General features: G+C 61.4%; 52 protein-coding genes, 2 riboswitches and 1 other annotated feature (2 of these 55 running past the window's edge). Of the genes, 20 read left to right on the top strand and 32 right to left on the bottom strand.

All coding sequences use genetic code 11. The annotated features are described in order from the left end of the window. From B5477_RS05605 to B5477_RS05590, 4 genes are all read left to right on the top strand, one after another. A protein-coding gene (locus tag B5477_RS05605) for a KamA family radical SAM protein (RefSeq protein WP_079698784.1) crosses the window boundary here: on the top strand, positions 1-373 show its 3' end. The gene continues 734 nt to the left of window position 1, outside the view; the window shows 373 of its 1,107 coding nt (coding positions 735-1,107); its start codon lies off the left edge, out of view; the stop codon is at positions 371-373. A gap of 352 nt (positions 374-725) precedes the next feature. Continuing rightward, positions 726-1,364, top strand: a complete 639-nt coding sequence (locus B5477_RS05600; protein ID WP_079698783.1) for an ABC transporter ATP-binding protein — start codon at positions 726-728, stop codon at positions 1,362-1,364. Further along, positions 1,354-2,157: an ABC transporter permease gene (locus B5477_RS05595; RefSeq protein ID WP_079698782.1), complete on the top strand. Its 804-nt coding sequence runs from the start codon at positions 1,354-1,356 to the stop codon at positions 2,155-2,157. The genes B5477_RS05600 and B5477_RS05595 overlap by 11 nt, the downstream gene beginning before the upstream one ends. After that, positions 2,154-2,969, top strand: a complete 816-nt coding sequence (locus B5477_RS05590) for a nitrilase-related carbon-nitrogen hydrolase (protein ID WP_079698781.1) — start codon at positions 2,154-2,156, stop codon at positions 2,967-2,969. Before B5477_RS05595 ends, B5477_RS05590 begins: the two co-directional genes overlap by 4 nt. Here B5477_RS05590 and B5477_RS05585 read toward each other — a convergent pair. After that, complete coding sequence (locus B5477_RS05585) at positions 2,966-3,208, bottom strand: hypothetical protein (RefSeq protein WP_079698780.1); 243 nt, start codon at positions 3,206-3,208, stop codon at positions 2,966-2,968. The genes B5477_RS05590 and B5477_RS05585 overlap by 4 nt on opposite strands. A gap of 137 nt (positions 3,209-3,345) precedes the next feature. On the opposite strand from B5477_RS05585, the gene B5477_RS15200 reads away from it, so the two are divergent. Then, on the top strand, positions 3,346-3,519 hold the full coding sequence (locus tag B5477_RS15200) for a YlcI/YnfO family protein (protein ID WP_165873161.1): 174 nt from the start codon (positions 3,346-3,348) through the stop codon (positions 3,517-3,519). Positions 3,520-4,055: 536 nt separating this feature from the next. Here the strand turns inward: B5477_RS15200 and B5477_RS05575 are convergent. Beyond that, positions 4,056-4,898, bottom strand: a complete 843-nt coding sequence (locus B5477_RS05575) for a TIM barrel protein (RefSeq protein WP_159448946.1) — start codon at positions 4,896-4,898, stop codon at positions 4,056-4,058. Between the two features lie 121 nt (positions 4,899-5,019). Between B5477_RS05575 and B5477_RS05570 the strand changes: the two genes are divergently transcribed. After that, positions 5,020-5,211: a hypothetical protein gene (locus B5477_RS05570; protein ID WP_079698777.1), complete on the top strand. Its 192-nt coding sequence runs from the start codon at positions 5,020-5,022 to the stop codon at positions 5,209-5,211. 148 nt (positions 5,212-5,359) lie between these two features. Here B5477_RS05570 and B5477_RS14840 read toward each other — a convergent pair whose 3' ends face one another. The 3 genes from B5477_RS14840 to B5477_RS05555 all read right to left on the bottom strand — a co-directional run bounded on the left by B5477_RS14840 (position 5,360) and on the right by B5477_RS05555 (position 7,096). Then, positions 5,360-5,734 (bottom strand): hypothetical protein, encoded by a 375-nt coding sequence (locus tag B5477_RS14840; RefSeq protein WP_143533549.1) that lies wholly within the window; start codon positions 5,732-5,734, stop codon positions 5,360-5,362. 77 nt (positions 5,735-5,811) lie between these two features. Beyond that, positions 5,812-6,411 carry a flavodoxin family protein gene (locus B5477_RS05560; protein WP_079698775.1) on the bottom strand — a complete coding sequence of 200 codons (600 nt, stop codon included), beginning with the start codon at positions 6,409-6,411 and terminating at the stop codon, positions 5,812-5,814. After that, entirely contained in the window at positions 6,404-7,096 is a 693-nt protein-coding gene (locus tag B5477_RS05555) for a TetR/AcrR family transcriptional regulator (RefSeq protein ID WP_079698774.1), read from the bottom strand. The genes B5477_RS05560 and B5477_RS05555 overlap by 8 nt, the downstream gene beginning before the upstream one ends. 227 nt (positions 7,097-7,323) lie before the next feature. Here B5477_RS05555 and B5477_RS05550 point away from each other — a divergent pair, with 227 nt between their 5' ends. Both B5477_RS05550 and B5477_RS05545 read left to right on the top strand, forming a co-directional pair. Next, complete coding sequence (locus B5477_RS05550) at positions 7,324-8,382, top strand: hypothetical protein (protein WP_079698773.1); 1,059 nt, start codon at positions 7,324-7,326, stop codon at positions 8,380-8,382. A gap of 114 nt (positions 8,383-8,496) precedes the next feature. Further along, on the top strand, positions 8,497-9,246 hold the full coding sequence (locus B5477_RS05545; protein ID WP_079698772.1) for an N-acetyltransferase: 750 nt from the start codon (positions 8,497-8,499) through the stop codon (positions 9,244-9,246). Between the two features lie 12 nt (positions 9,247-9,258). Here the strand turns inward: B5477_RS05545 and B5477_RS05540 are convergent, their stop codons facing one another. Next, positions 9,259-10,650, bottom strand: coding sequence for an MATE family efflux transporter (locus tag B5477_RS05540; RefSeq protein WP_079698771.1), 1,392 nt, complete (start codon positions 10,648-10,650; stop codon positions 9,259-9,261). Between the two features lie 171 nt (positions 10,651-10,821). Between B5477_RS05540 and B5477_RS05535 the strand changes: the two genes are divergently transcribed. Continuing rightward, positions 10,822-11,853 (top strand): 3-deoxy-7-phosphoheptulonate synthase, encoded by a 1,032-nt coding sequence (locus B5477_RS05535; RefSeq protein WP_079698770.1) that lies wholly within the window; start codon positions 10,822-10,824, stop codon positions 11,851-11,853. Positions 11,854-11,995: 142 nt separating this feature from the next. Here B5477_RS05535 and B5477_RS05530 read toward each other — a convergent pair whose 3' ends face one another. Further along, complete coding sequence (locus B5477_RS05530) at positions 11,996-13,027, bottom strand: hypothetical protein (protein WP_079698769.1); 1,032 nt, start codon at positions 13,025-13,027, stop codon at positions 11,996-11,998. A gap of 387 nt (positions 13,028-13,414) precedes the next feature. On the opposite strand from B5477_RS05530, the gene B5477_RS05525 reads away from it, so the two are divergent. After that, positions 13,415-14,191, top strand: a complete 777-nt coding sequence (locus B5477_RS05525) for an SGNH/GDSL hydrolase family protein (protein WP_079698768.1) — start codon at positions 13,415-13,417, stop codon at positions 14,189-14,191. A gap of 55 nt (positions 14,192-14,246) precedes the next feature. Here the strand turns inward: B5477_RS05525 and B5477_RS05520 are convergent, their stop codons facing one another. Together B5477_RS05520 and B5477_RS05515 are read right to left on the bottom strand one after the other, a co-directional pair. Next, complete coding sequence (locus tag B5477_RS05520) at positions 14,247-14,480, bottom strand: hypothetical protein (RefSeq protein ID WP_242942128.1); 234 nt, start codon at positions 14,478-14,480, stop codon at positions 14,247-14,249. A gap of 2 nt (positions 14,481-14,482) precedes the next feature. Continuing rightward, positions 14,483-15,847 (bottom strand): citrate/2-methylcitrate synthase, encoded by a 1,365-nt coding sequence (locus tag B5477_RS05515; RefSeq protein WP_079698767.1) that lies wholly within the window; start codon positions 15,845-15,847, stop codon positions 14,483-14,485. A gap of 119 nt (positions 15,848-15,966) precedes the next feature. Between B5477_RS05515 and B5477_RS05510 the strand changes: the two genes are divergently transcribed. Beyond that, positions 15,967-16,542 carry a thymidine kinase gene (locus B5477_RS05510; protein ID WP_159448945.1) on the top strand — a complete coding sequence of 192 codons (576 nt, stop codon included), beginning with the start codon at positions 15,967-15,969 and terminating at the stop codon, positions 16,540-16,542. 112 nt (positions 16,543-16,654) lie between these two features. Here the strand turns inward: B5477_RS05510 and B5477_RS05505 are convergent, their stop codons facing one another. Further along, a complete protein-coding gene (locus B5477_RS05505) occupies positions 16,655-17,014 on the bottom strand; it encodes a helix-turn-helix domain-containing protein (RefSeq protein WP_079698765.1) in 360 nt (119 codons plus the stop codon). A gap of 193 nt (positions 17,015-17,207) precedes the next feature. Here B5477_RS05505 and B5477_RS05500 point away from each other — a divergent pair, with 193 nt between their 5' ends. Continuing rightward, complete coding sequence (locus B5477_RS05500; protein WP_079698764.1) at positions 17,208-18,389, top strand: MalY/PatB family protein; 1,182 nt, start codon at positions 17,208-17,210, stop codon at positions 18,387-18,389. Between the two features lie 443 nt (positions 18,390-18,832). Further along, complete coding sequence (locus B5477_RS05495) at positions 18,833-19,906, top strand: tetratricopeptide repeat-containing glycosyltransferase family 2 protein (protein ID WP_079698763.1); 1,074 nt, start codon at positions 18,833-18,835, stop codon at positions 19,904-19,906. A gap of 15 nt (positions 19,907-19,921) precedes the next feature. Here the strand turns inward: B5477_RS05495 and B5477_RS05490 are convergent, their stop codons facing one another. The 4 genes from B5477_RS05490 to B5477_RS05475 form a co-directional block, all read right to left on the bottom strand. Then, on the bottom strand, positions 19,922-20,197 hold the full coding sequence (locus B5477_RS05490) for a DUF3795 domain-containing protein (RefSeq protein ID WP_079698762.1): 276 nt from the start codon (positions 20,195-20,197) through the stop codon (positions 19,922-19,924). Between the two features lie 41 nt (positions 20,198-20,238). Beyond that, positions 20,239-21,084, bottom strand: a complete 846-nt coding sequence (locus B5477_RS05485; protein ID WP_143533548.1) for a helix-turn-helix domain-containing protein — start codon at positions 21,082-21,084, stop codon at positions 20,239-20,241. 79 nt (positions 21,085-21,163) lie between these two features. Beyond that, complete coding sequence (locus B5477_RS05480; RefSeq protein ID WP_159448944.1) at positions 21,164-22,066, bottom strand: PfkB family carbohydrate kinase; 903 nt, start codon at positions 22,064-22,066, stop codon at positions 21,164-21,166. Positions 22,067-22,079: 13 nt separating this feature from the next. Next, positions 22,080-23,081 (bottom strand): SIS domain-containing protein, encoded by a 1,002-nt coding sequence (locus tag B5477_RS05475; protein ID WP_079698759.1) that lies wholly within the window; start codon positions 23,079-23,081, stop codon positions 22,080-22,082. A gap of 159 nt (positions 23,082-23,240) precedes the next feature. Here B5477_RS05475 and B5477_RS05470 point away from each other — a divergent pair, with 159 nt between their 5' ends. Then, the gene (locus tag B5477_RS05470) at positions 23,241-23,978 is read left to right on the top strand and encodes a GntR family transcriptional regulator (protein WP_159448943.1); all 738 of its coding nucleotides are present in this window, start codon (positions 23,241-23,243) and stop codon (positions 23,976-23,978) included. A gap of 66 nt (positions 23,979-24,044) precedes the next feature. Here B5477_RS05470 and B5477_RS05465 read toward each other — a convergent pair whose 3' ends face one another. Continuing rightward, on the bottom strand, positions 24,045-25,637 hold the full coding sequence (locus B5477_RS05465) for an MBL fold metallo-hydrolase RNA specificity domain-containing protein (RefSeq protein ID WP_079698757.1): 1,593 nt from the start codon (positions 25,635-25,637) through the stop codon (positions 24,045-24,047). A 165-nt stretch (positions 25,638-25,802) separates the two neighbouring features. Next, positions 25,803-26,069 (top strand) — a binding site (T-box leader). Positions 26,070-26,135: 66 nt separating this feature from the next. Here B5477_RS05465 and B5477_RS05460 point away from each other — a divergent pair. The 3 genes from B5477_RS05460 to B5477_RS05450 all read left to right on the top strand — a co-directional run bounded on the left by B5477_RS05460 (position 26,136) and on the right by B5477_RS05450 (position 29,803). Further along, positions 26,136-27,653 (top strand): sodium:solute symporter family transporter, encoded by a 1,518-nt coding sequence (locus tag B5477_RS05460; RefSeq protein ID WP_079698756.1) that lies wholly within the window; start codon positions 26,136-26,138, stop codon positions 27,651-27,653. 309 nt (positions 27,654-27,962) lie between these two features. After that, the gene (locus tag B5477_RS05455) at positions 27,963-28,301 is read left to right on the top strand and encodes a hypothetical protein (protein WP_079698755.1); all 339 of its coding nucleotides are present in this window, start codon (positions 27,963-27,965) and stop codon (positions 28,299-28,301) included. Continuing rightward, positions 28,298-29,803, top strand: a complete 1,506-nt coding sequence (locus B5477_RS05450; protein WP_079698754.1) for an Ig-like domain-containing protein — start codon at positions 28,298-28,300, stop codon at positions 29,801-29,803. The genes B5477_RS05455 and B5477_RS05450 overlap by 4 nt, the downstream gene beginning before the upstream one ends. A gap of 66 nt (positions 29,804-29,869) precedes the next feature. On the opposite strand, the gene B5477_RS05445 is transcribed toward B5477_RS05450, so the two are convergent. The 4 genes from B5477_RS05445 to B5477_RS05430 form a co-directional block, all read right to left on the bottom strand. Continuing rightward, entirely contained in the window at positions 29,870-31,096 is a 1,227-nt protein-coding gene (locus B5477_RS05445) for a GNAT family N-acetyltransferase (RefSeq protein ID WP_079698753.1), read from the bottom strand. Positions 31,097-31,312: 216 nt separating this feature from the next. After that, a complete protein-coding gene (locus B5477_RS05440; RefSeq protein ID WP_117507827.1) occupies positions 31,313-32,185 on the bottom strand; it encodes a YitT family protein in 873 nt (290 codons plus the stop codon). Positions 32,186-32,271: 86 nt separating this feature from the next. Then, complete coding sequence (locus B5477_RS05435; RefSeq protein ID WP_132084558.1) at positions 32,272-33,492, bottom strand: hypothetical protein; 1,221 nt, start codon at positions 33,490-33,492, stop codon at positions 32,272-32,274. Between the two features lie 224 nt (positions 33,493-33,716). Further along, complete coding sequence (locus B5477_RS05430; RefSeq protein WP_079698751.1) at positions 33,717-35,132, bottom strand: MATE family efflux transporter; 1,416 nt, start codon at positions 35,130-35,132, stop codon at positions 33,717-33,719. A gap of 132 nt (positions 35,133-35,264) precedes the next feature. Between B5477_RS05430 and B5477_RS05425 the strand changes: the two genes are divergently transcribed. Further along, positions 35,265-36,098: a MerR family transcriptional regulator gene (locus B5477_RS05425; RefSeq protein ID WP_079698750.1), complete on the top strand. Its 834-nt coding sequence runs from the start codon at positions 35,265-35,267 to the stop codon at positions 36,096-36,098. 37 nt (positions 36,099-36,135) lie between these two features. Here B5477_RS05425 and lpdA read toward each other — a convergent pair whose 3' ends face one another. The 8 genes from lpdA to B5477_RS05385 form a co-directional block, all read right to left on the bottom strand. Further along, positions 36,136-37,533, bottom strand: coding sequence for a dihydrolipoyl dehydrogenase (lpdA, locus tag B5477_RS05420; protein WP_079698749.1), 1,398 nt, complete (start codon positions 37,531-37,533; stop codon positions 36,136-36,138). 40 nt (positions 37,534-37,573) lie between these two features. Then, the gene (lplA, locus tag B5477_RS05415) at positions 37,574-38,569 is read right to left on the bottom strand and encodes a lipoate--protein ligase (protein WP_079698748.1); all 996 of its coding nucleotides are present in this window, start codon (positions 38,567-38,569) and stop codon (positions 37,574-37,576) included. Further along, a complete protein-coding gene (gene gcvPB / locus B5477_RS05410; RefSeq protein ID WP_079698747.1) occupies positions 38,570-40,015 on the bottom strand; it encodes an aminomethyl-transferring glycine dehydrogenase subunit GcvPB in 1,446 nt (481 codons plus the stop codon). It abuts the gene before it with no gap. Beyond that, positions 40,012-41,349 (bottom strand): aminomethyl-transferring glycine dehydrogenase subunit GcvPA, encoded by a 1,338-nt coding sequence (gene gcvPA / locus B5477_RS05405; RefSeq protein ID WP_079698746.1) that lies wholly within the window; start codon positions 41,347-41,349, stop codon positions 40,012-40,014. Before gcvPA (B5477_RS05405) ends, gcvPB (B5477_RS05410) begins: the two co-directional genes overlap by 4 nt. A gap of 16 nt (positions 41,350-41,365) precedes the next feature. Continuing rightward, positions 41,366-41,749 carry a glycine cleavage system protein GcvH gene (gene gcvH, locus B5477_RS05400; protein WP_079698745.1) on the bottom strand — a complete coding sequence of 128 codons (384 nt, stop codon included), beginning with the start codon at positions 41,747-41,749 and terminating at the stop codon, positions 41,366-41,368. 18 nt (positions 41,750-41,767) lie between these two features. Continuing rightward, the gene (gcvT, locus tag B5477_RS05395) at positions 41,768-42,853 is read right to left on the bottom strand and encodes a glycine cleavage system aminomethyltransferase GcvT (RefSeq protein ID WP_079698744.1); all 1,086 of its coding nucleotides are present in this window, start codon (positions 42,851-42,853) and stop codon (positions 41,768-41,770) included. Between the two features lie 70 nt (positions 42,854-42,923). Continuing rightward, positions 42,924-43,016: riboswitch (glycine riboswitch) on the bottom strand. A gap of 3 nt (positions 43,017-43,019) precedes the next feature. Next, positions 43,020-43,104: riboswitch (glycine riboswitch) on the bottom strand. Positions 43,105-43,189: 85 nt separating this feature from the next. Further along, complete coding sequence (amrB, locus tag B5477_RS05390) at positions 43,190-44,173, bottom strand: AmmeMemoRadiSam system protein B (protein ID WP_159448942.1); 984 nt, start codon at positions 44,171-44,173, stop codon at positions 43,190-43,192. Beyond that, complete coding sequence (locus B5477_RS05385) at positions 44,166-49,244, bottom strand: Ig-like domain-containing protein (RefSeq protein WP_159448941.1); 5,079 nt, start codon at positions 49,242-49,244, stop codon at positions 44,166-44,168. The genes amrB and B5477_RS05385 overlap by 8 nt, the downstream gene beginning before the upstream one ends. Before the next feature lie 260 nt (positions 49,245-49,504). Here B5477_RS05385 and B5477_RS05380 point away from each other — a divergent pair, with 260 nt between their 5' ends. Then, positions 49,505-50,065: a YdeI/OmpD-associated family protein gene (locus B5477_RS05380; RefSeq protein ID WP_079698741.1), complete on the top strand. Its 561-nt coding sequence runs from the start codon at positions 49,505-49,507 to the stop codon at positions 50,063-50,065. Positions 50,066-50,224: 159 nt separating this feature from the next. Here B5477_RS05380 and gcvPB (B5477_RS05375) read toward each other — a convergent pair whose 3' ends face one another. The 5 genes from gcvPB (B5477_RS05375) to B5477_RS05355 all read right to left on the bottom strand — a co-directional run bounded on the left by gcvPB (B5477_RS05375) (position 50,225) and on the right by B5477_RS05355 (position 55,388). After that, entirely contained in the window at positions 50,225-51,784 is a 1,560-nt protein-coding gene (gene gcvPB / locus B5477_RS05375) for an aminomethyl-transferring glycine dehydrogenase subunit GcvPB (protein WP_079698740.1), read from the bottom strand. Position 51,785: 1 nt separating this feature from the next. Next, positions 51,786-53,192 (bottom strand): aminomethyl-transferring glycine dehydrogenase subunit GcvPA, encoded by a 1,407-nt coding sequence (gcvPA, locus tag B5477_RS05370; RefSeq protein WP_079698739.1) that lies wholly within the window; start codon positions 53,190-53,192, stop codon positions 51,786-51,788. Positions 53,193-53,224: 32 nt separating this feature from the next. Next, positions 53,225-53,998, bottom strand: a complete 774-nt coding sequence (locus B5477_RS05365) for an SDR family NAD(P)-dependent oxidoreductase (RefSeq protein ID WP_079698738.1) — start codon at positions 53,996-53,998, stop codon at positions 53,225-53,227. 349 nt (positions 53,999-54,347) lie between these two features. Further along, positions 54,348-54,641 carry a hypothetical protein gene (locus B5477_RS05360; protein WP_143533547.1) on the bottom strand — a complete coding sequence of 98 codons (294 nt, stop codon included), beginning with the start codon at positions 54,639-54,641 and terminating at the stop codon, positions 54,348-54,350. A gap of 60 nt (positions 54,642-54,701) precedes the next feature. After that, positions 54,702-55,388 carry a Crp/Fnr family transcriptional regulator gene (locus B5477_RS05355; RefSeq protein WP_242942127.1) on the bottom strand — a complete coding sequence of 229 codons (687 nt, stop codon included), beginning with the start codon at positions 55,386-55,388 and terminating at the stop codon, positions 54,702-54,704. A 120-nt stretch (positions 55,389-55,508) separates the two neighbouring features. On the opposite strand from B5477_RS05355, the gene B5477_RS05350 reads away from it, so the two are divergent. Next, positions 55,509-55,902: the 5' portion of a ferritin-like domain-containing protein gene (locus B5477_RS05350; protein ID WP_159448940.1), read on the top strand. It continues 158 nt past the right edge of the window; only the first 394 of its 552 coding nucleotides appear in the window; it begins with the start codon at positions 55,509-55,511; its stop codon lies beyond the right edge, outside the window.

The raw sequence follows: 55,902 nt of genomic DNA, 5'->3' as shown, positions 1-55,902 counted from the left end.
GCTGCTGCGCGGGGTCAACGATACCCCCGAGACGCTGGGCGCGCTGCTGCGGGGAATGACCCGAAATGGAATTCTGCCCTATTACGTCTTCCAGTGCCGGCCGGTGACAGGGGTAAAAAACCAGTTCCAGGTGCCGCTGCGGGAGGGCTACCGGATCGTGGAGAGCGCCAAGGCCCTGCAGAACGGCCAGGGCAAGTGTTTTCGCTACGCGCTCTCCCACCGGAGCGGAAAGATCGAAATTCTCGGCGAGTTGGACGATGAGCGCATGCTCTTCAAATATCATCAGGCCAAGGACTCAAAGAACGCCGGCCGGATTTTCTCCCTCCCCGTCAATGAGCGGGACTGCTGGATCGACGAGTGCTACGGCGAATAACGATACAGAAAAGATGGCCCGTATTCCAAATTACGCATAAGAAAGTTGGCAGGCAGCAGATGGAATCTGCTGCCTGCCAACTTATAAAGGACATGACGTCAACTCCCGCCCTGAAGAAAAAAGGCGTGCCCTGCCGGGTGTGCTCAAAGGGCGCAGGAACAATTCTGCCCCAGAGAAAAAAGGCGCGCTCATCCCGGGAGCACCCATATGAAAGTATTGGAAGCGCAGCTTTCAATACTTTGAGAAGGGCGCAGCGTCAACCCCCGCCCCGAAGAAAAAAGGCGCGCCCTTTGGGACTTCTTTTTGTGCTATAATAGCTATTATACATTTTTAATTTTCAGGAGGCGGGGTCATGTTCACCATCACAGGGCTGAAATACCGCTCGATATTGGATATCCAAAGCCTCACCATCGACCGGCCGGTCAGCTGCATCACCGGCCCCTCGGGCAGCGGAAAGACCACCCTGCTGCGCTGCCTCAACCGGCTGTGCGAGCCGGACGAAGGGGTCATCCTCTACAATGGGATGGACATCGCGCGCACCGACCCTGTCATGCTGCGCCGGCAGATCGTCATGCTCGGCCAAAGCCCGGTGCTCTACGACGGCACAATCGGGGACAATTTGCAGATCGGGCTACGGTTTGCACAGAAGCCCGCCGCCTCCCGCGACCGGCTGCTGGAGGTGCTCGCGGGGGTTGGACTGCAAAAATCGCCGGATGAGGAATGCCAGACCCTCTCGGGCGGGGAGAGGCAGCGGCTGTGCCTGGCGCGGGTGCTGCTCATGGATGCGAAGGTCTATCTTTTGGACGAGCCCTCATCGGCGCTGGACAAGGAAACCGAGCGCTTTGTAATCGAAAACCTGGCCTCCTTCGTGCGCGGGAGGGGCAAGGAGCTGATCCTGGTCACCCACTCGCCCGAGGTGGCCGGGATGTATCCCGGCGCACAGATCAGGCTGTCGGGCGGAAGGACGGAGGGATACGGGGATGGGCAGTAATCAAAGCTCAGTGATGGACCTGCCGGTGCTCAGCCTTGCGCTGGCCTATGTCTTTGTGCTGGTGCTGCTGGTGATCTTCCGCTCCCGCGGGATCCGGCGCGAGCGGCAAATCCTGATCGCCACCACCAGGATGACCATCCAGCTGACCGTGATGGGCTACATCCTGATGTACGTCTTTCAGAACCCGAGCTGGTGGCTCACCCTGATTATGCTGCTCGTCATGCTCGGGTTCTCAATTTTCAACGCCCAAAAGAGGGTGAAGCTGCCCCTCTCCCGGCCGCTACGGCGGCTGATGGGGCTCTCGATGCTCTGCGGCTACCTGTGCACCGCGCTCATCTTCCTGCTGCTGGTGCTGCGCATCCGGCCCTGGTTCAATCCCCAGTATTGCATCCCGGTCTCAGGGATGATCATCGGCAACGCGATGACCGGGATCTCCTTAGGCGCCAACAAGCTGTGCAGCGGGATGAAGGAACAGCGCCCGAAGATCGAGAACTCGCTGATGCTCGGCGCCTCCCCTGCGGCCGCGGCGAAGGAGATCGTCAACGACGCTTTTGACAGCGCCATCCTGCCCACCATGAACAACATGCTCACCATGGGGATCGTCTCACTGCCCGGGATGATGACCGGGCAAATCCTATCGGGCACCTTCCCGCTGACCGCCATCAAGTATCAGATCGGGATCATGCTGGCCATCCTGGGGTGCACCGCGATCACGGTGGTGCTGTTCGTCACCCTCGGGTACAAGACCTTTTTTACCAGCGGGGCCGCCCTAAAATTGGAGGAAACGGTATGAAAGAGGATTTGAGAGTAAGCGTCATACAGATGGAGGCGCGCTGCGGCGAAACGGAACGCAACCTGCGCCGGATCGCCTTCTTCGCCGCCCAGGCGCGCCATCGGGGCGCCGCACTCGCCTGCTTCCCGGAATGCGCCCTGACCGGCTACTCCCCGAAGAACGCTGGGGCGCTTGCCCTTCCGGCCGACGGAAAGGAATGCTGCTACCTAGAAGGGCTGGCGCGGCTGCACGCCATCACGCTGCTGGTCGGGATGATCGAGCGCGGGCGGGGAAAGCCCTATCTCACCCAGATGGTATTCGGCCCGCGCGGCCTGATTGGGCGGTACCGCAAGACCCACCTCGGCGCGCGGGAACGGGAATACTTCGCTCCCGGAGACGGGGTCCCCGTCTTTCACACGCCAAAGGCCGATATAGGGATCGAGCTGTGCTGGGACGCACACTTCCCGGGACTGAGCTTTGCGCTCTCGCGCAAAGGGGCCGAGATCCTTTTTGTGCCCCATGCCGCGCCGCAGAGAGCAGGAGCGCGGGAAACGATCTGGAACCGGTACCTCCCGGCGCGCGCTTATGACAACCGGGTCTATCTGTGCGCGTGTAATCTTTGCGGGGAGAATGGGCAGGGTACACAATTTGGCGGCGGGCTGCTGATCGCCGGGCCGGATGGGGAGATCATGGCACAGCGGTACTCCCCCACCGCCGGGATGCTCACGGCGACCCTGTCCGCGGACAGGCTAAACCGCTACCGCGCGGATGGCGACGGGGAGATGGAAAGCCGGTTCTTCCCGGCCTTTGCGCGGGTGGAGCTTTACGATTAGCCAAAGTCGTGGCGGGAGCCACAGGAAATATCCTCACGCTCGAAGAGGCGCACCAGCCGCTCGATGCAATCGAAATCGCTGAGCGTACCGTCGGCCAGGATCGACTGGATTTCCAGGAGCATATTGAAGCCCTTCTGGGCCATGACATGCTCGAGGTGTTCCATGTCGAGGCCGGGAAACTCGACGCGCATGGTTTCCCGGGAAAGAATGTTGATTAAGATTTGATTGATCGGTTCCATAAAATCACCCAGCTTATTTTAGCACAGATCGAACTTGTTTCCCGCAACGCAATTCGCAGTACATTTGTCATGCTGACATCCAGTCAGGGCGTTGGTTATACTAACTACATGACAAAAGATATTGCGTGGCGAGGCAGATGCTAAAGTTTAAAATCCCATCCATTCCATCTACAACCAACAAAAGCATCCGTTTCCCGAACGACCTGATCGACGAGGTGGAAAAGGCCATTCAGGGGACCGACTGCACCTTCTCCGCCTTTGTGGTCGAGGCGGTGCGCGTCGCGCTGCAAAGCCTGAGCGAAGACAAATAAAAGGATTCCAAAGGAACCTCGTTCCTTTGGCCGGAGCCACGAGGGCAGAGCCCTCGTGCCGCCCTTCGCAAAGGGCGGAATTCCTTTCGTAAAAAGGCGGGGAAAGGTCGAGGAAAACCCCAAGATGGGTTTTCCTCGAGGGGGCGTGGGGGTGCGGTGCACCCCCACAAAGGCCGTCGCCTCAATGAGGGCCTCCGTCGGCCGAAATGAACGCTCAACTCGTTTTAGGGGAACCCCCTCTTGGGGTTTCCCCGGCCAAGCTTCCACTGGAAGCTTGGCCTCCCCTCCCCGCGCTCTTTTACGTCTTTTTGAGGGCTCCTCGCCCTCAAGCTCCCCGCCAAAGGGTCTTCGACCCTTTGGAAACCCGTTTCCTGGGCACTATGGAAAACCCTGGCGGAAAAGGGCCGTAGCTCTTTTCCACCAGGGTTTTTGTTTGGGCAAGTGCACCCGACCCGCCCGACCCAATCCTTCAGGACGCAGGCTGTGCATGGCCGCCTCGCACGCTTGTCCTTTCGCGTATAGGCCGCAACGCCCCGCTACCGTTTCACGCCATATTCGTTACAGATGATCTCAATGTCATCGGCGAACTGCGCCAGGTAAAGCTCCGGGTCCCGGAAATAAGGGCCGAGGATTTCCAGCGAGCACCACCCGTCATAATGATAGCGCTCGAGCACCTTGAAAAGCGCCTTCATCGGGATGATCCCGTTCGCGTCGTGCACCGGCATATGGAAGTCGTCCTTGTCCGGGCAGTTGCACAGGTGGAGGTACTCCATCTTGTCGCCCAAGGTGTCGAAATATTCGGATACCGGTTCGCTCATTACCACCGGCACCGCGACGTCGACCATCGACTTGAGCGCCGGGGAGCCGACCATCTCGATCATCTCGCCGATCTGGTGGGCGGTGGTCACGGTATTCCCTTCATAGGAGGAGAGCGATTCGAGGATGATGTCCACTCCCAGCTCCTCGGCCCGCTTGCACAGCCGGGCGATGCCTTCGCCAACCTGCGCCTTGGTCTTGTGGCGGTCCACCTTGTAGCCGGGATGGCCGGTGGTGATCTGCATTTTGTCGGTGCCGATGGCGGCCGCGGCCTCCACGCTGCGGATCAGGTAAGCCACCGTCTCCTCGTATTCCTTCTTCTCCTGCGAGGCGAGGTTGTAGGGATAGGCGAGGATTTCGGGGGTGAACATCGAAATCTCGAGGCCGTACTTCTTCTTGTAGCCGTTGATCTCGGCCACCCGCCCGGCGTCCAGGTCGTAGGCATAGGCATGCGGGCGGGCGCCCCAAACCTCCACGCCGTCCAGGCCGTAGTGCTGCCCCATCTTGAAGCAATATTCCAACGGATAACGGCAGAACTGGTAGGTCAAAAATGAAAATTTCATGGGCTTCTCCTCCTCTTGATTGTTTTGACACGATTGTACCATATTTTTCATTTTCTGAAAAGCCGCGCCGGCAGAAGAAAGTGGGAATACTAAAAGCAAAATCCCATGAGGAGGAAATAACATGTCCAAGGATATCAAGCAGAAGATTCTCGACGAGCTCGACAGCCGGATCAGCCGTCTCGAAGAGCATGAAAACGATGAAAAACCGGCGGACAACCAGTACAGCGAGCTCAATCATGCCCTCTCCCACGCGATCGGCAGGCCGCTGATGACCGAGCTGCGGGACGTTCGCGATTTTGTTGAGCGCCTGTAAACGCCGCGGGCAAAAAACCATAGGTTTCAAGAGCTCATACCAAGAAAGCACAGGGGCAGCAGATACAATCTGCTGCCCCTGTGCTTATGAAGGGCGCGGGAGCAATACCCGCTCCAATTTTTGGAAATGGCGAAAGCGCCCTTTGCCCTCAGTTTTGGCAGTATAGGTCGCTGCAGCACAGCCAGCGCGGATGTGCGAACGACGGCCAGAAGGTGTTGCGGCAGACCTCGGGATAAAGGGTAGTCACACCGTTCGGATCGGTGCAGGGCTGATAATTGCGCTCGATCAGAATCTCCTCCGGGGTCGGCTCCACCACGATGGGCGTGCAGTCCACACACGGACAGGGACAGCGGTTTTCGTCCATCGCCTGAATGTTCGCCGCGGTATCGCACGGACCGTTTTTCTCGCACAGGCAAGCGCCTCTGCAATTACTTTCCGAGCGAACGGTATCCTCGGCGACGCACTCACTGATACAGTTACATGCAGAACTGCATGCACGGTTGCATGCACAGTTACAGGCCATATTTTTAGCCTCCTTATGTTTTGTTGGTCACGCGAGATTTCTCTCAACCCATTATATGAGAGGGAGGCCGGTTTTGCTTATCCCCCTTGGCGCACACCGCCGAGGAGACGGTCCATCCGGGCGAGGATTTTTCGCCGCACCCCGTCCGGCAGGGCGCTTTTTCCCCTGCTCCCGGCAAAAACCACCGATCCGAGCTTCCGCATCCCCGCCGTACTGAAAAATTCCTTCATCGCGCGCAGCGCGCCCCGGCTCTGCCCGCAGAGCCAACTAAACGGCGAAGGGGTGGTGCAGGCGGTGAGCAGCAGGTAGCGCTGCTCCTTTTTCAGTAGGGGCCTCGGGAAGGTGCTGGTGTCCTCCATCACCGACCCGGCCAGCCGGTCGAACATCGTCTTGACGGGGCCCGGCACATTGGCAAAATAGACCGGCGCCGCCAACACGCACAGGTCGCACCGCAAAAGCTCCCGCCGCAGCGGCGGCAGCCGGTCCGGCAGCGGGCAGCACGCTCCGCCGCGGCAGGCCATGCAGCCGGTACAGGGCAGCAGGGCGAGCTCGTAGAGATCGAAGCGCACGACCTCCCAACCGGCTTTTTCGGCCCTCTGTACGGCGACGTCCAACATGCGGGAAACCATCCCGCTCCTGCGCGGACTACCCAGCAGGGCGAGCATGCGTTTAGCCATTCCCCCGCCCCCCTCCCAGCGAACCCAGCAGCAGCGTGAAGCCCCGTTCCAGAAACTCCCGGCGGGAGAGCCCCAGCGAGAGGCGGATATACCGCTCCTTGGCCCCGGCCATCTTAATCATTCCGCACAGGCTCCCCCAAAAGAGGAGCACCGCCGCCGGCACGTCGAGCGGGGCGCCCACCTCCCCCTGCGCGGCCCCCTCTTCGAGCAGCCCGCCGACCAGCACCTCCCCCTGCGCGGCCCCCTCTTCGAGCAGCCCGCCGACCAGGCGGGTGATCTCCTCCCCCGTCTCATAGATGTCGAGCAGCACCTGCGGCGCCGCGGGGGAACCGGGATCGAACTCCACCTCCCCCGCGGCGTAGTCGAAGGACCAAGGGTCCCGCTCGTAAAAATCGGCCAACGCGCGGCAGAGCGCGAGGGCCCGCTCGTGGAAGCCTCCCGGCTCCCTGGCCGCGAGGCGCAGCGTCTCGAGGAGGGCGCGCATGCTCCATAGGGCGATCGCCCGCCCAATCTCCTCCTTGCCGGAAAAATAGACATAGAGGGTGGCCTTGCTGTACCCGGCCTCGCGGGCGATGTCGTCCATCGTGACGGCGACTTCCCCACTGCTCTCATAGAGCCGCCGCACCGCCGCGATGATCTGGGAGCGGTGGAATTGCGCGAGGGCCTCCTTGCGTTCTGGCTTCATAATTTCATACCTCAAATATAAAAATTAAACTAATAGTTTAGTTTATAATATACCCCTGCCCTCCCCCTGTCAAGCGGTCGTGGAATACCGGGCCCGCCGGCCGCATATAATTCACAAAATCTTCACGTTTCCCGATTGCCAAGCATGGGTATTTCCGGTAGAATAGAAGAAGAGAAATACCAGCGGTTATGGACAGAATATAAATTCCAGATAAAGGAGCGGTAGTTATGAAAAAGCTACTATCTGCCCTGCTCGCAAGCGCAATGGTGCTGGGCATGGCAAGCACGGCGTTCGCCGGGGAGATCAAAAAATCCACCCCCGCCCCCACTACAAAATCCGGCTCGATCAGCCAGTCCGCCAAACGGCAGCCGGACTACAATGTGGAGGTCGACGTAAATTCTGACAACGCGGAATATGAAGGAGGCCCCTTCCTCTATAAGTACGGTCCCGAATGGGCGGGCGAGAGCGAGGACGCGGGCGGCACCAAGGCCGAGGTCGCAGTCACCGTGCCGGAGGGGCAGATCATCGACCGCATCTCGGTGCACGCGGCCACCAAGAACATCACCGCCACCGTCAAGCGCAACCAGGGCGTGGCCATCGGCTACGACAGCGCCAAGAAGCGCTACCCCACCAGCAACAATAAGGAATGGCTCGCGCCGGTGATCACCCTAAAGGCAGGCAGCGGCGTGCGCGCCTACGAGCTGGAGGACTGGGAGGTCGAGGTGGACGCCACCATCGGCTACCAGGTCAAGGACAAGAACGGCTATCCCATTTCGGGGCGGGCCAACCGCACCCAGGAAATCACCTTCACCATCAAGAATTCCGACGCGGCGGCCTACTCGCGTATGCGCGACCTGGAGAGCGGCACCACCTACACCATCAACAAGCAAAACGGCTCCCTCTTCGAGATCCAGAACAACATCACCGAGAGCTCCCGGGTCAAGTGCCTGGATGGCGTCAACCTCTACTTCAAGGGGAAATACGGCTATCAGAAGGTCAATTTGCGGGTGAGCACCTCCGACATCGCGGCGGCGCAAAAATACCTGGGCGACAGCTATGCGGACTGCTACGAATTCCTCGGCTCCCCCAAGCTGAGCGCCAAGGTGAAATGCCGCATTTCGGCCGGCAAGGACCAGTACGTGTACGAATACAACAAGAGCACCGGCGCGATCAAGAAGCTGGCCACCACCTATGAGGGGGACGGCCTGAGCTTCCAGACCAACCGCCTGATGAGCTATATCGTCTCCGACAAGAATGTCAAGGACGGGAATGTGAAGAAAAAATAAGCTGAAACCTAAAGTCCGTGGAACGGGGCGCGCCCCGTTCCACGGACTGTTTTCAGCCGGATAATGAGAGAAATCAAAGGACCATGATGAGGTGTTGGAATGGAAAGCATACCGTTGAATGCGGATTTTATAAACCTGACGGCAGAAAACCTCGCCGACGAGCATCTGTGCTGCATCATCCGAGCCAGTAAGCCCCACCCGGGTATTGAGGCAAAGCGGCAATGGCTCAAGGACCGGATCCGTGAGGGCCATGTCTTTCGCAAGTTAAATGCAAAGGCCACGGTTTTTATCGAATATGCGCCTCTTGAAACGGCCTGGGTTCCCATCGTAGGCGGCAACTACTATTATGTGTATTGCTTATGGGTTTGCGGCGACTACAAAGGGAAAGGATATGGGAAGCTGTTGATGGAATACTGCCTGGCCGACGCCAGGGAAAAGGGCAGGTCCGGCGTGTGCATGCTCGGGGCAAAAAAACAAAAATCCTGGCTTTCCGACCAGGCCTTTGCGAAGAAATTCGGCTTTGAGACGGTCGATTCCACCCGGAACGGATATGACCTGCTGGCGCTTTCCTTTGACGGGACAGCGCCAAGGTTTGCGCCCAACGCCAAGAGCCTTGAAATCGAAAGCGGCGAGCTCACCATTTACTATGATTTGCAATGTCCCTATGTCCAACGGAGTGTTGAAATGACACGGCAGTACTGCAAAGAGAACGGCGTCCCCGTATCCATCATCGAGGTGGATACGCTGCAAAAGGCCAAAGAGCTGCCCTGCGTTTTCAATAACTGGGCCGTGTTTTATAAGGGGAACTTTGAAACCGTGAATTTATTGGACGCCGCCTACCTAAAAAGAATCCTCAAAAAATGAGCCCGGACGGCGTCAGCAGCCGCCGTCCTGCTTTGCCTCCAGCTGCTCGCGGCGCCGCAGCTCGGGCCAGATGGTCAGCAACATGGTGATATAGCAGGCGGCGCCCCCGATGAAGTTGGAGATCGGCTCGGCCAAAAAGACGCCGTTCACCCCGAGGCCCATCACTCTGGGCAGGACCAGGGTCAGCGGGATGACGATGACCGCCTTGCGCAGCAGGGAGAAGAAGATGGCCTGACGGCTTCTCCCGAGCGCGACCGCCACGCACTGTCCGGCCATCTGCAAACTCATCATGAAGAAGCCGAAGAAGTAGATGTGCATACTCGGCACGCAGGCCTCGATCAGGGCCTGATCCTCGGTGAACAGCCGGATAAAGAGCCTCGGGAAGAGCAGCAGCACGCCCCAGGCGGCGGTGGTGTAGCCCACGCACAGCAGGGACTCGAACTTGATCCCGGCGCGCACCCGGCGGTACTGTCGCGCGCCGAAGTTGAAGCCCAGCACCGGCTGCGCGGCGCTGGTCAGGCCGTTGACCGCGGTGGTGGCGATCTCCCGGATCGAATTGATGATGGTCATCACCCCGACGTAGAGATCCCCCCCGAAGGATTGCAGCGTCGCGTTGCAGACGATCTGCACCGCGCTGTTGGTCACCGACATGATGAACCCCGACACGCCCAGAAAGCAGATTTCCCGCACCAGCGGGAGCTGCAGGCGCATGCTGGAAACCTTGAGGCGCAGCAGCGCGCGCTTTCCGCGCAGGAAGCAAACGGCCCAGAGCGCCGAGGCGGCCTGCGAAATCACGGTGGCGATGGCGGCGCCGCGCACCCCCAGCCCCAGCACGAAGATGAAGAGCGGGTCGAGCAGGATGTTGATCAGCGCCCCCAGCAGCACCGTCACCATCCCCTTGCGGGAAAAGCCCTGGGCGTTGATGAAGTTGTTCATCCCGAGGCTGAGCATGACGAAGACGCTGCCGCAAAGATAGACCGAAATGTAGTCGTTGGCGTAGGGGAAGGTCGCGTCGCTCGCCCCGAAAAGATAGAGCAGCGGCCGGCGGAACACGAGGATCAGCACGGTGAGCAGCACCCCGCAGGAGAGCAGCAGCGCGAAGGTGTTGCCCATGACGTCCTCGGCGCGCTGGTCCTCCTTCGCCCCGCGGGCGATGGAAAACAGCGGCGCGCCGCCGGTGCCGAAGAGGTTGGCGAACGCCATGACGATGGTGATGATCGGGAAGGTGAGCCCCACTCCGGTCAGGGCGTTGGCCGCCGCATGCGGGATGTGCCCGATGTACATGCGGTCCACCACGCTGTAGAGGACGCTGACCAGCTGGGCGAAGATCATCGGCAGGGCCAGCGAGAGGATATTCCCCGACACCGACCCTTGGGAAAAGTCGTTGTTCTGCTCATGCAGCATGCCGCGTCCACTCCCCTTCTCTACAAAATCTCCTATTATCATAGACCAATTCTTTTTCGCTTTCAAGTACCGCCGTCCTACCGGATTTTTCAAATTTTTCTTGACAGGGCGGCGTTTTCGCATTACGCTAGATTTAGAACTGATACTTTTTTAACAACTGGAGGAATTCCAATGGGAATGAAACTCAATAAAGAGCTGCCCCTGCCCGCCAACTTAAAAAATGAGTATCCCCTCTCGCGGGAGATCATCTCGCTCAAGGAGCGGCGCGACCGGGAAATCCGGGATATCTTTACCGGCAAATCGGACAAGTTCGTGGTGGTGGTCGGCCCCTGCTCGGCGGACAACGAGGACTCGGTCTGCGAGTACCTCTCCCGGCTGAGCCGTGTCAATGAGAAGCTCAGCGAGCGCCTGATGATCATCCCCCGCGTCTACACCAACAAGCCCCGCACCACCGGCGAAGGGTACAAGGGGATGCTCCACCAGCCGCAGCCGGACAAGGCGCCCGACCTCTTGGCGGGGATCATCGCCATCCGCCGGCTGCATATCCGCGCCATCGAGGTCAGCGGGATGACCTGCGCGGACGAGATGCTCTACCCGGAAAACCGCAGCTACCTGGACGACCTGCTCTCCTACGAGGCGATCGGGGCGCGCTCGGTGGAGAACCAGCAGCACCGGCTGACCGCCAGCGGGATGGACATCCCGGTGGGGATGAAGAACCCGACCAGCGGCGATTTCGTGGTGATGCTCAACTCGGTCATCGCCGCGCAGAAGTCCCACAACTTTATCTACCGCGGCTGCGACGTCACCACCGGCGGCAACGACCTGGCGCATGTGATCCTGCGCGGCGGGGTGGACAAATACGGCACCTGCATCCCCAACTACCACTACGAGGACCTGGTGCGGCTGCTGGAGATGTATGAAAAACTCGATCTGCAAAACCGCGCGGTGATCGTGGACGCCAACCACTCCAACTCCAATAAAAAATATAAGGAACAGATCCGCATCGTCAGCGAGGTGCTGCACAGCCGGGGCTACAACCCCGAGCTGAAAAGGCTGATCAAGGGCGTGATGATCGAAAGCTATCTCGAGGAGGGCAACCAGCCCATCGGGGAGAGGCATGTCTACGGCAAGTCGATCACCGACCCCTGCCTCGGCTGGGACGACACCGAGCGACTGCTCTATAAGATCGCGGAGAACTGCTGAGACCGATTACAAAAAGGAGACCGCGGGAAGGGGGTACTCCCTTCCCGCGGTCTCCTTTTATCTTGCCTCCCCACTAGGGGAGGCGGTCGGTTCTCATAGAAGCAAACAGGATTTTGATTTTAAGAAACAGGAAACGATCAGCTTACTTGGAAAGTTTTTTCACAGCCAGCGCGCCCAGGGAGATCATCCCCGCCGCCACGGCAAGGCCCATCAGGTCGGGGGCGCCGGTGGTCGGGTTGTTCTTGTCCCCGGAAGGGGCGTTCGGCTTGGAGCTGCCGCCGGAGGAGCCGTTCGAGGAGCCTGAGCCGGGTTTAATCAGGTTCTGGTCCTCGGACACGACGCCTTCCTGCAGCGGCATGTCGGCCAGGATAAACATGGCCAGCTGGTTGGTGCTGAAGGTGTAAGCGCCCGCATCCTCGTCGTACTCGGCGCCCGGCACCTTGGTCAGCTTGCCGCCCGCGTACTGGTAGAGGTAGCTCCCGGAATCGGCGCCCAGGGTCACCTCGACGCTGTTACTGAACTTCGGGGCGGACGGGAAGGTGTAATACGTGAGCTCATGCTTGGAGAACATATAGTCGATGGACTTGTTGCCCTCGTCGCTCAGGCGCAGGTTATAGGAGCCCTTGACGGTCTTGTCGAACTTCAGGTGCATGTCCCGCCCGACATAGATATCCACGTCCCTGGCGCCCTCGCCGAAGTCGTAGAACGCGCCCTTGGTGTTGACGTAGCGTCCGCCGTCCTCAACCTGCTGGATCTTGTCGTAGGAAACGGTGCCGGTGATCGAGAAATCCTTGGCGACGACGTCCTTGGTGTTGCGGTCGAGCACCTCGATCTCCACCTCGTACTCCTTTTCCTCCATCACGTCCTCTTTGATGGTCGGACGCAGCACGACGGATTTCTTGCCTTTGGAATACTCGGCGGCGACGTACTTGCCGCCCTCGCGCACCGCGACGTCCACGGTGTAATAATTGGCGTTCGCGCCCAGGTCGAAGGAGAGGGAAACGCTGCCCTCGGTCCCCCTAAGATCCTGCTCGGCGGTCTTCGAGCCGCCGGCAAAGCCAACCACGGTGTCTTTGAGTTTATTGTCCTCGCCATTGACCGGCGCCGCAAAGGCGGTCGCTCCAATGCCGAGCATCATCGATGTCGCAAGCAGTGCAGCCATCAGTTTTTTCATTTCGGTTCCTCCTAAGGTTTTCATCATACAAAAGGATGCCATTCTCTTTGCTGTCCCATGTTGCGACTCCGGTCTCTCCGGAACAATTGCAATTATACGGGCAAGGTCGATAAAAGTCAATACTATTTTGTAATCTAATTGTTACCAATTGTAATTTAAGTGAATAATTTTAAATTTTTTCGATATAAATTGATCTTACGAATACGATTTTTATCAATCCAAGCCGGCAATTGGGCTTGCACTTAGACAGGCAGTGTGTTCCCGTCCTCCTCACAGCCGCGCCGAACCATCCGTACGGGGGGCCGTGTAAAGAAAAAAGCTTTGCAACAAGCGCTTAAAATGGTATAGTAGTTTGTACCGGAATTTTAGACAAAGGACGGACCCAACGTGGCAAAATCAAAATCGCGCTTTCCGATTAAACTTTTTTTGATTCTTGGGCTGCTGGCCGTGCTCCTGGCAGGCACATGGGCCTTCCTCAACCAGGAACAGCTTGCCGGGAATCTGTTTTTGTGGCTCTCGCCGCAGAAGAGCGAGAGCACCGGGGAGGACGTTCTCCTAAGGGAGACCCCGCCGGCGGGCGAGGATTACCTGCGCGCCACCGTCTTCATCGGGGACAGCCGTACCGAGGGCCTGGTGCGCTACGGGCTGCTCGAGCAGTCCCAGGTCTTCGCGGAGGATGGGATGAACCATAAAAACGCCCGCGTAAAGCCGGTTGTGGAGTACGAAGGCGGGCTGCTGACCATCGCGCAGGCGGTGGAGCGGGCACAGCCCGAGCGGATGATCGTGGACTTTGGGATCAACGGCTTCTCCTTCATGAGCGAAGAGGAATTCATGGAGGAATACGAGGGGCTGATTGACGAGCTGCACGCCGCCTCGCCCGACAGCGCGATCATCATCCAGTCCATCTTCCCGGTCTCATCGCTCAAGGAGCAGCTCGACCCGAGCTTTGCAAACAAGAAGCTCGAGCGGCTCAATTCCCTGCTCTATCAGCTCGCCGAGGAGAAGGGCTGCTACTTCCTGGATACCGCCGAGGCGCTCACCGGCAGCGACGGAGGGCTATTGGACGAATATAACGCCGGGGACGGGATCCACCTCAACGCCGACGCCTATGAGGTTATTTTAGACTATACCCTCACCCATGCGCTGGACAAGCAGGAAGAATAAAAGCAGGGCTTCCCGCGGCATATGCCGCGGGAAGCCCTGCTTTTAAGATGCAGCATTATTTTTTCTTTGCCCAAAACAGGCCGCAGAGGGCGCAGACGCAAACCCCGAGGAGCAGCGCGAGCCGCGCCCAGTCGAGCAGCAGCCATCCCTCCCCGCCGCAGACCTGTGCAGGCGTGAGGCCGAATTCGTCCACGAAGACGCCCATGTTATAGAAAAGCCCCAGCGAAATGAGCAGCGCCATGCCGCCCATCAGCAGGATAAGCGCCCAGACGGGCTTTTGCCCCCGCACGCTCAGCGCTCCCCGATGGGGGTATAGTCCCGGCGCTCGCTCACGCTCTTATAGGCCGGGCGGATGATCTTGCCGGCGTTGATCAGCTCCTCGATCCGGTGGGCGCTCCAGCCCGCGATCCGCGAGATCGCAAAGATCGGGGTGTACAGCTCGATGGGAAGGTCGAGCATGCTGTAAACAAAGCCGCTGTAAAAGTCCACGTTGGCGCTGACGCCCTTGTAGATCTTGCGCTCGGCCGAGATGACCTGCGGGGCGAGGCGTTCGATGAGGGAATAGAGCTTAAATTCCTCGCCCCTCCCCTTCTCCTCGGACAGGCTGCTCACAAAGGCCTTGAAAATATTGGCGCGCGGGTCGGACAGCGAATAGACCGCGTGGCCCATGCCGTAGATCAGCCCCGCATGGTCGAACGCCTCCTTGTGCAGCAGCTTCTTGAGGTAGCAGGCGACCTCGTCCTCATCCTCCCAATCCCTGACGTTCTGCTTGAGGTCGTCGATCATGCGCACCACCTTGATGTTGGCGCCGCCATGCTTGGGGCCCTTGAGCGAGCCGAGCGAGGCCGCCACCGCCGAATAGGTGTCGGTCCCCGAGGAGGTGACCACATGGGTGGTGAAGGTGGAGTTGTTGCCGCCGCCGTGCTCGGCGTGCAGCACCAGCGCCACGTCCAGCACCCGCGCCTCGAGTGCGGTATAGCCGCTGTCCGGGCGCAGGATGCGCAGGATGTTTTCCGCCGTCGAGAGCTCGGGCAAGGGAGAATGGATATAGAGGCTCTGCCCCTCATGGTAGTGGTTGTAGGCCTGGTAGCCGTAGACCGACAGCAGCGGGAAGAGCGCGATCAGCTGCAGGCACTGGCGCAGGACGTTGGGCACCGAAACGTCGTCGGCGCGCTCGTCGTAGGAATAGAGGGTGAGCACGCTGCGCGCGAGGGTGTTCATCATGTCCTTGCTCGGCGCCTTCATGATGATGTCCCGCACAAAGCTGGTGGGCAGGGTCCTATACTGCGCGAGCAGCGCGGTAAACTTGTCGAGCGTTTTGCGGTCGGGCAGCTCGCCGAACAGCAGCAGATACGCAGTCTCCTCAAACCCGAAGCGGTTCTCGCGGATGAAGCCGCCCACGATCTTTTCCACGTCCACGCCGCGGTAATAGAGCTTTCCTTCGCAGGGGACGCTCTCGCCGTCCACCAGCTTGGTGGAGCAGACCTCGGAAATTTCGGTCAATCCGGTTAGCACGCCCTTGCCGTTAAGGTCGCGCAGCCCGCGCTTGACGTCGAATTTGCCGTAGAGCTCCGGGGCGATCGACCCGTTTTTCACGCAGAGTTCACTGAGGTTTAAGATATCGGGCGTGATTTCGCTGAATTTGTTTGCCATCATGCTCTCCTCCTTCTTTTCAAACGTTCTTTTCATTTATGTATTTCTATTTATTATATCATATCCCGGAGGTGTATTTGTGTATTTTCCGTTACAAAATAAGGGAGGAAAGGGGCGAAACCATGCCGAAACTGACCTTCTTCTACGGCGTTATGAACAGCTCGAAGAGCGCACGCGCGCTGATCCAGAAGTTTTCCTTCGAGGAGAAGGGGTTTTCGGTCGGGCTTTTAAAGCCCGCCGTCGACACCCGCGACGGCGGGGAATGGGTACGCTCGCGGATCGGGCTCTGCTCGCCGGCCCACCCGGTCGCGCCGGACGAGGACCTTAACCGCTGGTATCTTCACCATCCCTTCGACGTACTGGTGGTGGACGAAGCCCAGTTTTTAAGCGGGCGGCAGGTCGAGGCGCTCTATGAGGTCGCCTGCGCGAGCGCGCCGGTCTTCTGCTACGGGCTCGCCAGCGACTTTCGCACCCGGCTCTTCCCCGGCAGCCGGCGGCTCTTCGAGCTGGCCGACGAGCTGGTCCGGATCGAGGCCCTCTGCGCCTGCGGGCGGGTGGCGCAGGTGAACGCAAGGATCGAAAACGGCAAAATCCTGCGCGAAGGCAGTCGGGTGGAAATCGGCGGGAACGAACGCTACCAGAGCATGTGCTACCGCTGTTACCGGCGGGGGCTTTCGGGGCAGACACACGGCGGCTGAATAGAACCCTTCCTTTACGCCTCTTCGCCCTAATGCGGTAAGCGGGCGGCAGATGTAATCTGTCGCCCGCTTACCGCCCTTATCCATGACTCCCGAAAAAGGGATTTTTCATCTATTCCTCGGTCCAGCCGACCCCGATGTCGAGCAGCATTTTAAGCAGCCCCACAAACTCCCGTTGCCGTTCGGGCGTGAGCTGGTCGAATTGAGACTGATACATACTGAGCTGTATTCCAGGCGCCCCCCTGCCGGTGCGCCGGTCGAACTGCAGCAGCCGCGCGGGCTCGATCGACAGCCCGTCCGCGATCTTTTGAAGGGTAACTAGGGTCGTATTGTTTACCCCGCGTTCGATCTGCCCCAGGTAGGAGGTCGTGATTCCCGCCAGATGCGCCAGCTCCTCCTGGCTCATATTGCGCGTGGTGCGGTATTTCCTGATGTTCTGTCCAACTTCCTTAACGATGTCACATACCAGCATGAAGCAATTCTCACCTCCCGTCCATCATACGCCAAACCAATTCATCACGCAAAGCGATATACCAATGTTACTATATCGACTTTTCGAGACGGCTCGAAATTTAGCGTTGACGCAGCGGCGGCCAAGTGTTATGCTGAAATCCAAGGCCCCGGACGGGCCGAAAAAGACATTGAACACGGGAGGAAAACTGATCATGACCTACGATTTTGAAACCCTGGTTTCCCGTAAGAATATGGGCTCAAGCAAGTGGATGCGCATGCTGGAGGCCAACCCCAACGTGGCGGACGACGTGGTGCCGCTGACCATGGCCGACATGGAGCTTAAAAACCCGCCCGAGCTCATCGAAGGGCTCAAGGCATACCTGGACGAGGCGATCCTCGGCTATTCCCGCCCCACCGCAGGGTATCTCGACGCGGTGCAAAGCTGGATGAAGCGCCGCCACGGCTGGGAGATCAAAAAGGAGTGGATCGCCCCCTCCCCCGGCGTGGTCCCGGCGGTCTACCAGGCAATTTTAGCCTACACCGAGCCCGGCGAAGGGATCATCACCATGACCCCGGCCTACCACTGCTTCTTCGACGCCATCCGTATGAACGGGCGCAAGCTGGCGGCCAGCCCCCTGAAGCTGGAGGGCACGCGCTACGAGATGGACTACGAGGGTCTCGAGCGGCTGGCCGCCGACCCCAACAACAAGGTTATGCTGCTGTGCAGCCCCTACAATCCCTGTTCCCGGGTCTGGAGCCGGGAGGAACTGCTGCGGCTCTGCGACATCTGCCTGCGCCACGACCTGCTCATCATCTCGGATGAAATCCATCACGACCTGATCATGCCGGGTTACCGGCATATTCCCACCGCCTCCCTCTCGCATGAGATTTCCCTGCGCACCGTCACCTGCACCGCGCCCAGCAAGACCTTTAACCTGGCGGGCATGCAGGTCTCGAACATCATCATCGAGGACCCGGCGCTGCGCAAAAAATTTGAAGATACCCTGCTGAGCACCGGAATCGACTCGCTGACCATTCTGGGCTACAAGTCCTGCGAGCTGGCTTATGAGCGCTGTGAGGAATGGCTCGAGCAGCTGCTGGCGCATGTGCACCGCAACAGCGAGCTGCTGATCGAATACCTCTCGCGCGAGCTGCCGCAGGTGAAGATCATCCCGCTGGAGGGCACCTATCTGCAGTGGCTGGATTGCCGGGCGCTGGGGCTGTCCTACAAGGAGCTCGAGCGCACCCTGCGCCAGGAGGGCCAGGTCTTCTTCGACGAGGGTTACATAGACGGCGAGGACGGCCAGGGCTTTGAGCGGGTCAACCTCGCCTGTCCCCAAAGAGTACTGATGGAGACGCTCGAGAGGTTTGTGGGCTGCTTCAAAAAGCAGTAAATATCCGGCGGCGAGAAGATTTTTTCCATATGAAAACATTTCAGAATATCCCACACGAACAAAAGCGATGGATGCAATATCCAAATACTGTATACTCCCACATCACAACAAAAACAGGAGGCCCGGGACCAAGGTCCCGGGCCGTATTATTCCCGCTCCCCCGGTAATGCCGAGGGAGTTTTTCTCTTTTTGCTTTGATTTCTTTGGCAGGCGGGCGGATACTTCCCCTCCCACTCATGCCGCTCCCTGCAGAGCGCGCAGTTCCCATGCCGGGGGCAGCTGCGGCGGCAGGGGCAATCGGTGCGAATTTCCATCCTGATGGGTTTCCTTTCCTGGGATTTTACTTTTTTCATCCTTTTCTCTTTTAGAACGTATTTCCCCTAAAAACCATATACTGTACCATGACATTTTCTGATCACACCCCAAAACAGGGAGGATACCGGATGAAAACCATCAGCCTGTGTATGATCGTCAAAAACGAGGAGGACGTCCTCGCGCGCTGCCTGCAAAGCGTGCAGGGTCTGGTCGACGAGATCGTCATCGTGGACACCGGGTCAAACGACCGCACCAAGGAGATCGCCGCCCAGTTTACCGACAAAATCTTTGACTTTACGTGGATCGACGACTTCGCCGCCGCGCGCAACTTCTCCTTTTCCAAGGCGGGCGGCGACTACCTGCTCTGGCTGGACGCCGACGACGTGATCCTAAAGGAGGACCGCGAACGCTTCCTCGCGCTTAAGGCCGAGCTCGACGGCTCGCAGCACATGATCATGATGAAGTACAACATCGCCTTTGACGAAGGGGGAAACCCCACCTTCTCCTACTACCGCGAACGGCTCATGCTGCGCGCGGACCAACCGCGCTGGATGGGCGCGATCCACGAGGTGATCCCGCCCATCGGGAACGCCATCCACAGCGAGATCGCCATCACCCATAAAAAGCTCCATCCCGGCGACCCGCACCGCAACCTGCGCATCTTTGAAAAGCTGATCGCGAAGGGCGAGCGCCTCGACCCGAGGCAGCAGTTTTACTATGCGCGCGAGCTCTATTACCACGAACGCTACGGCGACGCCATCGAGCGCTTCCTCGAATTCCTCGACGGGGGCCAGGGGTGGGTGGAAAACTGTATAGACGCCTGCCGCCTGCTCGCGCTGTGCTATGAGCGCACCGGCCGTCCGCGCGAGGCGCTCGCCTCCCTGCTGCGCAGTCTGGAGTACGGCGAGCCGCGCGGGGAGATCTGCTGCGAGCTCGGGCGCTCCTTCCTCGAGCGCCAGCGTTACAAGACGGCGATCTTCTGGTATTCCCTCGCGCTTGCGCTCACCCCCGACGAGCGCTCCGGCGCCTTCATCCAGCCCGACTGCTACGGCTACCTGCCCTGTCTCCAGCTCTGCGTCTGCTACGACCGGCTGGGGGACCATAAAAAGGCGAGGGAGTACAACGAGCAGGCCGCCGCCTACAAGCCGGACTCCCCCGCCGTCCTTTACAACCGCAAATATTTCGGAAGCCTTCCCGAATAAAGGCGGCCGCTTCGATCAGTGCGCCGGGGCGGGCTCCTTCGCCCAGCACTGGCACTGCCAGAGGCGCTTCCCGCCGTCGCCCTGCTCCTTGTCATAGGAGAAGTCGAGCAGCAGCGCGCAGGGAAACCCTGGGCACTCCCCACAGTGCAGCAGCTCCCTGCCCTCGCAGCAGGACTTGACGGGGCAGCTCTCCCCCCAAAACGGCTTTTCAATCTGCAGGCAGCCCCTGCAGTTCATGGACTCGCGGTATTCGCACTCCTGGCAGCGCAGGCCGCAGCGTGACTGAACCATGATCCTTCCTCCTTTTGGAATTGGTGTAAAACCAGTATCCCTCAAAACTTGTAGGTTTCATTGTAAAAAACGGACTGGTTTTTGCGGTATTCCCCGGGAGGCACCCCGCAGACGGACTTGAAATCGTTGATGAAATGGGCCTGGTCGTAAAAGCCGAATTCCTGCGCGAGCTCGGTCAGGGAGAACACGTTTGGCCCTTCGAGACGCTTGAGCAGGAGGTTGATCCGGATCAGGCGGGAGAATTCCTTGGCCCCCATCCCGATGTGCTGGCGGAACAGGCGCCCCAAATGCCGCTCGCTGTAATGCCCGAGGGCGCCCAGCTGGCGCACCGGCAGCATCCCGCCGCTGCACTGCAGGGCGGCCATCGCCTCGCGCAAGGGCGCCGGGAGGCCGATCTCCCTTTGGGAGAGCAGGATTTCATCCATCCTTGCAATCAGTCCCGAGAGGTCCCGGCTGCTTTCCAGCGCCTCAAACAGCGCGCGCTCCAGGCCGGGAGAGACCTGCCAAAGGGGCAGGCGCCGGTCGGCAAGCTCCGCTTGCGCCCAGCCGGTCAGGGCGCTCATCCCACCGGGCAGGAACTCGATGAAAAAGCGAAGCGGACCGCTGCAAAGGTCGTTTTCCACCCGGGCCATCTTGGTGGTGGGGCCCCAGAGGCGGGAGGAAAGGCGGCCTCCGTCGTTTTCCAATACCACACAGCCGCTCGCGTCCGGTACCAATTCGAGGTAGGCGGGCGGCCGGGGGCCCTCATCCCTCGGCGCGCAGATGCGCGGGGAGCACAGGGTGTAATGCGCCACATAGGGGCGCAGCAGGGGATGGGGCGTCAGATAAAGATGGGTGGGCCCCTGCCCCAGCACCGGACAGCGCCCGGTGTCCAGATATTCCAACAAAAAGCTCCCCCCTTCCCTATAATACCCGAATCGTATTATAGCATGGAAGGGGGGAGCGCGTCATCCCCGGATTGGCACCTTAGCCTTGGTAAGGTATGGCAAGGCCGAAGGCGCCGTTCTCCTGGCAGCAGCGCGCCGCAAAGAGGGAGGCCTGTGCGAGGCTGTGTCGGATCAGCTTTTCCTCACAGGAATAGAGAGCTTCCTCGCTCGGCCCGCCCTGCGGGAAGGCGCGAAGCAGCTCTTTCATTTCCTTTTTGCCCGCGGTATAGCAGAGCAGGAAACGGGTCAAAAAGGCGTCCCCCGCGCCGAGGGTATCCACCGTTTGGCAGGGGAAGGCCTCCTGGAAAAAGAGGGTATGCCCGTCAAAGAGCCAGGAGCCCTCCATCCCGCGGGTGCCCGCCGCGAGCTTCACGCCGTACTCCCCCACCAGCCTTTGCAGCAACTCTCCGGTCTCCCGCTCACCGAGATGGCTGCAGGAGAGGAAGACATAGTCGAGATAGGGGCAGCGCCCGCGCAGGATATCGTCCGTCCACTCGGAGGTGAAGTCGAATGAGACGGGCGTCTCCCCCTCCCCGAACTGCTCGAAGGCACCGGGCGCGAAGAAGGAATACTGACTCGAATGGATCAGGTCGTACCGCCCGTCCTGCAGGGCGGCGATCTCTGCGGCCTCAATGGGATGGCGCTCGTTGATCGCGACATTTGCCTCGCCGAAGATGCGGTCCCCGTCGATCAGGTCTATACTGCCCCAGGCGGTGGGCTCGTCGTACCGGCGCACGCCGGAAAGGTCCACGCCAAGGCTTTGCAGGGAATTATACTGCAAATCCCCCAGCCGGTCGTTGCCGAACCGCCCCACATAGGCCGAAGGCTGCCCGCTCTTGGCCCAGAAGGCCGCCACGTTCGGGCAGTCCCCGCCCGGATAGACCAGGTCCAGGTTGCGGTAGACGTCCACGTTGTTGTCCCCGATGCTCGCCAAGCGAACCATATGTATGCTCCTCTCAGTACTCGACCTTGCCCATGTAGCGGCGCATGAAGAGCGGGTGCTCCTTGGCCTCGGCCAGGCCCTTGGCATATTCCAGCGCCGCGATCCAGATTAAAATCGCCCCGTAATACCCGGTCACATGACCGTCCATGGTGTTGACCCCCAGCTCCTTGGCGTCGATGACGGTAATCTTCTTGCCGTAGCGCTGCAAAAACTTGAGCGCGCGCTCGTCCAGCGGGCGGGTGGGGCCGTCGCCAAGCATCATCACAAAGGGGGTGTCCTGGTCGGTGACCTCGAAGGGGCCGTGGAAAAACTCCCCGCTGTGGATCGAGCTGGAATGGACCCACTCCATCTCCATGAACATGCAGATGCACTCCATATAGGCGGCATAGCTGGCCGGGCCGCTGGTCATGGTGTAGATCACCGGCTCGTCCTTGTGCTCGACCCCGAAGCGCTTGGCGCGCGCGGCGACCAGCTTCACGACCCGCTCGCACAGGCCGGGCAGCTTTTTATAGCCGTCCACCGCCTGGTCGTAGAACTCGTAGCCCTCCTGCAGGCGCAGAAACTCGAAGCCGAAGCGCAGCAGCAGCGCCTGGTTGATCGCCTCGAAGCCCAGCGTGCTCTCGTCCGAATAGACCACATGGTGATCCCCGATCTTGGCGATGGCCGCGTCGGGGGTAATGCTCAGCGTCACCACGGTGGCCCCGTGCTCCTTGGCGACCCTGGCCGCGTCCATCGTCTCCTTGGTCGAGCCGCCCATCGACATGGCGAAGGCCACGCTCTGCCCGTCCAGCCCCTTGGGGGTGTCATAGACGAACTCGTTGGCCGAATAGGACTGCGCAAAGATGGTCTTTGACTCGGTTTGCAGGAAGTTTTCCAGCAGATAGCAGCTCGCCTTCGAGCCGCCGCAGGCCAGGCAGTAGACCCGTTTAATGCCGCCCTTGCCCTTTAGCTTTTGATAGATCTCCTCCGCGATTTTCGCGACCTCTTCGCCGGTGGTAGTTTTGACTGTTGCCATTTTGTATACGCCCCTTTCAATTCTATGCCGCACTTACTACCTGTTATATTATATGACATTATATGATAAGTCAAGAGGCAAATTAAAAAAATTATTCCCGCTTGTTTTCAAGGTTGTCTTATGTTATTATATTCTATAATGACTTTAGGAGGTGTCTGGATGGACGAGCCGATTTCCACCCTTTCGGTGACCCCGCTGTACCGCCAGCTCAAGCAGGCGCTGGTACAGGAGCTCGAACGGGGCCGCTGGCGGCCGGACGAGAAAATCCCTTCCGAGAAGGAGCTGAGCGTCCTTTACGGGGTGAGCCGGATCACGGTGCGCGCCGCGCTCGACGAGCTGTGCGAGGAGGGGCGGCTGCTGCGCATCCAGGGCAAGGGCACCTTCGTCACCCGGGTGAAAACGAAAAAGTTCATGATGATCGACAACCTCTCCTTCGCCGACTTCTGCCGGCGCAACGGCTTCACCCCGGGACGGCGGGTGTTGCAGCAATGCATGAGCGAGGCGGACGAGGACGACATCGCCCAGCTCGGGCTGCAAAAGGGCGAGCAGGTGGTCAAGATTGTGCGGGTGCTCAGCGCCGATGGGGTTCCCTTCGTGCTCTCGGAAGACCGCTTCGCCCCCGGCTACGCCTTTTTGGAGCATGCGGAGGTGGAGAACGCCTCGCTCTACGAGACCATCGTCAGTCACTGCGGGCCGCAGTCCTTCTCCTCGATCCGGCGCACCTTCGAGTGCGCCCTGGCCGACGGCGCACAGGCCGCGGCGCTCTCGGTCCCGAAAGGCAGCCCCATGCTGCTGGTGCGGGACATCGTGGCCGACCGCGAGGGCAGGCTGGTGCGCCGCTCGAAGGAGCTGCTGGCGGGCGACAAGATCCGCCTGGCCACCGTGTGGAAGGAATAGCATTTTAACAGAAAAGCAGGCCGCCGAATCACCGGCGGCCTGCTTTTGCCTCTTATCCTGTTTTCTTCACCGATCCCATTTATCGCACAGGGCGTCGATCTGGTCGGCAAACCTGCCCAGGTCCTTGTTCGTCCCGCCCTCGTTGCGGCCGATCACCGCCATCAGGCGGCGGCCCGCCGCCTGCAGCCGCAGAAATACGTCGGACACCCGGCGCGCGGGCTCCCTTTGCTGCACCCGCGGGGTCCCTGCCTCCAGGCAGGCGTTGGCGGCCAGGTCGTACTTCGCCCCGGTGTAGGGTGCGTCGGCGTTATAGCCAAGCTCACGCAGCGCGGCGCAGAACTGCCCGCAGCTCTCGCTGGCCCCGTGCACCACCAGCACCCTCTTGGGCTTCTCCTTAAAATGCTGCAGCCAGCACAGCAGCCCCTCGCGGTCGGCATGCCCGCTGATCCCGTCGAGCCGGCGGATTTCGGCGTGCACCTCGATCTCCTCACCGAAGAGACGCACCTTCTTCGCCCCGTCGAGGATGGCCCGCCCGAGCGATCCCACGGCCTGGTAGCCCACGAACAGGACGGTGCTCTCACGCCGCCAGAGGTTGTGCTTGAGGTGGTGCTTGATCCGCCCCGCGTCGCACATCCCGCTCGCCGAAAGGATGACCTTGGGCTCCTCGTCCGAGTTGATCGCGCGCGACTCCTCGGTCGAGACCGACACGCGCAGCCCGGGGAAGCTGATCGGGTTGATCCCCTGGCGCACCAGCGAAAGAGCCTCGGCGTCATAATACTCCATCTCGTTCTCGTTAAAGATGTTGGTGGCCTCCACCGCCAAAGGGCTATCGACGTAGACCGGAAAATCCCCGTGCCCCTTCACCAGGTGATCCGCCTTGATCCTGCGCAGGAAATAGAGCATCTCCTGGGTGCGCCCCACCGCAAAGGAGGGGATCACCACGTTCCCGCCCCGGTCGAAGGTGTTCTGGATGATGGCGCTCAGCTGCCCGACATAGTCCGGGCGCTCGCCATGGCTGCGGGAGCCGTAGGTCGATTCCATCACCACGTAGTCGGCCTCATCGATGTAGCCCGGGTCCCGGATCAGCGGCTGGTCGGTGTTCCCGATGTCCCCCGAGAAGACCAGCTTCTTGCGGACATTATTTTCCTCCACCCACACCTCGACGCTCGCCGAGCCCAGCAGATGCCCCACATCCACGAAACGGAAGCTGATCCCGCCGCACAGCCCGATCTGCTCGCCGTAATGATGGGGGACGAAGCACCCGAGGACGCCGATCGCGTCGTCCATGTCGTAGAGCGGTATGTATTCTTCCTTCCCGGCGCGCTTGCCCTTGCGGTTGCGCCATTCGGCCTCGAACATCTGGATGTGCGCGCTGTCGCGCAGCATGATGTCGCACAGGTCCGCCGTGGCCCCGGTGGTGTGGACCTGGCCGCGAAAGCCGTATTGATAGAGCAGCGGCAGCTTGCCCGAGTGGTCGATATGCGCGTGGGTGAGCAGCACATAGTCGATCTCGGCCGGGGTAAAATCGAGCTGCCGGTTCTCGTATTCGTCCGGCCCCTGCTGCAGCCCGCAGTCGACCAGGATCTTCTTCCCGCAGGCCTCCAGGCAAAAGCAGCTGCCCGTGACCTCGTGGGCGGCGCCATAGATTGTCAGTTTCACAGTCAGACCCCCTTTTTCTTATTGTAGCACACCCCTCCCGCCCGGGCAATCTTGGGGAGCGCAGGAGAGGTAAAGAAATTGTAAACGTTGCGCCCCGCAAAAATTTTGAAAAACTTCTTGACAGGAATGCTTTAAACTGATAAAATACAAATTAACATCAAAGCATAAAAAGCATTGACCGGAAACAAGTAGGGCCGTTTGCTTCCCAAAGAGAGCTGCCGGCTGGTGAGAGGCGCGGAGTCAAGCGCCGGCCCGAATACCTTCCGAGAGCCGTCCGCCCAAAGGGGGTATCCCCTCAGTAGGTGGGACCGGGGTCGCGTCCGTTATCATTGCGGGAGTATCATCCCGGCTTCGGGATTGTACTTGTCAAGGTCGCGCGCCGTGAGGCCGCGATGAACAGAGGTGGTACCACGGGATTTCCCCGTCCTCCGTATTTTTCGGAGGACGGGTTTTTTGTTTCCTCCTCCACAGTAAAAAGATTGGGAAGGAATGGTAAACATGTTGGAAAAAGTCGTGATCCTGATCCTGTTTTTCGCGCTGACCGTCGGGATCGGGGTCTACTGCCGGAAACATGCCGCGAGCGTGGGGGACTTCGTCCTCGGCGGACGCAACGTCGGGGCGTGGGTGACCGCCTTCGCCTACGGCACCTCGTATTTCTCGGCGGTGGTCTTTATCGGCTACGCCGGGCAGTTCGGCTGGAGCTTCGGGGTGAGCGCCACCTGGATCGGGATCGGCAACGCCCTGATCGGCTCGCTGCTGGCCTGGGTGCTGCTCGGGCGGCGCACGCGGATCATGACCAAGCACTACGAATCGGCCACCATGCCCGACTTCTTCGCCAAGCGCTACGAGTCCTCGGCGCTTAAAGTGGTCGCCTCGGTCATCATCTTCATCTTCCTCGTGCCCTACTCCGCCTCGGTCTACAAGGGGCTCAGCGGCCTGTTCTCGATGGCCTTCGGGATCGACTTCACCTGGTGTATCTTGGGCATGGCCCTGCTGACGGGGATCTATGTCATCGTGGGCGGATACATGGCCGCCGCGCTCAACGACCTGGTGCAGGGGATCATCATGCTCGGCGGGATCGTGGCGGTGGTGCTCGCGATTTTAAATACCCAGGGCGGTTTTATCGCGGCCATCGAAAAGCTCTCGGGGATCCCCTGCGAGAGCGCGCCGGCCCTTTCGGGAGCCTACGCCTCCTTCTTCGGCCCCGACCCGGTGGGGCTTTTGGGGGTGGTCATCCTCACCAGCCTCGGCACCTGGGGCCTGCCCCAGATGGTCCACAAATTCTACACCATCAAGAACGAGAAGGCGATCAAGGCCGGCACCGTGATTTCCACCCTCTTCGCGCTGGTCATCGCGGGGGGCAGCTACTTCATGGGCGCCTTCGGGCGGCTGTTCTACGCGGCCCCCGACGGCAAGGTGCAGTACGACAGTATAGTCCCCACCATGCTCGCCGAGAGCCTGCCGAACATCCTGATCGGGGTGGTCATCATCCTGGTGCTCTCCGCCTCGATGTCCACCCTCTCCTCGCTGGTCATCGCCTCGAGCTCGACCTTCACCCTCGACTTTTTAAAGGGCTTCCTGCTCAAGGATCTGCGCCAGTCGGCCCAGGTCGGGGTGATCAAGTTCCTGTGCGGATTCTTCATCCTCCTCTCGGTGCTCATCGCGCTCAACCCCAACTCCCTGATTACCACCCTGATGTCCCTCTCCTGGGGGGCGCTGGCCGGCAGCTTCCTCGGTCCCTTCCTCTATGGGCTCTTCTGGCGGGGGACCACTCGGCTGTCGGTTTGGGCGTCGTTCGCCACCGGGATCGGGATCAATGTTTTAAACCTCGTGCACCCCTTCACCGCGCCCACCACCGCCGGGGCGATCTCGATCGTCGCCTCGCTGATCGTGGTGCCGCTCGTCAGCCTCATCACCCCCAAGCTGCCAAGGGAGCATGTCGACCACGCCTTCTCCTGCTACGACGAGAAGGTCGCCGTCTCCCACAAGCTGGCCCTCGAAGAGGTCAGCGAATAATCGGTATCGCCTCCCAAGCGAGCGGGCCCGCCGGAAGATTTCCGGCGGGCCCGCTTTTATGTGTTTTGAAGGGGTCTGTTCTCCAATTAAAATTGACCGCTAGCAACCCTTTCTAGCGGTCAACATTTTCCCTCTTTTTCGCGCTTTAGGAGAAATGACTTCCATTTCTCCCCAGTCTTTCCCTAATTATAACCTGTTCTGGCACCTTTTTCAAGGGAATCCGGCAATTTTTCTCCCCTCCCGCCCCATGCCTGACCGATAGAAAGGGTTGCTACTGGTCTTATTTTCTCGTTCGGGGAGGGTATGATTATGAGAAAGTCTGTTAAGTTGTCCGTCCTGACGGGCGCGCTGATCCTTACCGCCGCGCTGGGCTGCGCGGCGGCGGGGCAGCCCTCGCCGCGCGAGCGGTACGAGGCGCTGCTCGGGGAGGGAGTCATTACTGAGGCGGAGTTTGAGAAGCTGGAGCAGTACAATTTTGAGCTGCCCGAAAGTGAACGGCAACCGATCGACGACTTCCTGGTGGGCAGCATTTCTGCGGAAATGCAATTGCCGGCTGACGCCGGCGGCCCACCTCATGGGGGGAATCATCCCCCCATGGACCCCCTAACTCTCCGAGGGGGAGCAACCGGGGGTGAAATTTCTAAATGAAAATTCGCAAATTGTTTTCTTTCTCGCTCGCTTTGTCGCTCTGCATGGGCCTGCTCCTGCCGGCCTCGGCCGCACAGGAGGGGATCCCCATCCGGGTGACCCGCCCGGACGCGCGCATCGGCAGCTTCGAGGTCTGGGCCGAGGAGTGCGACGAGGGCGGCAACCCGACCGGCGGCGCCCGGTACGAATCGAGCAGCACCCCGGCCCCCGGCGGGACGATGGATTATTACATCCCCGTCCCCTTCCCCACCCACCGGCAGGACTACCTGGTACATGTCAAATCGGTGCCGGACGAGCGGTACAAGGGCTTCTTTACCGGCAGCGAAAGGACGATGATCTGGACCTACCACTTCGTCACCGGGCTGACCCTCGACCCCGCGTCCCTCTATCTGCAAAACAGCCTGTCTTATACGATCGTCCCGGTGTTCGAGCCTGCGGGGGCCAGCGCCGCTCTCATCTGGCGCAGCAGCGACGAGGCGGTGGCCACGGTGGACCAAAGCGGGACGGTGACGGCCCTTTCCGAAGGGAGAGCCATCATCACCGCCTCGGTGGAAAACACCGGCGTGAGCGCGCGCTGCGAGGTGGCGGTGACCTATTATGACCCGCCCACCGAGGAGGCCACCTGCGGCCACACCGGCGGCTTCCACGGCGGGAGCGGCACTGCCACCGACCCCTACCGCATTTACACCACCGCGGAGCTTTTGCACATCGCCAGCCACAACAGCGGCGCCTGTTTTAAGCAGATGCTGGACCTCGACTTTCAAAACGCCGTCATTGATTCCGTTGGCAGCCTTACCAACTGCACCTATGACGGCGGTTATCACGTCCTTAAAAACCTGAAATTGGAGGGCGAAGCGATCGACTGGTGGGGCATCTTTTCAAAGATCGACGGCAGCACCATTCAGTGCTTGGGGGTGGAAAATGCAAAGTTAGCCGGCGATCCCTACGCCGCCGTACTGGTTGGCCTTCTCAAAACCGGAACTTTGCGGGAGTGCTACTCCCTGGACTGCTCCATCGACACCTCCACCGTTAGCGGCGGGCTGGTGGGACAGATCATGGACAAGTCCACCGTCGAGCGTTGTTATTCGCTGGGCGCCAACATCCGGGGCAGCGGTTCGTCAGCCGTTCATGCCGGCGGTCTGATTGGGGTGATGGCCTCCGCTTCCTCCACTGTTGCCGATTGCTATTCCATTCCCTATTCTGTCAACGCCAACGGCGACGAAACCGTAAGATGCGGTGCGCTCGTGGGAGGCGGCACCTCAAATTTCTCCTTTGCCAAGCAAAACTACTTTTATCCCTTCGGCGGGCTCCCCGGCTACGGCGGAGGCTCCATCCCCACCGGGCTCGACCTGCTGATCCCGCTGAGCCCGATGTCCGAGTTTTCCAACCCGGACAACTTCGCCTTCTCTTCCGACGACTGGGTCTGGCGCACCGTCAAATTCAAGGGGGCCGAGGAGGGGTTGCGCGTCCCCACCCTCAAGGGCTTCGCGCACCAAGGCTGACTGGTCCCTTTCCTTCCCGCAAAAGAAAAAGCCCTCCGCAGAAATCTGCGGAGGGCTTTCTTTCGATCAAAAGTAGTCGGAGTAATAGGGCTGCTCGAGCGGGATCAATGTTTCGAGCAGCTGGATGGTCGCCGGGTCGGCGCGAAGGCGCTCGATCCGGTGCAGGTAGGAGGGCCGCCGATAGCTGAGCAGCATGGTGGTCAGGGTCTGGATGTTGCACTCGACCCGGTTTTCGTCGCTCTCCCCGGCCTTGAATTTGGTGCGGCCCCGCTCATCCCAGGTCAGGGTGAAGGCCCCGCAGTTCCACTTTGCCATCGGGTCGTCGATCACCAGGCAGAGGCTGTTCTTCTTATCCCGCACCGAGAAGGGGTACTGCCTGATGAAGCCCCGCAAATCCACGATCCGCGCCATGAAGAACGGGCAGATCGTCTCTGTGATCTCGCTGTCCTCCAGCAGGAAGGCCAGCGATTCGTTGGTGAAGTTGTTGCCCTGCACCTCGGTAATCATCGAGAAGTGGGCCGAAATATAGTTCCAGACGCCGTGGCGCGCCTCCTGGTTAAGGTAGACGATCTCCTTGATATGGAAAATCTCGTTCTCGATCCAGTAGAGCACGAACCCCATCGGGTCGTGATCCTCGCTGTAGTAGACGGCGGCGATCATCTCCTCCGGCTCCCACCGCCAGTACTCCTCCCAGGCGAGCTCGTCGCGCTGCAGGGTGCCGTGGCGCTTCGCCGAAAAACGGTCGTAGACCTTTTTGATGTCCTCGTGCTCGATGCTCACCCGGTCCATCATGCCGGGCACCTCGACCTGGTGCGGCAGCTGGGTGTCCTTGATGGTGAAGGTCATCTTATCCGAGATGATCTCCCACCCCTTGCGCCGGTAGTAGGGGATGGAATAGGGAAACAGGAAGGACACGGTCTGCCCCCGCCTGCGCATCTCGATGAGGCTGCGCTTGATCAGGGTGTGCATGAGGCCCATATTGGCGTATTCGGGATAGGTCGCCACCCCGGTGACGCCGCCCATCTCGTAAATTTCGCCGTGGATGTTGACCTTCATGGGGTAGACGGCGATCTGGGAGGCGAGCTTGTCGCCGTCGAACCAGCCAATCACATCCGCCTTTTCGAGCACCGGGCTCTTGGACTGCTTGATCTCATCCTCTTCCCATCCGACGTCCAACAGCTCGCGGTTGGTCACCTGGAAGGCGTAGCGCAGCAGGTTGTTGAACTGGGACAGGTGCTCTTCCTTGTTCATCTCTTTGATGACAAGGCGATTTTTGATCTTGCTTGTTGACATGGTATTCCCCCATAAAATTTGTTTGATTTAGGCCGTCCTCCCCGAAAAGCCAATATCGGGGCACTCCGCGGCCAGGCCTGCGACTGGCTTTATAACTATATTATAACACATCCGGGGGCCGAAAAAAAAGCGCGCCGAGACGAGAAAAAGGCGGAGTTTCGGGCCAAAAACGCCCGAAATCCGCCTTCTGCGCAAAGGAACGCCAAGTTTAATAGGTTACTTGTGATGTTTGCTCAAAGTAAAACCCCGACCCTTCACTTCGTTGGCCGGCGTGACGATGATAAACGCCTGCTCGTCCACGCCGAGCACCAGCTCCTTGAGCTGGGGGAGCTGGCGGTGGGTCACCACGGTCAGGATGGTCTCACAGCGCTCGCCGAGATGGCCGGTCACCGAATTGAGCAGCGTGCTCCCCCGGTCCAGGTCCTTCTGGATGAGCCCGTTGATCTCCTCATATTTCGGGCTCACGATCATCACCTGGGTCTGGGTCTGGCCGATGATCATCACCCGGTCCATCACAATGCTCGTCAGGATGACCACCAGAATGCCGTAAAGCACCTGCTCGGTGCTGGAGAAGAACACCTGGAAGAGCAGGATCACCGTGTCGAAGGCGTACATCAGCACCGGCACCGAAAGTCCGAACTTTTTGTTGATGATCAGCGGCGGGATATCCATCCCGCCGGTGGAGGAGCCCACCCGGATGACCATCCCGATCCCGACGCCCATGAGCAGCCCCGCATAGATGGCCGCGAGCAGCGGGTCGCTTGTCAGATTTTCCAGGATCGGCAGGCGGATGAAGAAGGCCAGAAAGGCCGGATAGAGGAAGGTGCTCAGCAGTGTGGTCAGCGCAAACTTCCACCCCAGTACGATCGCCCCGGCGATAAAGAGCACGACGTTGGCCGCCGCCACGCCAACGTCGACATTGACCTCGAAAAAGTGGCGCACGATCAGCCCGATCCCGGCCACGCCCCCGGATATCAGCCCGCCCGGCAGGATGAACGCCGCGACGGCGAAGGTGAGGATCGCGTTGCCCAGCACCACGCTGACGAGGGTGGCCGCCATCTGCGAGATAGCTTGTTTCTTTAGCTGCATTGCCCTGTCTCCTTTATGTTGATATGAAAGCCAGGACATAGTATAGACAAAAAAGAGGCAATTGTCAATCACGCGTTAAAGCGTGATCAATCAATTGAAGCGACCTGCTCGTTCCCGTAGCACTCGCCGGTATTGAGCGTGTAGGGGCCGCCCAAGCGGTCCGGCTGCCCCACCGCATGGGTCGGATCGGTCCAACGGCAGTTTTGCATCACCAGAGGGGAATGAAAGCCGCTGAGGACCCCGACAATCCCACCCACGCTGACCTCGTCGATCGTGCTGGAGGTGATGGCGACGGAGGAACGGCATTCGATATAGGTGGATTCGACGTTTTCCCCCACGATCCCGCCCGAATATTCCGCCGTGAGGGACTCCACTTGTAGCGACCCGCTCGCGCGGCAGCGGACAAAGCGGGCGTTGTCCGCCCAGCCCGAAATCCCGCCCGAAATGGCACAAGCCCGCTCGGTGGTATGGGAGTAGAGATCGGCGTTCTCGACGCTGCAGTCAACGATCTGCGCGCCCGCCTGCACAACGGCCGCGACCGCCCCCGAAAGCACCAGGCGGGCGCCGTCCGGGATCACCTCGGCATCAACGTAGGTGGTCTCCACCTTGGGGGCGTGCAGGGTGAGGTTCCGCACCGCCGCGCCGCTGCCGCTGACGGTGTAAAAGAGCCCGCCGTCCCGGGCGTTAAGCCCGCTGACCGTGTGCCTGTTTCCGTCGAGCACCCCGGTGAAGGGCACCGACTGGCTGCCTACCGGGGTCCAGCTCCCGGCGAGAGCCAGGTCGCTTTCCAGCTTGAACGCGGCGGCAAGGTGCTTGCTCATGTGAGAGAGCTGCTCTTGGCTGCCGATCCGGTAGGGGGAGGCCGCCGTCCCGCTCCCCACATAGTAAGCTCCCGGCGTACCCGCAGCGCATCCGCAGGTGGGTGCTTCAGCCACCGTGAAGGTGCGGGTCAGCAGGGCCGCCCCATCCAGGCCCGTCCGGACCGGATCGACGCTGGACGTCACCTTCAGCGTCCATTCGCCCGGGCCGGTGACGTCGTAGCGCAGCGGCAGGGACACCGTCACCGGGCCGCCGGTGTTTACCGTCACGGCGGCGGTGACCTCGGGGGTCCCGGTGGCCGCGCCGCCGCTGTAAAGCGCGAAGGTATAGCTGTCCGTGCGCCCCGATCGGGTAAAGGGCACCTTTATCCCCCAGTCCGAGGTATAGCCATCCTGTACCGCCACGCTCACCTCCCCGGCCGCCGCCGAAGCGGGCAGGCCGAACAGCACGCACAGCGCCAAAGCCGCGCAAAGAGCCTTCCTTTTCATTGCACTCTCTCCTCAAAGCTGACCTATAGCATAGGCAGCTTGGGGCCGCTTTTCGCAGGGGAATCCAGCAAAAAGGACGGTTCCCCTTGAAAACCGCCCCAAAACCGGATATAATTGGAATGAAAATGAAGTTTTTGGAAGAATATACGGCTTAAGCCGTCTGATTCCCAAGAAAAACGACCGTTAGCTGCCTATGCTAACGGTCATTTTGATGGCAGGATCGTTTAAGCCCTCGCTTCCTCCCGGCAGAGGGGCCGCTCGAAAACCAGCCCGCGCTTGTAGCCGCCGCTGCGGTAGCGCCAGAACATCACGATGCATTTCACGATCACGTCCGCGACCATGCAGACCCAGACCGCATTAAGGCCCATCCCCAGGAAATTGACGCAGATGTGGGTGAACAAGATCCGGATTCCCCAGGTGGTAAGTGTGGCGATCACAAAGGGGGCCTTGGTATCCCCCACCCCGTTAAAGACGCCCTCCAGCACGAAGGTCGCGCCCAGGAAGGGTTCGGAAACCGAGACGATCCGCAGTACGCTCGTGCCCTGCGCAATCACCTGCGGGTCGATGGTGAAGAGCGCCATCATCACGTTGGGGAAAATAAAGAGCAGCAGCCCGGTCACCGTGCTGATCGCCACGATGATCTTCACCGCCAGATGGATCAAATCGTCGAGCTTGCGTTCGTTCCCCTCGCCGAGCGTCTGCCCCGAGAGGGTGGTCGCCGCCGCCTGGAAGCCCAGCGCCGGCACGAAGAAGGCTTCCTCGGCCGTCAGCGCGATGGTGTGCGCCGCCACCGCGATGGTGCCCAGGCGCGCCACCAGCATGGTAAAAACGATCTGCCCCAGGTTGACGGTGGCGCGCTCCATGGCGTTGGGCAGGCCGATCCGCACACAGGTCGCCATGATCGGCCTGTCAATCCGGATCCTCTCCCCGGCCGGCGAGACGCCCCGCTGGCTGCGCCAGAGGGCGAGCGTCATCACCACGCCGCCGATCACGAAGGAAATCGCCGTGGCGATCGCCGCGCCGGCAACGCCCAGCCCGGCACCCCAGGCGGTGAAGCTGAAACCGAAGAGGGAGACGGGGCGGGTCTCATAGATAAACAGATAGTTTAGCACAATGTTGATCCCGTTCATGCCGGCGTTGACCAGCATGGGGGTGCGCATATCGCCCGTCGCGCGCAGCACCGAGCCGAAGATGATGACCGCCGCGCGAAAGAGCATGGGCAGAAAAGCAATGAAGAAATAGGCCGAGGCGTCCTTCTGGATGTCCGGCTCGGCGCCCAGCCATCCCGGCAGCGGGCCGCTGACCGCCATCGCCACCAGCCCCACCGAAACGCCCAGGATCAGCGTGAGGATCACCGACTGCACCGAGGCAACCTTCGCCGTCCTTTCATCCCCCGCGCCGACGGCTCTGGAGATGCACGCCAGGCACCCGACGCCCGCCGCAAAAAAGATCGCGTTGAGGAGCCACCCCACCGTGGCGGTGATCCCCACCGCCGCCGAGGCCTCGGCGCTGATCCGCCCGACCATCGCCGAGTCCACGTACATGACCACCGTCTGCAGCGCCTGCTCGATGATGGTGGGCCAGGCGAGCATCAAAATGGTGCCGGCAAGCGCCCGGTCAAAATTTTTCTTTCTTACCATGTCTCAACTCTCCCTTCCCGCGCGCCAAAAACAGCGTGTTAAATTCTTGTAAAGATTCATCCTAAAGATTATAATAAGGTATATAGCGACTATATAGTCAAGAGGCCAATAGAAAATTTTCGGAAGGGCGGGATGAAGATGGAGGACAAGATGTACCTGACCGCCGGGGAGCTTAGCGACATGCTGGGCATCTCCAAGCAGACGGTGCTTTATTACGACCGGATCGGCCTGTTTTCCCCCGCCGGGCGGGATGAAAAGGGATACCGCTATTACACCATCCCGCAGGTGGACGAGCTGGACACGGTGCTCTCGTTCCGCAACATGGGGGTGCCGCTCGGGGAGCTGCGCGACTACCTGCGCGAGAAGAGCCCGCAGCGCTGCCTGGACCTGCTGGGCGAGCATCTCGGGCGGATCGACGCCGAGCTGCAGCGTCTTTCGACCATCCGCAAGAAAGTATCGGGGAAGATCCGCCAGGTGGAAAACGCGCTGGCCATCACCGACCACAACGCTGTGCGCTTCGAGGAGCGGGAGGAGCTGCCCTACCTCTACCAGCCCTGCGACGCCACCGACCAGCGGCGCTTCATGGTCAGCTTTCTCGCCCTGTGCGAGCAGAGGAAGCACTACCAGATCGACTTTTACAACCCCATCTGCCGGCTGGTGGAGCTCTCTGACCTCAAAGCCGGGAACTTTTCTCAAATCTCCTTTCTCGGCGCGCCGGTCCAAAAGCCCGACCCCGGGGAAAAGCTGCTCTATCAGCCCGCCGGGACCTATGCCTCGACCTATCAGTGCGGCAGCTACGGCGACACCGCGGAAACCTACCGGCGGCTGCTGGGGAAGATCGACGAGATGGGGTACGAGGTCTGCGGGCGCGCCTATGAAAGCGACGTGTTGAGCATCCTCACCAACCCCGACGGGGACTACACCATCCATATCGCGGTACAGGTAAAAAGGCGCGAGCCCGCATAAGCTGCGGGTTCGCGCCTTTTTACCGGTTACCTGCCGGTTACCTTCTCTTGGGCGGGGTGTGGATCGAACGGCCCCACAGATCCTCGACCGCCTCGGTGATCCCCTCGCAGAAGGTCGGGTGCGGGCGGACCGTCCGTGCGAGCTGGCGGGCCGTCAGGCGGTTCGCCAGCGCGTCGCACAGCTCCCCGACCATATCGGTCGCCCGCGCGCACATCAGCTGCGCGCCGAGAAGCACTTCGCTCCCCTCCTCGAACACCAGCTTGACAAAGCCGCGCTCCTGTAAGGAGAGCATGGACTTCCCATTGCCGCTCATCAGGTATTTGGTGCACCGATAAGCGATCCCGCGCTCCTTGCACTCGTCCGCGGTGAGGCCCACCGAGGCGATCTCCGGGTCGGTGTAGACGCAGGAGGGGATGGCCGAAAGGCAGACGGACGGTTCCTTCCCTGCCATGCGCTCGACAGCGTAAATCCCCTGCGCGCTCGCGGCATGGGCGAGCTGGATCCCTCCGAGCGCATCCCCGATGGCGTAAAGCCCCTCGACGTCGGTGCGAAAATCATCGTCCACCCGGACCGCGCCCCGCTCCATTTTCGGCTCGGCGCCGGGGGCGAAGAGGCCCGCGGTGTTCGGACGGCGCCCGGTGGCAATCAGCACGTTTTCGCAGGGCAGGGTGTGCTCCTCCCCTTTTTCTTCATAGGTGCAAAGGAGCTCCCCGTCCCTTTCGATGCGCCGCACCAGCGCGCCGGTGTGGATATCGACCCCGCGCTTTTTGAGGATCATCGCAAGGTTCTGGGAAATCTCCCGGTCCATCCCGGGCAGCAGCCGGGGCGCGGCCTCCAGGATGGTCACCTTGCACCCGAAGGAGCTCAGCACCGTGCTAAACTCCACCCCGATCACCCCGCCGCCGATCAGGCATAGGCTCTGCGGCAGACGCTCGCAGGAAAGCAGCATATCGCTGTCCATCACGCCCGGGAGGTCCGCCCCCCCGATGGGCGGGACGGCGGGCAGGGAACCGGCCGCAATCAGGATGCGCTTCCCCGTAAGACGGCGCTCCTCCCCGCCCGAAACCGCCACCTGATGGGGGCCGGTAATGAGTGCGCCGCCGTGAACGAGGGTGATCCCGTTGGCGTGGATCAGCCCCTCCACCCCGGCGCGCAGTCGTTCGACCATCCCGTTTTTATACGCGGACACCTTCTGATAATCGAACCCGGCGCCCTCCACCGAGAGCCCAAGCTCGGGGAAATGCTGCAGCGCGCGCCAGCTTTCGGCCGCGTGCAGCAGGGCCTTGGTCGGGATGCATCCGCGGTTGAGGCAGGTGCCTCCCACCTCGCCGCGCTCGATGAGGGCCGTCTTCATTCCGAGCTGGGAGGCGCGGATCGCCGCTTCATACCCGCCCGGCCCCGCGCCGACTATCACCAAGTCAAACTGCTCTGACATCGTAACCTCCGTTTCCCGCCGGACAGGCCCGGCAGATGCGTCAAAAATTTTCGCGCCGCAACAGCGACAAGACATTCGCGCGCATCTCAGCGCGCTCCCCGCAAAGGGCGAGGCCCGCGACCCTTTCGCTGAGCTCCTCCCAGGAGAAGCGGCAGCCGCAGAGCGCCGTGCGGAGCAGGTCGATAAAGGGCGCGTCCATCGCGTCGGAGTAGATTTCCGCCTCGATGACCTCCCCCGCGCGCACCGCCAGGCGGATATCGATCTCGCCCCAGGCAAAGCGGTGGGAGAACTCATACTGGAAGGGGATGTCCCGCCCGAAGCGCCACTCCCAGGAGGCGTAGCGCTCCCGCAGCGCGGCGATCCGCTCCCCGTCCAGCCTCTCCTCTTTCAGAGGCTTCGGCACGCCGCCATAGACCCTCGCGAACGCCCCGAGCATGGCCTCCTTCATCCGCCCGACGGTCAGTCCCCCGCACAGCGCGCGAAGATTTACCACCCGCGCGCGCACCGAGTCCACCCCCTTGGATTGCAGCTTATCCTGTGAGACGCACAGGTAGCGCGAGAGGTTCTCCATGTCCACGTCAACCAGCAGGGTGCCATGGTGGTAGCAGCCCCGCTCGCCGAGATAAAAGGCGTTGCCGGAAAACTTGCGTCCCGCGGCCAGCACGTCGTTTCTCCCCGAGCGCTGCGCCTCGATCCCGAGGCTCCTTGCCGCTTCCTCGATCACCCTCAGCTGCCGCTCCAGGTCGTAGTCCTCCCGCCGCAGCAGGAAGGTGAAATTGAGGTTGCCCAGATCGTGAAAGACCGCCCCGCCGCCCGAGAGGCGGCGGGCCAGAAAGCCGCCGTCACGCTCCAGCTCCTTCAGCCTGCATTCCTTCCAGGCGTTCTGGTTCTTGCCGATGACCACCGTGCGGCGGTTCTGCCAGAGATAGAGGATACACTCCCCTTCCTCCACCTGCGAGAGAAGATATTCCTCCAGCGCGAGGTTGTGGTACGGCTCAGTCTCATCGCACAGCACACAGGAGAGCTTCGTAATCATCTATTCTTCCCCGAAGCGGTGGCGCAGCACGGGGCTGCGCGCCGCCTTCACCTCGTCCGGGCGGCCGACGGGGGTGGTGATTGGGGCCTCATGCAGCTTCTGCGGGTTCTCCTTCGCCTCCTCATAGAGGGCGAGGAAGGCGTCGATCGCCTCGTTTAGAGTCTCCCTGCTCTCGGTCTCGGTCGGCTCGACCATCAGCGCCTCGTGCACGATCAGCGGGAAGTACATGGTCGGCGGGTGGATCCCGCGGTCCAAAAGCCCCTTGGCAATATCCATCGCACTGACCGAGCAGTCATCCTTTAAGGATTGCAGGCTCATCACAAACTCGTGCATACAGGGCCCCGGATAGGGTATGTCATAGGTGGACGAGAGCTTTTTCATCATATAGTTGGCGTTTAAGACCGCACCCTGCGCCGCCGCCGGGATTCCCTCGCGTCCGAGCATGAGCAGGTAGCAAAGCGCCCGCACCACCACCAGGAAGTTGCCGTAAAACGACTTAACCCGGCCGATGGAGCATTCCCCGGGGGCCGCGAAGCGGTAGCCTTCCCCCGTCTTTTCCACCTGCCCGGCGGGCAGGAAGGGGGTAAGCAGCTCCTTGCAGCCGACCGCGCCCGAGCCCGGGCCGCCGCCGCCGTGGGGGGTGGAAAAGGTCTTGTGGAGGTTGAGGTGCACCACGTCGAACCCCATGTCGCCCGGGCGGGCGATCCCCATCACGGCGTTGAGGTTGGCCCCGTCGTAGTAGCAGAGCCCCCCGGCGTCGTGGACGACTTTGGTGATCTCCAGAATGTTCCTGTCAAAGAGTCCCACCGTGTTAGGATTGGTGAGCATAATCCCCGCCGTATCGGGGCCGGCCGCCGCGCGCAGCGCGTCCAAATCGACGCAGCCGTCCGAAGCCGAGGGGATGCTCACCACCGCGTATCCGGCCATGGTGGCCGAGGCGGGGTTGGTCCCGTGCGCCGAGTCGGGCACGATGATCTTGTTGCGGTGGTCCTCCCCGCGGTGATGGTGATAGGCCTTGATCAGCAGCAGCCCGGTGTATTCCCCGTGCGCGCCCGCCGCCGGCTGGAAGGTGACCGCGTCCATCCCGGTGATCTCGCACAGGTACCGCTCGGCGGTATCGAGCACCTCTAGGCAGCCCTGCACGGCGTACGCCGGCTGGTAGGGGTGCACCTCGGTGAAGCCCTCGAGCGAGGCGGCAACCTCGTTCACCTTGGGATTATACTTCATGGTGCAGGAGCCCAGCGGATAGAACCCGCAGTTGACCCCGAACGAGCGCTGCGCCAGAGAGGTATAGTGGCGGCAGAGGTCGTTTTCAGTGATCTGCGGCAGGCGGGGTGCGCGCTCGCGGCAGTATTCTGCTGGCAACCCGGTGCGCTCAAAGGGAGATTCGGGCAGCAGGGAGCAGCCCCGCCCCTCGACGCTGCGCTCAAAAATCAGCTTGCTCATTTCGCGTTCCCCCTCTCGAACTCCTTAAGAACATCGACCAGCCGGTCGATCTCCTGCGGGGTGTTCATCTCGGTGACGCACCAGAGGACCTCCCCCTCGTGTGCCCCGCCGAGGGGCAGCCCGCCGAGAATCCCCGCCTCCTCCAGCCTTTTTGTAAGCACCTGGGGCGGGACGGGACAGGAGGTGACGAACTCGTGGAAGAATTCGCCCTCGTTTTTCACCTGGAAGCCCGGGAGCGCAGAAAGCCTCTTTGCCAGGTAATGCGCGCCCGAGAGGCAGGTTTCGGCCACCTGCCGCAGCCCCCCCGGGCCCATCGCGGACAGGTAGACCGCCGCGCGCATGGCGCACAGCGCCTGGTTCGAGCAGATGTTGCTGCTCGCCTTCTCGCGCCGGATGTGCTGCTCGCGCGCCTGCAGGGTGAGCACGAAGGCCCGCTCTCCCTTCCCGTCGGTCGTCTCGCCGACGATCCGTCCGGGCAGGCGGCGCATGAGCTTGCCGGTGCAGGCCATGAACCCGAGGTACGGCCCGCCGAAGGAGAGGGGGATTCCCAGCGGCTGCCCCTCCCCCACCGCGATGTCCGCGCCGCATTCGGCGGGGGTGCGAAGCAGCCCCAGCGCGATGGGGTTGCAGCCCAGGATCAGCTTGGCCCCCGCCGCGTGGGCGAGGTTCGCCGCCTCTTCGGCGTCCTCGATCGAGCCGAAGAAGCTCGGCTGCTGCAGATAGACGCAGGCGACGTCCGCGCCCAGCAGCCCGCCCAGCGCCCTAAGGTCGGTGCGCCCGCCCCGCTCCGGGATCAGCGTGAGCTCCATCCCGCAGCCGAAGCAGTAGGTGCGCATCGTTTCGATCACCTCGGGGTGGGCGGCGGATGACACCAGCACCCGCTCCCGCCCGCGCTCACGGCACATGGCCGCGGCCTCGGCCGCGGCGGTGGCCCCGTCGTAGACCGAGGCGTTGGAGACCTCCATCCCGGTCAGCTCACAGATCATCGTCTGATACTCGAAGATGGATTGCAGCACCCCCTGGCTGATCTCGGCCTGATAGGGGGTATAGGCGGTCAGGAATTCCTCCTTGCCCGTCACGCTGCCCACCACCGCGGGGATGTAGTGCCGGTAGGCCCCGGCCCCGCGGAAGATGGTGTCGAACACTTTATTCTTTTTCGCCATGGCGCGCAGGGCCCGCTGCGCCTGAAGCTCGCTCATCCCCTGCGGGATATCGAGCCCCTTTAGGCGCACCTCCTGCGGGATGGGCGAGAAGAGCTCGTCGATCGAGCCGCAGCCGATCTCGCGGAGCATCTCCGCGCGCTCGGACGCGCCGGCCGGCAGAAAACCTCCCATCGCTCCTCGCTCCTTTCTACTCCGCGCTCTCGGCGAGGAATTTCTCATATTCTGCTGCGTCCATCAGCTCTTCCTTCCCGCTGATGTCTTTGATCTCGGCCAGCCAGGCGCCATAGGGGTCCTCGTTGATCTTCTGCGGCGAATCGAGCAGCTCCTCGTTGACGGCGCTCACCTCCCCGGCGAGGGGGCTGTAGACGTCCGAGACCGCCTTGACCGACTCCACGTCCGCGAAGGAATCGCCGACCGAAACCAAGTCCCCCTCCTGCGGCAGGTTGACGAACACAATGTCGCTCATCTCGCTCTGCGCATAGTCGGACAGGCCGACGCGCGCGGTGCTCTCACTGAGAAACTGGACCCACTCGTGGGACTTGGTGTAAAAATAATCCTTCTGTACGTTCATCTTCGGTTCCTCCATCAATTATTTATTTTTATAAAACGGCAGCGGCACTGCCTTGGCTTCGATTCTCCGGCCCCGGACGTCGATCTCGCAGCATGCCCCCTGCGGCAGGCTCCCCTTATCCACCAGCGCCATCGCCACGGCCTCCCCCAGATAGGGGCAGTGGGTGCCCGAGGTGGTGCGCCCGATTTTGCGCTCTCCTATGTACACATCCTCCGAGCCCCTGGCGATCCCGCGCCCGGTGACTTGCAGCCCGACGCGCTCGATTGCGGGCTCGCCCCGCCTAAGGATGGCGCTCTTGCCGATGAAGTCCTCCTTGCCCAGCTTGACGGCGAAACTGAGCCCTGTCTCGAGCGGGGAAACTTCGTCGTCCATCTCATGCCCGTAGAGCGGCATGGCCGCCTCCAGGCGCAGGGTATCCCGCGCGCCCAGGCCGCAGGGGATCAGACCCTCGTCCTTCCCGGCCCCGAGCAGCAGGTCCCAAAGTTTCCCGGCGTCCTGCGGCGCGCAATAGAGCTCGTAGCCGTGCTCGCCGGTGTAGCCGGTCTGGGAGACGAGGCACTCGATCCCGCCCACCTTCGCGCGTTCGGTGAAGGTGTAGTATTTTTCCGGGATCAGCCCCTCATCCATGACTTTTTTCAGGATGTCCCGCGCGCGCGGGCCCTGGAGCGCCAGCTGCGCCACCCCGTCCGAGATGTCCGAAAACTGCACGTCGCCGCAGAGGTGCTCCTTCATCCACTGAACGTCCTTGTGGCGATTGGCGGCGTTGACCACCACCAGGTACTTGCCTTCATCCAGCATATAGACGATCAGGTCGTCCACCACCCCGCCGCGCCCGTTGCACATCGGGGAATAACGCACCCGCCCCGGGCGCATGTTGGTAAAGTCGTTGGTCAGCAGGTTTTGCAGGTTTTTCAGCGCGTCGGGCCCTTTCAAAATGACCTCGCCCATATGGGACACGTCGAACAGGCCGCAGCGCTCGCGCACCGCCATGTGCTCGGCGATTACCCCGGTGGGGTACTGCACCGGCAGCAGGTATCCCGCAAACGGCACGATCTTGCCTTTGGCAGCCTCATGGCGCTCATAAAGCGGAGTTTTTTGTTCCATCTCGCTCCTTCTTTCTGACTATTTTTTGACAATATAAAAGGAGACGCGCAGACGGTTTCCCGTTACGCGTCTCCGTCATTGACCTGAAAGATTCTCCCTGCGGGGGATTGCTTCTTCGGTGCCGCATGGCAGTACAAGGATTCCCGCCAAGGGCTTTCCAGAGTTTCGTCCAGACCCGGTCTTTTTGCCTGAGAGTTTCTCGCGTCTCTCCCCTTCGGCGCCGCATGGGCGGTCTCTCCCGGGTCCTTCAATCGATATTCTGCTGTCAAAGCTATTATACTGGATAACCTGCCCAGTGTCAACGCAAATCTTGGGATAAAAATTGTGCGGTTTTTGTCAACCGGGCACCCCGCCCAGGATAAAATAGGTGGTCACTCCCTCCCGGTAGGCCGGGTCCCCCGGCGGCAGGCCGAGGATCCTGTCGGCGCTGGAATGATCGAAAAAACGCACCTCGCCGGCCCCCCGCCCCTGCAGGTAACGCAGGAAAACGGTGATCGACTGCGGGGAATCCATGTTGCTGTCGTCGAACCCCGCGATGGTCTGATAGTCGAAGGCCGCCAGCGCCGCGCGGGTGCGCTCGTCGTGCAGCGCGGCGCGCTCGGGAGTGAGATAGTGCGAGAAGTCCACCGAGCAGACCAACAGAATTTTCTTTTCCTGCGAGAGGGCCAGCAGCCGCTTTGCCAGCGCCTCGACCCGCTCGGGCTCCAGCCGGTTTTGCAGCAGCACCGCCGACACCTTCGCCCCCGGCAGATAGTATTTCACATAGGGGATCAGCCCGCTGACGGCGTGGTCGAGCTGCATATTGTCCTCGTCCGCCCTGGCCGCGAGCGTCCCGCCCATCAGCGTCTCGGTGATCATCCGGTCGTTCTCCACCACTCCGAAGGGGGTCTGCCAGCCGCTTTGGGCCGTGACGGCCCGCTGCGCGGTGGGATAGTGGCTGGGCGCGACGAAGACCACGCTTTCGTACTCCTCCCCGCTCTCTGCCGCCGTGGCGAAGAAGGAGGCGATCAGCTGTCCCGCCAGCAGGTGGTGGGGCACCACCCCGGCGATCAGCGCGCCATCCGTCTCATAGGGCTGCGCCTCCCGCACCGAGCGAAGAAAGGACTCCTCGCTATAGTAGTCGCAGGTGAGCAGCCGTCCGCCCGCGGCGCCGGACTCCCCGAGGGTGACCTGCTCCCCGAGGGATGCCCCCGCCCCGGCAGGCGCTTCCTGCTTTGAAGGGGCGGGAGCATCCTGCGCCGGATTGCCGCCGGCGCAGGATGCTCCCAGCAGGGCCCAAAGCAGGGCGGCCCATGCAAGGAAGGGAGCGCGTCTACTCATCAATCTGCACATTCGTGCGCTCGCTCATCCCCCACATCATCGCCGAGGGGGAGCTGGCGTAGGCGCCGTCCACCACATACGCGCCCGGGGTGGCGCAGCGCGCATAGTAGGTGAGCGGTTTAATTTCAGGATAGGTCTGCTCGCCCGGGACGGGCTCCTCGGGGAAACCGCCCTCCATCTCGCCGTAGTAGTTGAGGCCGTCCTCCCAGTCGAAGTAGCAAAAGCTGACGCGCTGCTCCTCGCGGGAGATGAGGTTCCAGTAGTGGTTATACTTCTCGTCATACTCGCCCGCGGCGCTGCCCATGCCGAGATAGCGCATCCCCGACGGGATGTAGTCATCGACGGTCAGTTTGCTCGGGTCGATCTTGTTGTTGGGCAGGACGGGCGTGAGGGTGATCCTGACGATCGACCCCGGCTTCATCGGGCCGCCGTCGGTCGTCTCGATGGTCTTTTTCAGGGTGATTTGATTGTTCTCCTGCTCGCTCGCCTCGGCGGCGCTGCCCAGATAATAGGCGCTTACCAGCACGTTGCCGCTCTCGAGCTTGAGGTCGGCCTTCCCGAACTGGTCAGCCGTCAGATTCAGGAAGGTCATGCCGGTTTTGTCGAGCTCAACTTTCTCGCGCTTGCCGTCCTTCTGGTAGGAGAAGGCGGCCGCGCTTGTCCCCTGCGGCTCGTTGTAGCGCAGGTAGACGACCTGCTCGAGCAGGTAATTGTCCAGCGTCGAGCGGTTGCTCATCAGGTACCTTACCATCCCCTGCGCGTCGGGCAGGCGCAGGATGGAGGCGCTTATGGACGCCAGCGCGGTCAGGCGCAGGTTCTCTTCGACGTCCCCGGCGCTCTCCCCGAGGGTGAGGGTGGCGATCCCCGCCCCCGTCTCGCCCTCCTTCAGGTTGGGCGCGACGATCTCATCATAATACCCCTTGGCGGCGTCCCCATCCCCGATGGCGGCCAGCGCCGCCAGCAGCCAGAGCTGCTGCTCGAGGGTGTAGCCCTCGCGCTGCTCCAGCAGCGCGCGCAGCTGTCCGAGCACCGGCGCGCGGTGGGCCGCAAGCCCCAGGTAGGCCGCTGCCGCGGTGTTGAGGTCCGCTTCGCTGTCCCCCATCTGCCGGGAGCCGATGGCGTTGTAGAAGCCGGCGGTCATATCCCCGCCCACGAGGTACTCGGGCGCCGCGAGATGGACCTTGGCGGCGAGCGGGATGCTGTCGCTGTCATAGGGGTAGAGCCGCACATAGCTGCCGTCGATCACGTCGCTCAAATCGTCCTGCATGCCGGGGAAGAGCTCCTCCTCCCCGCTGAGCGCACGCAGTTTGTCGTTGGCGTACTGCCGCGCGAGCCGCTCGTCCGCGCGCGAACCCCCGGCGCGCGCGAGGCTTCCCAGCACCTCGTCATAGAAGGCGTAGTCCTCGTCGTAGAAGCCCAGCACCACCGGGAAGCGGGTGGGCTCGATCTGCACCCCGTCCGCCAGTGAAAACTTGCTCGTGAGGGTGGCTTCCACCCCGCTGCCGATCACCTGCAGCGGCTTTTGCACCGCATCCTGGTACTCCCCGAATTTGGCCTGCATGGTGACGGTGTACTCGCCCTTTTGCAGCTTTCCGATCGGCAGCACGGTCTGCTCGCCCGCTTTGCCTGTGGCTTTCTGCTCGAGCTTCTGGCCGTTCCCTTCCACCGACACGGTGTAGTCCACCGTGTCGCTGCTCTTCACCGCGTCGCCGTAGGCGCGCAGCGAGAGGGTCGCGTCGTCCCCCTCGAGGAGGGTCTTCGACATGACCTCATTGAGGAAGAAGTCGCCCGTCACGATCACGCCCGGGCGCGCCGCCCCGGCGCGCAGGTCGGTGGTGACCGCCTGCGCGGTCGCCCGCCAGGAGGTGATGTTGTCCGGCAGCGCGACCTCGAAGCTGCAATTGCCCTGCTCATCGGTGGTGCCGCCGAGGAAGGCCGCGGTATCCTGGAAATCGGTGCGGATCCCGCCGTCGCCACCGCCGCCGCCCTTCTCGGCGGCCATATCCCCGAGGAAGTTGTACTCCCGGTAGGAGGCGTAGGAGCCCATATCCGGCTGGTAGGCGTCCTCATAGAGCCCACTCAGCGGATCCGCCTCCTGGGGCATGATGGCGAAGACCGCCTCGTCCACCAGGCTCAGTGAGACCGCGGCGCCCGCCGCCGGCTTTCCGTCGGGATAGGCGGCGCTCACCGTTATTTTTGCGCTCTCCCCGGGCGCGTACCGCTCCTTGTCGGTCTGCACGCTGACGCCGAGCTCCCGCGCACCGGGATCAAAGGACATCTGCTGGTTTTCAATGTTATAGACATGCTTGCCGTCGAACCAGGCGCCGGCGATATAGTAGTTGGGCACCAGGCTCTCGTCAAAAGCGAGCCGCGCCTTGGCACCGTCCTGCACAGCATAGCTGCTGACCCCGGTCTGGGCCACCGCCTGCAGCAGCTTGCCGCCCTCGAGCAGCTCGCCGCTGTCCATCACGTCGAAGACGACGTCCTCGCCGTCCTTAAAGTGGTAGCTGCGCTGGTAGTCTTCCCCTGCACCCGATTTCTGGAAGCTGAGCCGGCGGCGGCCCTGCTGGTAGCGATAGGAGTCGCTGCCAATCCAGACCTTCTCCTCGATCCGTTTCCCCGCGGAGTCCTCGGCGGAAAGGAGGACGTAGTAGCTGTCCTCGCCGCTGGAAACGGGCAGGTCGCGCAGCTCGTAGCGCCCACCGGCGGTGCGGTAGCGCTCGGTGGAAACCACCTCGTCCTGCCGCTCGTATTCGTAATAGGTGACGTTTTCCTTTTTGACGAAGTCGTAGTAGCTGCCAGCCTCGGTCTTGGTATAGAAGACACGGTGGACCTCGGCGGTCACGTCGGCGTCCACCGGCGCGCCAAGCAGGTTCTCGTCGTCATAAACGTCGTCCTGCTCCTGGATTTTGGAGGTATCGATCCGGTTGGTAAGGATGGTCAGCGCCTGCTGCTCCCCCTCGCCCGAGAGCTCGCCGCGCAGGGCCATGTCCCGGTAAAGCACATTGAGCTCGCCGCTGAGCGAAAAGTTCTCGTTCTCGCCCGAGGCGTTTTCCACGTAGTAATAAAGCTGGTCCGGCCGCCAGTCGTAAGGCTGGTACGCCTCCGGATCGCGGTCCTGCGGCAGTTTAATGGTCTGCACGGCGCTGCCCGCCTCGTCGGTGACGAAGGTATAGTCCTGATCGCTCAGGTTGCCGCAGCTCAGGGTGGCCGAGAAGTTGTGCGCCGGGGTGCCGTCAAAGAAGCTGGCGTTAAAGGTCATGACGGCGTTCTCGCCCGCGCGGTAGATCACCTTGTCGGACGAGATCGAGGGGTAATAGGCGGGCTTCTGGTAGTCCCCCACCTCGACCCCCACCGTGCTCAGCACGTCCTCCTCGCCGCACATGAGCTGCACCCGCTCGTAGGAAATCTGCTTCCCGGCCAGCTTCTCATAGGAGAGCTCGGCGAGGAAGGTTCCGTCCGGCGCGAGGGTGATCGGCACCTCATAGAGCTCCTCGTCATAGCCGCCCAGGGTCACCCGCAGATTCTGCGGGGCCGGGGTGTTCCCCCGCGGGCGCACCAGCCCCCAAAGGCGGATGGTGTCGCTGGACATATAGATCGGCCGGTCGGTATAGAGGTAGGAGACGTACTGCTCCTTGCCCGTGGGCGGGCTGTCCTGCTGGAGCGAAAAGAGGTCGAGATAGGGCCGCTCGCCGTGCTCGATCTCGAGCAGCGCCGTGCTCTGGCGGCTGTCCTCTTTCGTCCCGGCCGCAATAAGGGCCGTTCCGTCGGCGGCGCTCGAGCCCGTGGCGTCAATCTCCCCGCCCGAAAGGGTGATTTTTACATTCCCCAGGGCCTCCCCGCTCTGCGAATCGTTGAGCCAGAAGAGATTGTCCCCGTCCGCCTGCACGCTGTAGACCGACAGGTCGCTGACCTGGATGAATTTCTGGAGGGAGAATTCCTCCCCGTTTTTGGGGCTTTTGATCTTCACGTCGAAGTAGTACCAGCCGTAGTCGTACTCGCCCGGCAGAATCAGGTAGCTCGGCCCCCAGTAGGAGCGGTTCCCGGTGCTCTGCGGGGTGGTAAGCGCCACCTGGAAGGTGCCGAGGTTATCCAGAGCCGCGGTGTCCACCTCGGGGCGCACCGAACTTGGGAAGCTGGTTTCGTTGCGGGCGTCCATGAGCGCTTGCAGGGCGCTCTTATAGTCCTGCGCGCCCTTAAAGCGGTAGACCGAGACGCTCGCCTCGGGGCTTGCCTGCTGGAAGCTGTCATCGCAGTTGACCGCGATGAGCGGCGCCTCTCCGGGCAGGAAGTTTTCCGAAATGGGCGATGCGTTTTCAAAATAACCGCCCGAGCGGTAGCCCTCGCCCTCGATCTCGGAGGTTTTGAAGCTAAAGCTCGTTTCCTTCCCGAGCAGCTCGCCGTCCCCTGCGGGCAGCTGCGCGTCCAGGGTGGCGGTGTAGATGGTCAGCGGCTGGAGCCCCTCCTTGGGCACGAAGGCGATACGGTCGGCCGCCTTTTTGACAGTGCCCTCGACAGGGGTGCCGTCCTCCTCCTTTTTGAGGGTAAAGTGGCTGAGAAAGTCCTCCTCGCTCACCGTGGCCCGCGAGAAAACGAACTCGATCCCACTTACAGTGGGGACATAGTCGGTCCCGTCCCGCGGGGTGGTTTCGAGCACCGCGAAGCCCGCGCTCGTCTGGAAGGCCCAGGAGCGCAGCACCACTCCGCGCTTATCAAGCAGGCGCAGGTTGACGACGGTATTTTCCCCAAAGGGCTGCGCCGGGGTGAGGGTAAAGCCCTGGCCCTCCTTTTTAAGGGTAAACTCCTGCTGCGGCTCGAGCTGCAGCAGGCCCTTCAGGGCGTCGGCCGAAAGGCTCTCCTTCCCGCCATACTGGATGGTGAAGGCCGCGTCGGCGGCGATCAGCCCATCCTTTTCCCCGGCGCTCACCGAGAAGGCGGAGACATCGAGCTCACCGGCGTCGACCGTCTTTTTTTGGCAGCCCGCAAACAGCCCCAGTGTGAGCCCGAGTGCGAGCAGCACGCTGATCAGGCGGCAGGCGGGACGTTGGGTAAATCGGTTGGCAGAATACATGCGCTTCCCCTCCATTGTGTTTATTCTGGTTTCATTCTGTCACATTTTTTGCTTCTATAAAAGTAGTGGCAGAAATCCTTCCTTTTCCTGCATCGAAATGATTAAACCGTACCAACTGTATTATTTGCATTAGTACAGCATCAGATTATCATATCCCGGTGAGGATGTCAACGGCCGCATTGCGGTTGACATTTTACGCCGGAACCCTTATGCTTTGGATAACCGTCAGAACCCGACCGGACAAAGCAAAGGAGGCTTTTATGAGCGAGCTATTGGAGTTTTCCAGCAGGGGCGGCTTTAGAGACTGGCTGCAGGAACACTGTTTATCGGGCGCCGGCGTCTGGCTGCTGTTCGGAAAACCCGGCGGGCCGAAGACGCTCACCGCGAGCGAAGCGCTGCAGGAGGCCCTCTGCTTCGGCTGGATCGACGGGCAGATGCAAAGCCTGGACGATAAATCCTACAAAAAGTATTTTTCCCAGCGCCGGGAAAACAGCAAGTGGTCAAAGAAAAACAAGGCCCTGGCAGAAGATCTCGAGCGGCAGGGGATCATGACCGACCACGGCAGAGCGAAAATCATGGAGGCCAAGCAAAACGGCCAGTGGAACGCCCCGAAGGCCGGCACAGTCACCGAGGAGCAGACCGCCAGCCTGACCGCAATCCTCAGGGGATACGAGCCCGCCTGCAGCAATTTCCTGGCGATGTCCCCGTCGGTCAAAAAAACGTATACCCGGGCCTATTTTGATGCGAAAACGGATGCCGGGCGTGAAAAGCGCCTGGCGTGGATGGTGGACCGCCTCAACCAAAATTTGAAGCCCATGTGATGTTACAAGCCGTCACCGAAACGCCGTCCGAGGGGCGCGCCTCTCTCTTTCAAAGCGAAGGCCGACGCTGCGCCCCCTATAAATGCACAGGCAGCAGATTTTATCTGCTGCCTGTGCATTTTATTATGCGTGCTCCCGGTAAGGAGCGGCTTTTGCATTTTAGTCCTCGAATTTCTTCTGATAAGAGCGCCAGGAAATGGCCCACTGCTTCGGATCGTCGAAGGGGGATTCGTCGTTGCGGTGCGCGCTGGAATTGTGCGGCGCGCTCTTGACGATTTCGGGATTCGTATAGGCCTCCTCCACGATCTGCGCGATGGCGTCGGCGTACTCGTCGATGTCCTCCTTGGAGGTGAACTCGGTCGGCTCAAGGGTGAAGGGCTGGGGCACCACATAGGGGTGGTGGCTGGTCCAGTAGTGCAGGCCGAAGTCGCACATCCGCCGCTGCACGTCCTCGGTGGAAACGCCGGTTTCGTCAAAGAGCTTCTGGAAGCTGTAGCGCGCCTGCTCGACCCGCTGCTCCCCGCTGTCGAAGGGCACCGAGGTGCCGCGCAGCTCTAGAATCCGCTTGTAGAGATAGTTGTTGTTGAGCGAGGCGATCTTGGCCACCTCGTAGAGCCCCTCGGCCCCCAGCGCGCGCATCCAGGCATAAGCCTTGAGCACCACCTGCGGGGTGCCCTGGTAGACGCGCACCTTGCCGATCGAATGCGGCAGCTCGTCGTTCAGGAAATACTTCTCCCCGTCAAAATCCACGACCGGCGCGGGCAAAAAGTCGGCGAAGTCCTTCGAGACGCCCACCGCGCCGGTGCCGGGGCCGCCGCAGCCGTGCGGGGTGGAAAAGCTCTTGTGCAGGTTAAAGAAGCACATGTCGAAGCCCGCGTCCCTGGCCCTGGTGATCCCGAACAGGCCGTTGGCGTTCGCCTGGTCGTAGGCGCAGTAGCCGCCGACCGAATGGACCAGCTCGGTGAATTTTTTGATCTCGCCGTTATAGAGCCCGGTGTCCTCGGGGTTGGCGCAGATAAAGCCGGCAGTGCGCTCGTTGACCAGGGCTTTGAGCTGCTCGAAGTCGGGATAGCCGTCCTCGCGCGGGCCGACGGTGCGCACCTTGAAGCCCTTGACGATGGCGCTCGCCGCCGCCGAGGGGTGGGAGAAGAGGGTGGTGATGATCTCGTCCTTCTGCTCACCCTTGCCGTCGTGCTCGACCTTGGCACGGATCAGCGAAGCCATCGTCATCAGCGCCTGGGAGCCGGACTGCGGCTGGAAGGAGACCCGGTCCATCCCGCAGATTTCACGCAGCAGCAGGTCGGTCTTGTACATGATTTCCAGAATCCCCTGCACGCTTCTCTCGTCCTGCAGCGGGTGCAGCTCGCTCATCTTGGGCGAACGCGCGAGGCGCTCGTTGATCTTGGGGGAGTACTTCATGGTGCAGGTCCCCTGCCCGATCTCGACGTTGAGATCGGCCCCGATCACCTCCTGGGTGATCCGCAAAAAGTGGCGCAGCACCCGCGCCTGGGAAACGCAGGGCAGCGCGGGGGCCTTTTGGCGGCGCATCCCCTGCGGGATGGTGGCATAGACGTCCCCGGCCTCTTTTTTCAGCGCCTCGCTTGCCAGCGGAACCTCGATCCCGCGGTGGCCCGGATTGTGCAGCTCGAAGATGATCGGCTCGTTCCACTTCGCCTGGTGGAAGTCGCGCACCTTAAAATCACGGTTAATTTTTTTCATACTATTTCCCCTCCTTGCCAAGGATCTCGCAAAGGGCGCCGGCCAGCGCATCGATGTCGTCCTTCGTATGGACCTCGGTCACGCAGAAGAGGGCGCAGCCCTCCATCCCCGGGAAGAGCCCCCCGAGGTCCCGCCCGCCGAAGATGTGGCGGGAGAGGAGCTGGTCGTTAATCTCCCCTACGCTCTTGCCGGTTTTCGAGAAGTCCACGACGAACTCGCTGACAAAGCACTGATCCAGATACTTGACCGATACGCCCCCGATACAGGAGAGCTTCTTCGCCGCATACCGGGCGTTGTAGAGCATGGTCTCGCCCAGCTCCTGCATCCCCTGCGGGCCCATCAGCGAGAGGTAGACCCCCGCCGTGATCCCCCAGAGCGCCGCCTGGGTGCCGACGTATTCCTTGCCGTGCTCGCGGTCGGCGAAGGAGGTGCGGTCATAGTAGACGTCGCCGAAGCCGTATTCGCCCTCGACCTCGGTGCGGGTGATCCCGAAGAGGCGCGAGGGGTATTCCCGCACCAGGCGCTCGTCGTCCATGGTGGCGATGAAGCCGCCCTGGCCGCCGCCGTAGTTCATGTGCATGCCCAGCGGCTGCACATCGCCGCAGACGATGTCCGCGCCGAGATTGACCGGCGCCTCGAGCACGCCCAGCACGGCCGGGTCGGTGCCGATGATACACAGCGCCCCGCACGCATGGCAAAGCTCGGCCGCCTCGCGGGCGTTCCCCGCCACCGTGCCGAGGAAGGAGGGGGTCTCAAAGTACAGTGCGGCGACGTCCTCGCCGAGCAGCTTTTTGAGGCTATCAAGATCGAACTGGCCGCTCTCGCGCTCGAAGGGCAGCACCACGATTTCCATCGCCGGGGTGCAGTAGTTGCGGATCACCGCCAGCTTGTCGGGCAGGATGTTTTCGCACACGACCGTCTTTTTGCGGCCGGTGGCGCGTTCGGCCATCCGGATCGCGGTGGCCGCCGCCTGCGCCCCGTCGATGGCCGGGACGTTGACCACCTCCATGTCGAGCAGCTCGGCCATCAAGGACTGGTACTCGAACAGGAGCTGGAAGCGCCCGTGGTCCTCGTAGGGCTCGCCGGCATAGGCGCTGAGGATCTCGGCGCGGGAATTGATCTCGTCGCAGATGGCCGGAACGTAGTGCTGGTAGCAGCCCGAGCCGAGGAAGTTTATGTTCTCCTCGCAGGTCTCGTTCTTCCCCAACATGCCGGACACGGTGCGGTAGAGCTCATACTCCGAGCGGATGGCCTTTGGCATGTCGAGGCTCCGGTGCAGCCTCAGCTCGTCGGGCACGTCGCAGTGCAGCTCCTCGACCGAGGAGATGCCGACAAAGTCGCACATCTCCCGCTTGATCGCCTCATCCGAGTTCGGGATGTAGGGGTGATGGGAAAATTTATGATCCATATTCCTTGCTTCCTTTCATGAAAAAGCTTTGTTTAGGCGATGCCGCCGCCATCCACCACCAGCGCCGCGCCGGTGACCCAGGTGGACAGCTCGCTCGCAAAGAAGAGCACCGCGTTGGCGATGTCCCGGGGCTCCCCGATCCGCGCCAGCGGCCGCCCGTAGGAGGAGGATTTGAGGAATTCGTTCTCCTCAACCTTGAGCTGCCGCCCCTCGTCGCGCAGCAGCGGGGTGTCGGTGTCGCCCGGGCAGACGCAATTGACCCGGATGTTCTGCGCGCCGTGGTCGATGGCCATCGCGCGGGTCATATTGACGATCCCGCCCTTGGCCGCGCAGTAGGCGACCGCCTGGTCGCCTCCCTTGATCCCCCAGCCCGAGCCGGTATTGATAATACTTCCGCCGCCGCCCTTAGCCATGATGGGCACCACGTATTTGGACATCAGGTAGGCGCCTTTCAGCGTCGCGTCGAGCACCAGGTCCCAATCCTTTTCCTCGAGGTCCACCACCGTTTTGCGGCGGACCACGCCGGCGTTGTTATGTAAAATATCAATCCTGCCGTACTTGCGCTCGATCCCGGCGACCGTCGCCCTCACCTGCTCCTGGTCGGTCACGTCGCAGCGGTAGAACCCGGCCTCGCCGCCCTGCTGGCAGATGGCCTCGGCCTCACGCTGGCCCGCGCCCTCGTTGAGGTCCACCATGCAGACGGCGGCCCCATGCTGCGCGAGCAGCTGCGCCGTAGCGAGCCCGATCCCCGAGGCTCCGCCCGTGATCACCGCTACCTTGCCGCTCAGGCATAATTCGTCTTTCATATTACGCTCCTTTCCTATGCGCCTTACATTCTTTCCCCGCCCCGCTTCGCGCAAAAAGGGGACGGGACCCGCCGCGGCACGCAGATCTGCACAGCGCCTGTTCCGGGCCATACGCCCGTCCATGGCTTTTGCAGCCGGAAATTTGCGCGCCGGTGAGGGAAAACCGGGAGTGTTCCCGGCTTGACAACCATTAAAAAATTCGGTTTCCCAAGGACTAAGTCCTTGGGCGGGTGCGGGCAGATGGGCACACGCATTTTTGGCGCCCGACCAAAAATGCCGACTCGCTTCGCGAGCGGTGCGCCTCACGGGCGGGAAACGAGTCGTTTCCCCCCGTGTACCCCCTTTCGGGTTAATCCCTGGTTTCCAAAGGACTAAGTCCTTTGGCGGGTGCGGGCAGAGCCCGCGACCTTTCCGATTGGCTGGCACCCGCCGCGACAGAATCCTCCTTCGGATCAGGAAGGGGAGTGACGACGTTCCAGTGGAACGTTGGCACGTGGGGAAACCCTATCAAGGGGTTTCCCGTGTCCATTTTTATTGCTTCGCTACGCTCAACAATAAAAAAATACCCGCCGTGCGCCTTCGCGCGGCGGAAGCCTTTCATTCCTTCCTCTTTCAGGATAACATCTGCGGTAAATTTTTTCAACTTCCCGCGGCGGATTCATCAAAAGTTTACAATCACACGATCATTTTTTCTACTTTTACTTTATCCCGCCAAGGCGCGCAGCCGCCCCTCGTCGACAATTTCTATCATCCCGCGGGAGAGCCTGACCATCCCTTCGCCCTGGAAATACTTGAGCATGCGGGTGACCACCTCCCGCGCGGTGCCCAGATGGTTGGCGATCATGTCGTGGGTCAGCTCCATCCGCCCGCTGCCCTCGATGGCCTGCTGCTCGAGCAAAAAGAGGGCCAGGCGCTTGTCAAAGCTCATGAAGAGCACCTGCTCCATCACCCACATCACATCCGAAAAGCGGGAGGCGATGAGGTGGTTGACGGTGTCCGCCACCGCGATGTTCTGCTGCGAGAGCTCGCCGAAGAGGGCGGTCGGGATGAGGATGACCTCGCTGCCGCGCTCGGCCTCGATCCAGACCTCGAAGTTGATGTCCCGGAAGATGCACGCCGCCGAAAACAGGCAGATGTCCCACTCGAGCAGCCGGTAGAGGGTGATCTCCCGCCCGGACTGGGAGAGGATATACACCCGCAGCCGCCCGCTTCGCACCAGCATAAGCCCCGCGCAGTCCTGCGAGCCGCGGTGCAGCTTGTCGCCCTGCCGGTAGGACAGGCGGGCGCATTCCTGCCGCAGCCGTGCCTGCTGCGCCGGCTCCAGCTGCGTATAAAACGGCAGCCCCTCCTGTAAAAACTGGAAGTCCTCCTTATCCAGTATGGGGACCACCTCCTTTCCTTCTCCCCTTATCTTACCACACTCACGCGCAATTACAAGGCCCGTCTGCGTGCTAAGCCGGGCGGCGGGCGGCATATAGATAGATACACTTCTTATGGAGGTATCGCCATCGTGAATATACGTTTTCCCTCCTCTCCCCCGCCGGCCGAGGTGCCGGTGAGCGCCCCCGGACCCCATCCCGCGCTCCAGGTCGGCGCACCCAACCGCTATTACGCCCAGCTGCTCTCCCAGGACATCGCCTACACCAAGGGGGAGATGAGCGCCATCTATCAATATCTCTACCAGCAGTGGCGCACAAATGAGCAGTATCCCGAGTTCGCCGGCACCCTGCTTCGGATCGCCAAGGTGGAGATGGAGCACCTCGAAATGCTCGGGAAGCTCATCGTCCTGCTCGGCGGGGACCCGCGCTGCCAGACGCAGCTTGGCAACCGCTTCACCTTCTGGAACGGGAACATGGTTTTTTACGGCCGGCCGCTGAGCCGCATGCTGCAAAACGACATCCGAA

The sequence above is a fragment of the Provencibacterium massiliense genome (assembly GCF_900169495.1).
In the GTDB taxonomy this organism is placed as follows: domain Bacteria; phylum Bacillota; class Clostridia; order Oscillospirales; family Ruminococcaceae; genus Harryflintia; species Harryflintia acetispora.
This window is presented reverse-complemented; position numbering and strand designations above follow the sequence as displayed.

What these genes read in the sequence shown, in the direction of transcription:
- B5477_RS05600 (WP_079698783.1), top strand. Translation starts at nt 726, where the DNA reads ATGTTCACCATCACAGGGCTGAAATACCGCTCGATATTGGATATCCAA.
- B5477_RS05595 (WP_079698782.1), top strand. Translation starts at nt 1,354, where the DNA reads ATGGGCAGTAATCAAAGCTCAGTGATGGACCTGCCGGTGCTCAGCCTT.
- B5477_RS05590 (WP_079698781.1), top strand. Translation starts at nt 2,154, where the DNA reads ATGAAAGAGGATTTGAGAGTAAGCGTCATACAGATGGAGGCGCGCTGC.
- B5477_RS05585 (WP_079698780.1), bottom strand. Translation starts at nt 3,208, where the DNA reads ATGGAACCGATCAATCAAATCTTAATCAACATTCTTTCCCGGGAAACC.
- B5477_RS15200 (WP_165873161.1), top strand. Translation starts at nt 3,346, where the DNA reads ATGCTAAAGTTTAAAATCCCATCCATTCCATCTACAACCAACAAAAGC.
- B5477_RS05575 (WP_159448946.1), bottom strand. Translation starts at nt 4,898, where the DNA reads ATGAAATTTTCATTTTTGACCTACCAGTTCTGCCGTTATCCGTTGGAA.
- B5477_RS05570 (WP_079698777.1), top strand. Translation starts at nt 5,020, where the DNA reads ATGTCCAAGGATATCAAGCAGAAGATTCTCGACGAGCTCGACAGCCGG.
- B5477_RS14840 (WP_143533549.1), bottom strand. Translation starts at nt 5,734, where the DNA reads ATGGCCTGTAACTGTGCATGCAACCGTGCATGCAGTTCTGCATGTAAC.
- B5477_RS05560 (WP_079698775.1), bottom strand. Translation starts at nt 6,411, where the DNA reads ATGGCTAAACGCATGCTCGCCCTGCTGGGTAGTCCGCGCAGGAGCGGG.
- B5477_RS05555 (WP_079698774.1), bottom strand. Translation starts at nt 7,096, where the DNA reads ATGAAGCCAGAACGCAAGGAGGCCCTCGCGCAATTCCACCGCTCCCAG.
- B5477_RS05550 (WP_079698773.1), top strand. Translation starts at nt 7,324, where the DNA reads ATGAAAAAGCTACTATCTGCCCTGCTCGCAAGCGCAATGGTGCTGGGC.
- B5477_RS05540 (WP_079698771.1), bottom strand. Translation starts at nt 10,650, where the DNA reads ATGCTGCATGAGCAGAACAACGACTTTTCCCAAGGGTCGGTGTCGGGG.
- B5477_RS05535 (WP_079698770.1), top strand. Translation starts at nt 10,822, where the DNA reads ATGGGAATGAAACTCAATAAAGAGCTGCCCCTGCCCGCCAACTTAAAA.
- B5477_RS05530 (WP_079698769.1), bottom strand. Translation starts at nt 13,027, where the DNA reads ATGAAAAAACTGATGGCTGCACTGCTTGCGACATCGATGATGCTCGGC.
- B5477_RS05515 (WP_079698767.1), bottom strand. Translation starts at nt 15,847, where the DNA reads ATGATGGCAAACAAATTCAGCGAAATCACGCCCGATATCTTAAACCTC.
- B5477_RS05510 (WP_159448945.1), top strand. Translation starts at nt 15,967, where the DNA reads ATGCCGAAACTGACCTTCTTCTACGGCGTTATGAACAGCTCGAAGAGC.
- B5477_RS05505 (WP_079698765.1), bottom strand. Translation starts at nt 17,014, where the DNA reads ATGCTGGTATGTGACATCGTTAAGGAAGTTGGACAGAACATCAGGAAA.
- B5477_RS05500 (WP_079698764.1), top strand. Translation starts at nt 17,208, where the DNA reads ATGACCTACGATTTTGAAACCCTGGTTTCCCGTAAGAATATGGGCTCA.
- B5477_RS05495 (WP_079698763.1), top strand. Translation starts at nt 18,833, where the DNA reads ATGAAAACCATCAGCCTGTGTATGATCGTCAAAAACGAGGAGGACGTC.
- B5477_RS05490 (WP_079698762.1), bottom strand. Translation starts at nt 20,197, where the DNA reads ATGGTTCAGTCACGCTGCGGCCTGCGCTGCCAGGAGTGCGAATACCGC.
- B5477_RS05480 (WP_159448944.1), bottom strand. Translation starts at nt 22,066, where the DNA reads ATGGTTCGCTTGGCGAGCATCGGGGACAACAACGTGGACGTCTACCGC.
- B5477_RS05475 (WP_079698759.1), bottom strand. Translation starts at nt 23,081, where the DNA reads ATGGCAACAGTCAAAACTACCACCGGCGAAGAGGTCGCGAAAATCGCG.
- B5477_RS05470 (WP_159448943.1), top strand. Translation starts at nt 23,241, where the DNA reads ATGGACGAGCCGATTTCCACCCTTTCGGTGACCCCGCTGTACCGCCAG.
- B5477_RS05460 (WP_079698756.1), top strand. Translation starts at nt 26,136, where the DNA reads ATGTTGGAAAAAGTCGTGATCCTGATCCTGTTTTTCGCGCTGACCGTC.
- B5477_RS05455 (WP_079698755.1), top strand. Translation starts at nt 27,963, where the DNA reads ATGAGAAAGTCTGTTAAGTTGTCCGTCCTGACGGGCGCGCTGATCCTT.
- B5477_RS05450 (WP_079698754.1), top strand. Translation starts at nt 28,298, where the DNA reads ATGAAAATTCGCAAATTGTTTTCTTTCTCGCTCGCTTTGTCGCTCTGC.
- B5477_RS05445 (WP_079698753.1), bottom strand. Translation starts at nt 31,096, where the DNA reads ATGTCAACAAGCAAGATCAAAAATCGCCTTGTCATCAAAGAGATGAAC.
- B5477_RS05440 (WP_117507827.1), bottom strand. Translation starts at nt 32,185, where the DNA reads ATGCAGCTAAAGAAACAAGCTATCTCGCAGATGGCGGCCACCCTCGTC.
- B5477_RS05435 (WP_132084558.1), bottom strand. Translation starts at nt 33,492, where the DNA reads ATGAAAAGGAAGGCTCTTTGCGCGGCTTTGGCGCTGTGCGTGCTGTTC.
- B5477_RS05430 (WP_079698751.1), bottom strand. Translation starts at nt 35,132, where the DNA reads ATGGTAAGAAAGAAAAATTTTGACCGGGCGCTTGCCGGCACCATTTTG.
- B5477_RS05425 (WP_079698750.1), top strand. Translation starts at nt 35,265, where the DNA reads ATGAAGATGGAGGACAAGATGTACCTGACCGCCGGGGAGCTTAGCGAC.
- lpdA (WP_079698749.1), bottom strand. Translation starts at nt 37,533, where the DNA reads ATGTCAGAGCAGTTTGACTTGGTGATAGTCGGCGCGGGGCCGGGCGGG.
- lplA (WP_079698748.1), bottom strand. Translation starts at nt 38,569, where the DNA reads ATGATTACGAAGCTCTCCTGTGTGCTGTGCGATGAGACTGAGCCGTAC.
- gcvPB (WP_079698747.1), bottom strand. Translation starts at nt 40,015, where the DNA reads ATGAGCAAGCTGATTTTTGAGCGCAGCGTCGAGGGGCGGGGCTGCTCC.
- gcvPA (WP_079698746.1), bottom strand. Translation starts at nt 41,349, where the DNA reads ATGGGAGGTTTTCTGCCGGCCGGCGCGTCCGAGCGCGCGGAGATGCTC.
- gcvH (WP_079698745.1), bottom strand. Translation starts at nt 41,749, where the DNA reads ATGAACGTACAGAAGGATTATTTTTACACCAAGTCCCACGAGTGGGTC.
- gcvT (WP_079698744.1), bottom strand. Translation starts at nt 42,853, where the DNA reads ATGGAACAAAAAACTCCGCTTTATGAGCGCCATGAGGCTGCCAAAGGC.
- amrB (WP_159448942.1), bottom strand. Translation starts at nt 44,173, where the DNA reads ATGAGTAGACGCGCTCCCTTCCTTGCATGGGCCGCCCTGCTTTGGGCC.
- B5477_RS05385 (WP_159448941.1), bottom strand. Translation starts at nt 49,244, where the DNA reads ATGTATTCTGCCAACCGATTTACCCAACGTCCCGCCTGCCGCCTGATC.
- B5477_RS05380 (WP_079698741.1), top strand. Translation starts at nt 49,505, where the DNA reads ATGAGCGAGCTATTGGAGTTTTCCAGCAGGGGCGGCTTTAGAGACTGG.
- gcvPB (WP_079698740.1), bottom strand. Translation starts at nt 51,784, where the DNA reads ATGAAAAAAATTAACCGTGATTTTAAGGTGCGCGACTTCCACCAGGCG.
- gcvPA (WP_079698739.1), bottom strand. Translation starts at nt 53,192, where the DNA reads ATGGATCATAAATTTTCCCATCACCCCTACATCCCGAACTCGGATGAG.
- B5477_RS05365 (WP_079698738.1), bottom strand. Translation starts at nt 53,998, where the DNA reads ATGAAAGACGAATTATGCCTGAGCGGCAAGGTAGCGGTGATCACGGGC.